The sequence below is a fragment of the Mesorhizobium sp. CNPSo 4688 genome (genome assembly GCF_057784295.1).
Map to the genome: position 1 here is coordinate 393489 of NZ_JBWLUY010000001.1, position 53569 is coordinate 447057.

At 62.7% G+C, this 53569-nt stretch carries 64 protein-coding genes and 1 pseudogene (2 of these 65 only partly in view); 34 read left to right on the forward strand and 31 right to left on the reverse strand.

The annotated features are described in order from the left end of the window. The 3 genes from AC04SH_RS02000 to AC04SH_RS02010 all read left to right on the forward strand — a co-directional run. Window positions 1-1506, forward strand: the end of a protein-coding gene (locus AC04SH_RS02000) for a vitamin B12-dependent ribonucleotide reductase (protein WP_488573741.1). Its footprint begins 2268 nt before the window's first position; only the last 1506 of its 3774 coding nucleotides appear in the window; the start codon falls outside the window, past its left edge; its stop codon occupies window positions 1504-1506. Between the two features lie 83 nt (window positions 1507-1589). Next, window positions 1590-2210: a DUF5343 domain-containing protein gene (locus AC04SH_RS02005; protein WP_477232713.1), complete on the forward strand. Its 621-nt coding sequence runs from the start codon at window positions 1590-1592 to the stop codon at window positions 2208-2210. Continuing rightward, window positions 2200-2778: a Swt1 family HEPN domain-containing protein gene (locus tag AC04SH_RS02010; protein WP_488573742.1), complete on the forward strand. Its 579-nt coding sequence runs from the start codon at window positions 2200-2202 to the stop codon at window positions 2776-2778. Before AC04SH_RS02005 ends, AC04SH_RS02010 begins: the two co-directional genes overlap by 11 nt. 86 nt (window positions 2779-2864) lie before the next feature. On the opposite strand, the gene AC04SH_RS02015 is transcribed toward AC04SH_RS02010, so the two are convergent. Together AC04SH_RS02015 and AC04SH_RS02020 are read right to left on the reverse strand one after the other, a co-directional pair. Further along, window positions 2865-3482 carry a hypothetical protein gene (locus AC04SH_RS02015; RefSeq protein WP_488573743.1) on the reverse strand — a complete coding sequence of 206 codons (618 nt, stop codon included), beginning with the start codon at window positions 3480-3482 and terminating at the stop codon, window positions 2865-2867. A 12-nt stretch (window positions 3483-3494) separates the two neighbouring features. Beyond that, window positions 3495-4469, reverse strand: a complete 975-nt coding sequence (locus AC04SH_RS02020; RefSeq protein WP_488573744.1) for a DUF3592 domain-containing protein — start codon at window positions 4467-4469, stop codon at window positions 3495-3497. A gap of 247 nt (window positions 4470-4716) precedes the next feature. On the opposite strand from AC04SH_RS02020, the gene AC04SH_RS02025 reads away from it, so the two are divergent. After that, window positions 4717-5658: a phosphoribosylaminoimidazolesuccinocarboxamide synthase gene (locus tag AC04SH_RS02025; RefSeq protein WP_488573897.1), complete on the forward strand. Its 942-nt coding sequence runs from the start codon at window positions 4717-4719 to the stop codon at window positions 5656-5658. Window positions 5659-5688: 30 nt separating this feature from the next. Here AC04SH_RS02025 and AC04SH_RS02030 read toward each other — a convergent pair whose 3' ends face one another. Both AC04SH_RS02030 and AC04SH_RS02035 read right to left on the reverse strand, forming a co-directional pair. Then, window positions 5689-6297: a class I SAM-dependent DNA methyltransferase gene (locus tag AC04SH_RS02030; protein ID WP_488573745.1), complete on the reverse strand. Its 609-nt coding sequence runs from the start codon at window positions 6295-6297 to the stop codon at window positions 5689-5691. A gap of 39 nt (window positions 6298-6336) precedes the next feature. Continuing rightward, window positions 6337-6510 (reverse strand): hypothetical protein, encoded by a 174-nt coding sequence (locus tag AC04SH_RS02035; RefSeq protein WP_352559728.1) that lies wholly within the window; start codon window positions 6508-6510, stop codon window positions 6337-6339. Between the two features lie 104 nt (window positions 6511-6614). Between AC04SH_RS02035 and AC04SH_RS02040 the strand changes: the two genes are divergently transcribed. Then, window positions 6615-7559: a LysR family transcriptional regulator gene (locus tag AC04SH_RS02040; RefSeq protein WP_488573746.1), complete on the forward strand. Its 945-nt coding sequence runs from the start codon at window positions 6615-6617 to the stop codon at window positions 7557-7559. Between the two features lie 4 nt (window positions 7560-7563). Here the strand turns inward: AC04SH_RS02040 and AC04SH_RS02045 are convergent, their stop codons facing one another. Both AC04SH_RS02045 and AC04SH_RS02050 read right to left on the reverse strand, forming a co-directional pair. Continuing rightward, entirely contained in the window at window positions 7564-8064 is a 501-nt protein-coding gene (locus AC04SH_RS02045) for a DUF2314 domain-containing protein (RefSeq protein WP_488573747.1), read from the reverse strand. Window positions 8065-8218: 154 nt separating this feature from the next. Next, window positions 8219-9289 carry a glycoside hydrolase family 25 protein gene (locus tag AC04SH_RS02050; protein ID WP_488573748.1) on the reverse strand — a complete coding sequence of 357 codons (1071 nt, stop codon included), beginning with the start codon at window positions 9287-9289 and terminating at the stop codon, window positions 8219-8221. Window positions 9290-9525: 236 nt separating this feature from the next. Between AC04SH_RS02050 and AC04SH_RS02055 the strand changes: the two genes are divergently transcribed. Then, complete coding sequence (locus AC04SH_RS02055) at window positions 9526-10437, forward strand: hypothetical protein (RefSeq protein ID WP_488573749.1); 912 nt, start codon at window positions 9526-9528, stop codon at window positions 10435-10437. A gap of 1 nt (window position 10438) precedes the next feature. On the opposite strand, the gene AC04SH_RS02060 is transcribed toward AC04SH_RS02055, so the two are convergent. Both AC04SH_RS02060 and AC04SH_RS02065 read right to left on the reverse strand, forming a co-directional pair. Continuing rightward, window positions 10439-10636, reverse strand: coding sequence for a hypothetical protein (locus AC04SH_RS02060; protein ID WP_488573750.1), 198 nt, complete (start codon window positions 10634-10636; stop codon window positions 10439-10441). A gap of 121 nt (window positions 10637-10757) precedes the next feature. Further along, complete coding sequence (locus tag AC04SH_RS02065; RefSeq protein ID WP_488573751.1) at window positions 10758-11156, reverse strand: GFA family protein; 399 nt, start codon at window positions 11154-11156, stop codon at window positions 10758-10760. Between the two features lie 193 nt (window positions 11157-11349). Here AC04SH_RS02065 and AC04SH_RS02070 point away from each other — a divergent pair, with 193 nt between their 5' ends. Continuing rightward, on the forward strand, window positions 11350-12384 hold the full coding sequence (locus AC04SH_RS02070; protein WP_488573752.1) for an isopenicillin N synthase family dioxygenase: 1035 nt from the start codon (window positions 11350-11352) through the stop codon (window positions 12382-12384). Between the two features lie 62 nt (window positions 12385-12446). Here AC04SH_RS02070 and AC04SH_RS02075 read toward each other — a convergent pair whose 3' ends face one another. After that, window positions 12447-13403, reverse strand: a complete 957-nt coding sequence (locus tag AC04SH_RS02075) for an alpha/beta fold hydrolase (RefSeq protein WP_488573753.1) — start codon at window positions 13401-13403, stop codon at window positions 12447-12449. Window positions 13404-13522: 119 nt separating this feature from the next. After that, window positions 13523-13771 (reverse strand): ParB N-terminal domain-containing protein, encoded by a 249-nt coding sequence (locus AC04SH_RS02080; RefSeq protein WP_008875526.1) that lies wholly within the window; start codon window positions 13769-13771, stop codon window positions 13523-13525. Window positions 13772-13924: 153 nt separating this feature from the next. On the opposite strand from AC04SH_RS02080, the gene AC04SH_RS02085 reads away from it, so the two are divergent. Genes AC04SH_RS02085 through AC04SH_RS02110 form a run of 6 tightly spaced genes read left to right on the forward strand, consistent with a single transcriptional unit; the run spans window position 13925 to window position 19950 of the window. After that, window positions 13925-15559, forward strand: coding sequence for a N,N-dimethylformamidase beta subunit family domain-containing protein (locus AC04SH_RS02085; RefSeq protein ID WP_488573754.1), 1635 nt, complete (start codon window positions 13925-13927; stop codon window positions 15557-15559). Between the two features lies 1 nt (window position 15560). Then, window positions 15561-16934 (forward strand): aminotransferase family protein, encoded by a 1374-nt coding sequence (locus AC04SH_RS02090; protein ID WP_488573755.1) that lies wholly within the window; start codon window positions 15561-15563, stop codon window positions 16932-16934. 12 nt (window positions 16935-16946) lie between these two features. Next, window positions 16947-17876 (forward strand): 3,5-dioxohexanoate:acetyl-CoA acetone transferase, encoded by a 930-nt coding sequence (kce, locus tag AC04SH_RS02095; protein ID WP_488573756.1) that lies wholly within the window; start codon window positions 16947-16949, stop codon window positions 17874-17876. 35 nt (window positions 17877-17911) lie between these two features. Further along, on the forward strand, window positions 17912-18409 hold the full coding sequence (locus AC04SH_RS02100) for a 2-thiouracil desulfurase family protein (protein ID WP_488573757.1): 498 nt from the start codon (window positions 17912-17914) through the stop codon (window positions 18407-18409). Window positions 18410-18412: 3 nt separating this feature from the next. Then, window positions 18413-18925, forward strand: coding sequence for a GNAT family N-acetyltransferase (locus tag AC04SH_RS02105; RefSeq protein WP_488573758.1), 513 nt, complete (start codon window positions 18413-18415; stop codon window positions 18923-18925). Continuing rightward, complete coding sequence (locus AC04SH_RS02110) at window positions 18922-19950, forward strand: histone deacetylase family protein (protein ID WP_488573759.1); 1029 nt, start codon at window positions 18922-18924, stop codon at window positions 19948-19950. The genes AC04SH_RS02105 and AC04SH_RS02110 overlap by 4 nt, the downstream gene beginning before the upstream one ends. A gap of 4 nt (window positions 19951-19954) precedes the next feature. Here the strand turns inward: AC04SH_RS02110 and AC04SH_RS02115 are convergent, their stop codons facing one another. From AC04SH_RS02115 to AC04SH_RS02125, 3 genes are all read right to left on the reverse strand, one after another. Then, entirely contained in the window at window positions 19955-21217 is a 1263-nt protein-coding gene (locus AC04SH_RS02115) for a cysteine desulfurase-like protein (protein ID WP_488573760.1), read from the reverse strand. Between the two features lie 52 nt (window positions 21218-21269). Continuing rightward, window positions 21270-22337, reverse strand: coding sequence for an aldo/keto reductase (locus tag AC04SH_RS02120; RefSeq protein ID WP_488573761.1), 1068 nt, complete (start codon window positions 22335-22337; stop codon window positions 21270-21272). A gap of 119 nt (window positions 22338-22456) precedes the next feature. Further along, a complete protein-coding gene (locus AC04SH_RS02125; protein WP_488573762.1) occupies window positions 22457-22924 on the reverse strand; it encodes a hypothetical protein in 468 nt (155 codons plus the stop codon). Between the two features lie 402 nt (window positions 22925-23326). On the opposite strand from AC04SH_RS02125, the gene AC04SH_RS02130 reads away from it, so the two are divergent. Next, window positions 23327-23491 (forward strand): hypothetical protein, encoded by a 165-nt coding sequence (locus tag AC04SH_RS02130; protein WP_192253608.1) that lies wholly within the window; start codon window positions 23327-23329, stop codon window positions 23489-23491. Window positions 23492-23549: 58 nt separating this feature from the next. Here the strand turns inward: AC04SH_RS02130 and AC04SH_RS02135 are convergent, their stop codons facing one another. After that, complete coding sequence (locus AC04SH_RS02135) at window positions 23550-24056, reverse strand: DUF1993 domain-containing protein (protein ID WP_488573763.1); 507 nt, start codon at window positions 24054-24056, stop codon at window positions 23550-23552. 140 nt (window positions 24057-24196) lie between these two features. Between AC04SH_RS02135 and AC04SH_RS02140 the strand changes: the two genes are divergently transcribed. After that, window positions 24197-25246 (forward strand): DUF1176 domain-containing protein, encoded by a 1050-nt coding sequence (locus AC04SH_RS02140; RefSeq protein WP_488573764.1) that lies wholly within the window; start codon window positions 24197-24199, stop codon window positions 25244-25246. Between the two features lie 15 nt (window positions 25247-25261). Here the strand turns inward: AC04SH_RS02140 and AC04SH_RS02145 are convergent, their stop codons facing one another. From AC04SH_RS02145 to AC04SH_RS02175, 7 genes are read right to left on the reverse strand one after another with little or no spacing between them, the layout of a single operon-like run. Beyond that, window positions 25262-26158 (reverse strand): alpha/beta hydrolase, encoded by an 897-nt coding sequence (locus AC04SH_RS02145; RefSeq protein WP_488573765.1) that lies wholly within the window; start codon window positions 26156-26158, stop codon window positions 25262-25264. Between the two features lie 32 nt (window positions 26159-26190). Further along, a complete protein-coding gene (locus AC04SH_RS02150; protein WP_488573766.1) occupies window positions 26191-27801 on the reverse strand; it encodes an NTP transferase domain-containing protein in 1611 nt (536 codons plus the stop codon). Beyond that, on the reverse strand, window positions 27798-28502 hold the full coding sequence (locus AC04SH_RS02155; RefSeq protein ID WP_488573767.1) for an XdhC family protein: 705 nt from the start codon (window positions 28500-28502) through the stop codon (window positions 27798-27800). The genes AC04SH_RS02150 and AC04SH_RS02155 overlap by 4 nt, the downstream gene beginning before the upstream one ends. 6 nt (window positions 28503-28508) lie before the next feature. Next, window positions 28509-28847: an XdhC family protein gene (locus tag AC04SH_RS02160; RefSeq protein WP_203279346.1), complete on the reverse strand. Its 339-nt coding sequence runs from the start codon at window positions 28845-28847 to the stop codon at window positions 28509-28511. Between the two features lie 44 nt (window positions 28848-28891). After that, window positions 28892-30157, reverse strand: a complete 1266-nt coding sequence (locus tag AC04SH_RS02165; RefSeq protein WP_488573768.1) for a vWA domain-containing protein — start codon at window positions 30155-30157, stop codon at window positions 28892-28894. A 5-nt stretch (window positions 30158-30162) separates the two neighbouring features. Then, on the reverse strand, window positions 30163-31092 hold the full coding sequence (locus tag AC04SH_RS02170; RefSeq protein ID WP_488573769.1) for an AAA family ATPase: 930 nt from the start codon (window positions 31090-31092) through the stop codon (window positions 30163-30165). Continuing rightward, window positions 31089-31616, reverse strand: a complete 528-nt coding sequence (locus tag AC04SH_RS02175) for a flavin reductase (RefSeq protein ID WP_488573770.1) — start codon at window positions 31614-31616, stop codon at window positions 31089-31091. Before AC04SH_RS02175 ends, AC04SH_RS02170 begins: the two co-directional genes overlap by 4 nt. 180 nt (window positions 31617-31796) lie before the next feature. Here AC04SH_RS02175 and AC04SH_RS02180 point away from each other — a divergent pair, with 180 nt between their 5' ends. Both AC04SH_RS02180 and AC04SH_RS02185 read left to right on the forward strand, forming a co-directional pair. Then, window positions 31797-32867 carry a branched-chain amino acid ABC transporter substrate-binding protein gene (locus AC04SH_RS02180; RefSeq protein WP_488573771.1) on the forward strand — a complete coding sequence of 357 codons (1071 nt, stop codon included), beginning with the start codon at window positions 31797-31799 and terminating at the stop codon, window positions 32865-32867. Beyond that, window positions 32867-33886 carry a P1 family peptidase gene (locus tag AC04SH_RS02185; protein ID WP_488573772.1) on the forward strand — a complete coding sequence of 340 codons (1020 nt, stop codon included), beginning with the start codon at window positions 32867-32869 and terminating at the stop codon, window positions 33884-33886. Before AC04SH_RS02180 ends, AC04SH_RS02185 begins: the two co-directional genes overlap by 1 nt. A 13-nt stretch (window positions 33887-33899) precedes the next feature. Here AC04SH_RS02185 and AC04SH_RS02190 read toward each other — a convergent pair whose 3' ends face one another. Then, window positions 33900-34154, reverse strand: coding sequence for a DUF2171 domain-containing protein (locus tag AC04SH_RS02190; protein WP_112561447.1), 255 nt, complete (start codon window positions 34152-34154; stop codon window positions 33900-33902). Window positions 34155-34292: 138 nt separating this feature from the next. Between AC04SH_RS02190 and AC04SH_RS02195 the strand changes: the two genes are divergently transcribed. The 3 genes from AC04SH_RS02195 to purB are packed head-to-tail and all read left to right on the forward strand — an operon-like array spanning window position 34293 to window position 36906. Next, window positions 34293-35018 (forward strand): DUF2259 domain-containing protein, encoded by a 726-nt coding sequence (locus AC04SH_RS02195; RefSeq protein ID WP_488573773.1) that lies wholly within the window; start codon window positions 34293-34295, stop codon window positions 35016-35018. A gap of 56 nt (window positions 35019-35074) precedes the next feature. After that, window positions 35075-35539, forward strand: coding sequence for a hypothetical protein (locus AC04SH_RS02200; protein ID WP_488573898.1), 465 nt, complete (start codon window positions 35075-35077; stop codon window positions 35537-35539). Between the two features lie 59 nt (window positions 35540-35598). Beyond that, a complete protein-coding gene (gene purB / locus AC04SH_RS02205; RefSeq protein ID WP_488573774.1) occupies window positions 35599-36906 on the forward strand; it encodes an adenylosuccinate lyase in 1308 nt (435 codons plus the stop codon). 75 nt (window positions 36907-36981) lie between these two features. Here the strand turns inward: purB and AC04SH_RS02210 are convergent, their stop codons facing one another. Continuing rightward, the gene (locus AC04SH_RS02210; protein ID WP_488573775.1) at window positions 36982-37794 is read right to left on the reverse strand and encodes a VOC family protein; all 813 of its coding nucleotides are present in this window, start codon (window positions 37792-37794) and stop codon (window positions 36982-36984) included. A 191-nt stretch (window positions 37795-37985) separates the two neighbouring features. Here AC04SH_RS02210 and AC04SH_RS02215 point away from each other — a divergent pair, with 191 nt between their 5' ends. Beyond that, window positions 37986-38540 (forward strand): RBBP9/YdeN family alpha/beta hydrolase, encoded by a 555-nt coding sequence (locus AC04SH_RS02215; RefSeq protein ID WP_488573776.1) that lies wholly within the window; start codon window positions 37986-37988, stop codon window positions 38538-38540. An 18-nt stretch (window positions 38541-38558) separates the two neighbouring features. On the opposite strand, the gene AC04SH_RS02220 is transcribed toward AC04SH_RS02215, so the two are convergent. Continuing rightward, entirely contained in the window at window positions 38559-39332 is a 774-nt protein-coding gene (locus AC04SH_RS02220) for an HpcH/HpaI aldolase family protein (protein ID WP_488573777.1), read from the reverse strand. 129 nt (window positions 39333-39461) lie between these two features. After that, window positions 39462-39782: a DUF1476 domain-containing protein gene (locus AC04SH_RS02225; RefSeq protein WP_056562205.1), complete on the reverse strand. Its 321-nt coding sequence runs from the start codon at window positions 39780-39782 to the stop codon at window positions 39462-39464. 47 nt (window positions 39783-39829) lie between these two features. Here AC04SH_RS02225 and AC04SH_RS02230 point away from each other — a divergent pair, with 47 nt between their 5' ends. The 7 genes from AC04SH_RS02230 to AC04SH_RS02260 all read left to right on the forward strand — a co-directional run bounded on the left by AC04SH_RS02230 (window position 39830) and on the right by AC04SH_RS02260 (window position 43226). After that, the gene (locus AC04SH_RS02230) at window positions 39830-39952 is read left to right on the forward strand and encodes a hypothetical protein (RefSeq protein ID WP_352586686.1); all 123 of its coding nucleotides are present in this window, start codon (window positions 39830-39832) and stop codon (window positions 39950-39952) included. A gap of 106 nt (window positions 39953-40058) precedes the next feature. Beyond that, the gene (gene purC / locus AC04SH_RS02235) at window positions 40059-40853 is read left to right on the forward strand and encodes a phosphoribosylaminoimidazolesuccinocarboxamide synthase (RefSeq protein WP_056594372.1); all 795 of its coding nucleotides are present in this window, start codon (window positions 40059-40061) and stop codon (window positions 40851-40853) included. 87 nt (window positions 40854-40940) lie between these two features. Beyond that, on the forward strand, window positions 40941-41183 hold the full coding sequence (gene purS / locus AC04SH_RS02240; RefSeq protein WP_023715988.1) for a phosphoribosylformylglycinamidine synthase subunit PurS: 243 nt from the start codon (window positions 40941-40943) through the stop codon (window positions 41181-41183). A gap of 76 nt (window positions 41184-41259) precedes the next feature. Further along, window positions 41260-41457 (forward strand): hypothetical protein, encoded by a 198-nt coding sequence (locus AC04SH_RS02245; RefSeq protein WP_488573778.1) that lies wholly within the window; start codon window positions 41260-41262, stop codon window positions 41455-41457. Then, on the forward strand, window positions 41454-42122 hold the full coding sequence (gene purQ, locus AC04SH_RS02250; protein WP_181057214.1) for a phosphoribosylformylglycinamidine synthase subunit PurQ: 669 nt from the start codon (window positions 41454-41456) through the stop codon (window positions 42120-42122). The genes AC04SH_RS02245 and purQ overlap by 4 nt, the downstream gene beginning before the upstream one ends. A gap of 44 nt (window positions 42123-42166) precedes the next feature. Further along, window positions 42167-42577: a hypothetical protein gene (locus AC04SH_RS02255; protein ID WP_488573779.1), complete on the forward strand. Its 411-nt coding sequence runs from the start codon at window positions 42167-42169 to the stop codon at window positions 42575-42577. Between the two features lie 4 nt (window positions 42578-42581). Continuing rightward, window positions 42582-43226 (forward strand): Pr6Pr family membrane protein, encoded by a 645-nt coding sequence (locus AC04SH_RS02260; protein WP_488573780.1) that lies wholly within the window; start codon window positions 42582-42584, stop codon window positions 43224-43226. Window positions 43227-43242: 16 nt separating this feature from the next. On the opposite strand, the gene AC04SH_RS02265 is transcribed toward AC04SH_RS02260, so the two are convergent. Further along, complete coding sequence (locus tag AC04SH_RS02265) at window positions 43243-43488, reverse strand: DUF1127 domain-containing protein (protein WP_488573781.1); 246 nt, start codon at window positions 43486-43488, stop codon at window positions 43243-43245. A gap of 93 nt (window positions 43489-43581) precedes the next feature. Here AC04SH_RS02265 and AC04SH_RS02270 point away from each other — a divergent pair, with 93 nt between their 5' ends. After that, window positions 43582-44994: an aminotransferase-like domain-containing protein gene (locus tag AC04SH_RS02270; RefSeq protein WP_488573782.1), complete on the forward strand. Its 1413-nt coding sequence runs from the start codon at window positions 43582-43584 to the stop codon at window positions 44992-44994. 40 nt (window positions 44995-45034) lie between these two features. Here AC04SH_RS02270 and AC04SH_RS02275 read toward each other — a convergent pair whose 3' ends face one another. Further along, complete coding sequence (locus AC04SH_RS02275; protein WP_185970361.1) at window positions 45035-45199, reverse strand: hypothetical protein; 165 nt, start codon at window positions 45197-45199, stop codon at window positions 45035-45037. Between the two features lie 189 nt (window positions 45200-45388). Between AC04SH_RS02275 and purL the strand changes: the two genes are divergently transcribed. The 3 genes from purL to AC04SH_RS02290 all read left to right on the forward strand — a co-directional run bounded on the left by purL (window position 45389) and on the right by AC04SH_RS02290 (window position 48484). After that, window positions 45389-47620: a phosphoribosylformylglycinamidine synthase subunit PurL gene (purL, locus tag AC04SH_RS02280; RefSeq protein WP_488573783.1), complete on the forward strand. Its 2232-nt coding sequence runs from the start codon at window positions 45389-45391 to the stop codon at window positions 47618-47620. Then, window positions 47617-48141: a hypothetical protein gene (locus AC04SH_RS02285; protein WP_488573784.1), complete on the forward strand. Its 525-nt coding sequence runs from the start codon at window positions 47617-47619 to the stop codon at window positions 48139-48141. The genes purL and AC04SH_RS02285 overlap by 4 nt, the downstream gene beginning before the upstream one ends. A gap of 109 nt (window positions 48142-48250) precedes the next feature. Next, window positions 48251-48484 (forward strand): BolA/IbaG family iron-sulfur metabolism protein, encoded by a 234-nt coding sequence (locus tag AC04SH_RS02290; protein WP_010909092.1) that lies wholly within the window; start codon window positions 48251-48253, stop codon window positions 48482-48484. Window positions 48485-48623: 139 nt separating this feature from the next. Here AC04SH_RS02290 and AC04SH_RS02295 read toward each other — a convergent pair. Then, a pseudogene (locus AC04SH_RS02295) lies at window positions 48624-49394 on the reverse strand (phosphodiester glycosidase family protein); the annotation flags it as partial. A 100-nt stretch (window positions 49395-49494) separates the two neighbouring features. Between AC04SH_RS02295 and grxD the strand changes: the two are divergent. Both grxD and AC04SH_RS02305 read left to right on the forward strand, forming a co-directional pair. Further along, window positions 49495-49830, forward strand: a complete 336-nt coding sequence (gene grxD, locus AC04SH_RS02300) for a Grx4 family monothiol glutaredoxin (protein ID WP_488573785.1) — start codon at window positions 49495-49497, stop codon at window positions 49828-49830. Between the two features lie 133 nt (window positions 49831-49963). Beyond that, window positions 49964-51232, forward strand: a complete 1269-nt coding sequence (locus AC04SH_RS02305; RefSeq protein WP_488573786.1) for a multidrug effflux MFS transporter — start codon at window positions 49964-49966, stop codon at window positions 51230-51232. 55 nt (window positions 51233-51287) lie between these two features. On the opposite strand, the gene AC04SH_RS02310 is transcribed toward AC04SH_RS02305, so the two are convergent. From AC04SH_RS02310 to rpsD, 3 genes are all read right to left on the reverse strand, one after another. Further along, window positions 51288-52115: an inositol monophosphatase family protein gene (locus AC04SH_RS02310; protein ID WP_477232757.1), complete on the reverse strand. Its 828-nt coding sequence runs from the start codon at window positions 52113-52115 to the stop codon at window positions 51288-51290. Then, complete coding sequence (gene ttcA / locus AC04SH_RS02315; protein WP_477232758.1) at window positions 52105-52998, reverse strand: tRNA 2-thiocytidine(32) synthetase TtcA; 894 nt, start codon at window positions 52996-52998, stop codon at window positions 52105-52107. The genes AC04SH_RS02310 and ttcA overlap by 11 nt, the downstream gene beginning before the upstream one ends. Window positions 52999-53149: 151 nt before the next feature. Beyond that, window positions 53150-53569, reverse strand: partial view of a 30S ribosomal protein S4 gene (gene rpsD / locus AC04SH_RS02320; protein WP_013895883.1) — the 3' portion only. 198 nt of this gene lie beyond the right edge of the window; 420 of the gene's 618 nt are visible here — the last part of the coding sequence; its start codon lies off the right edge, out of view; its stop codon occupies window positions 53150-53152.

A 53569-nucleotide genomic window follows, 5' to 3' on the forward strand; every position in this document is an offset into this window, starting at 1 on the left:
TTCACCGACGACAAGATCGCCGCGCTCAATGCGGCGCTGAAGTCGGCCTTCGACATCAAGTTCGTCTTCAACCAGTGGACGCTCGGCGCCGACTGGGTGAAGGAGACGTTTGGCTTCACCGACGAGCAGCTCAACGATTTCTCGTTCGAGATGCTGCCGGCGCTGGGCTTCTCCAAGAAGGACATCGAGGCCGCCAACATCCACGTCTGCGGTGCGATGACGCTGGAAGGCGCGCCCTTCCTCAAGCCTGAGCACCTAGCGGTGTTCGACTGCGCCAGCCCGTGCGGCAAGATCGGCAAGCGTTCGCTTTCGATCAACAGCCACATCCAGATGATGGCGGCCGCACAGCCCTTCATCTCCGGCGCCATTTCCAAGACCATCAACATGCCTAACGATGCGACGGTGGAAGACGCCAAGGGCGCCTACATGCTGTCGTGGAAGCTGGCGCTGAAGGCCAATGCGCTCTACCGCGACGGCTCGAAACTGTCGCAGCCGCTGAACTCCTCGCTGCTCGCCGATGGCGAGGACGACGAGGACGATGCGGTCGAGCAGCTGATCGCAGCGCCTGCGGCGGCGCGTGCGGCGCAGATCACCGAGCGGATCGTCGAGCGCATCATCGAGCGCGTGTCGCGCGAGCAGGAAAAGCTGCCGGGACGCCGCAAGGGCTACACCCAGAAGGCCAAGATCGGTGGCAACACCATCTTCCTGCGCACCGGCGAATATGACGATGGGCGCCTCGGCGAGATCTTCATCGACATGAACAAGGAAGGCGCCACGCTGCGCGGCCTGCTCAACAACTTCGCCATCGCCATCTCGCTCGGCCTGCAATATGGCGTGCCGCTCGACGAATATGTGCACGCCTTCACCTTCACCAAGTTCGAGCCGGCCGGCATGGTGCAGGGCAACGATGCCATCAAGAGCGCGACGTCGATCCTCGACTACGTGTTCCGCGAACTCGCCATCTCCTATCTCGGCCGCAACGACCTCGCCCATGTCGACCAGTCGGACTTTTCCAACACGGCACTGGGACGCGGCATCAGCGAAGGCAAGACGGATGCGGTCTCCAAGGGCCTGACCCGTGGCGCCTCGCCGGTGAAGCTGGTGTCGCGGGTGACCGGCAGCGAGCCGAAGGGCTTTGCCGGCGCCGGCACCCCTGCCCGCTCGGCACCCACCGCCTTCTCCGGCTCCAACGTGCTGGCGCTGAAGCCGGCCAGCGACGAGGCGGTCGCCTACAAGCGCGACTATGAGGAGCGAGCCAAGGAATTGGCCGAGGACATCGCCTTCGAGGAGGACGCGGCTTCCACCGACGCCACCGCGGCGCTGTTCACCGACGCTGCAGCCAATGAAGCGGCCGAGGCAAAGAAACTCGCCGCCGACCGCCGCGCCAAGTCGCTGCTGCAAGGCTACACCGGCAATTCCTGCTCCGAGTGCCAGAACTTTACGATGGTGCGGAACGGGACTTGCGAGAAGTGCGATACTTGTGGCGCTACGAGCGGGTGCAGCTGACACCACGCCAAGAAACAAGCAGGTAGGCAAAATAAGCTCGCACCTATAAAGTAGGTGCGGGCTTATTTATTTGGGGGGACACTATGGGGCTTACCAACGCTTACCTAGTTGCTGCCGGGCGAGTTCAGGAATTTTTCAAAAGGATACAAGACGGGCAAGCACCAGAGCAATTCACAAGCCAACTTCTCAAGGATTGGGGGTTTGGATCTTCAAATGATCGCGCTTATATTCCTCTTTTAAAGGCGCTGGGCTTCTTGTCGCCAGATGGGAAGCCAACCTCACGATACCATGCATATCGTGACCATTCCCGATCAAAACAGGTAATGGCCGAGGCCCTTCGAGAGGCCTACTCCGATATATTCTTGATAAAAGAAAATCCAGGAGTAAGCGATAAAGTCACCATCAATGGCAAATTTAAGAGCTACCATAATGCAAGTGATAACACAGCATCTCTGATGACAAAGACATTTTTAAATTTGGCTGGACTAGCCGATTTTAGAAATTCGATACCGACGAAACAGCCGCCTCCGGAACCCAAAAAATCAGAAGTCCCGTCAGCTGATGCGACGTTGCAACCTATCAATCTGTCACCAAAAGACCTGAGCCTGAACTACAATATACAAATCCACCTTCCAGCGACCAAGGACGTGGAGGTTTACAATGCGATATTCAAGTCAATAAAGGAGCACCTTATTGACCACTAAGGATTTGAGGAACTTCCTATTTCGCGGGCTAATGTTCGAAGCGGAGGCAGCAAATTTTCAGGCGGCAGGGATACAAGTTGGTGCCGACCAAAGCGACGCTGAAGAACGCCTTCTCGCTGAGTCACTCGCGCCCTTTGGTATACAGAATCGGAACCGGGCTCTCGAGATGGCAAGGCTTTACGCTGTCCTCTTTTGCTTTGAGAACGAAATTCGTTCGTATATCCGAGATACTTTATCAGAGAAGGAAGGCGCGGATTGGGAGGCAAAGCTGCCTCCCAAAATTATTGCGCATGCTGAAAGTCGGCGCGATACAGCCATTAAAGACTCGTGGCTCGAGGGAGAAAAGACCGATCTCTTAGGATTTGTTGAGTTCGGTCATCTAGCCCAAATTATAATAAATAAGTGGGAGCACTTTCCGGTTATTCCGTCTCAACATTGGTTGAGGCAGAGGATGGACGAGATGGAGAAGGTGAGAAATTTTATCGCGCATAACCGCATGCTGCTTCCTTCGGAATTTGGCCGCCTGTATATGTATGTAAACGACTGGAATCGCGTAATCGGCCTATAATTCCTTGATTGAAATACTTTGCACACTCGAACGTTCTCTTGTTCGACGGAAACCTTCCTCGATCCAGATTAGTCTGTTCGAGGCACCTACCCCGCCGGCAACACCCGCAGCGTCTGCTCATCAAACAACGGCTGGTCCTGACCGATGCGAACGAACAGCAGCTTGCGCGCCGCCGGCACCTCGAAATACTGGATGCCATCGGGCATTTCGCCCCAGTCGCCGCAGGGCGGTTCGGGGACCTCGTCATTGGCGACCGCCTTCAACTCCTTGGCGTAGGCGGCATCCGGGCTGAATGTGTAGCGCTTGACGCCGGCGGGCACGGTGCCCTCGGTATAGGGCGCCAGCACGCAGCGGGCTCTGACGGTCTTGTCGGTCTTTTCCAGCAACAGGCGCAGCACGGCAGCCTCGGCGGTTTCGCCAGGCTTGATGTCGAACACCTCGACCAGCGGATCGGGCGCGCCGCCATCGCTGTATTTGATGGCGAGCGCGTTGCCGACGAATTCGAAATGGATCTGACGGAAGCCGAAATCGCAGCGCTGCACCCAGGCGGCCAGACCGACCGTTTTGTCGGCCAGCTTTTCCCAGGCGCATTTGTCGATCGGCGGGCGCGACGGCGACGGCTCGTCCGCGCGTGCCACGGTTGATATCGACGCGGCGGCAAACAGGGCGGAAATCCAGATGACCGACCTCAAGGCGCTATTCATCGCTGCATCCCGTCAAAGCATCGGCACGAGCCCGACCAGCCAGGCCGCAGCACCAATAAAGCCAATCGAACAAACCCAAAGCAGCCACAGCCCGCGCACTCTGCATTCGAGCACGGCCGATGCGGGATTGGCGGGGTCGTAGTGCACATCGACCTTGCTGCCTTCGACGTAGCTTTGCGCCTGGCCGCTGACGAGGCCGGGCAGTGAAGCCGTGACCGTGGCGCCGAAGGTTACGCGGTCGGAGGTGTAGCGCTGGCCGGCAACCTCATAGCTGTAGACGATGCGGGACCGAAAGGCGCGGCGCCAGCGTTGGGAGCCGCCATCGATCCGGACCGTCTCAACTCCCGAAGCATCGATGCGGCCGGCGGCAACGGGCCATTTTGTCGCCCGCCTTGCAACCACCTTCTGGGCTATCCCCATGAGCAGGATGAACAGGCCCATGAAAAACAGAACCATCGCGATGCCGAGTTTTTCCGGCTTGGGCAGGAACGGCCTGATCGCCTCCAGAACACCACCGGTGGAAAACACCAGCACCGCGGAACCGATCACCAGCCCGGCAGACAGCTTGACCATGAATTTGAAGGCGCCGTCCGGCAAGGTGCGCTCGATCACCGCTTTGCTGGGATCGGCCGGGTTATAAAACACCGTCACCTCGGCGCCTGTGGGAAACTGCGCCAGGGTTTCATCGACTTCGAAATTGCCGAGATTTTCCTTCACACTGTAGCGCGAGCCGCGGTATTTCTTGCCGGCCACTTTGTATTCGAAGGTGATGGCGGGAAAATTTCGGATTTCGGTGACCTTCTCGCTGTCGGCGCCGACGCCCGAGACCCTCACCTTGCGCGCCTCGACGGAAGACGAGATGATCTTTCCCGGCGTCGGCAGCCAGTGGCTGAGCCTCTGCACCTCGCGCCATTTCACGAAGGTGATGAACGACAGACAGGCCGCGATCACGCCGGCAAATCCGATCAACAGAAATTTGAGCTCCACCTCCACCGCGTCCCCCAAGCCCCGGAAGTACAGGAAGCTTCAAATAGATAGCACGGCGACGGCAATGTCTTGCTGAATCGCAAAAGCCGGTACATTCGGCATGCCAAGCCGATGGCATGATGGCGTAGGGGCTGACGTGGTTTTCTACAGGCGATTGCCGCCTGTTCGGTATCGAAGCGCCACCGACTTTGTTAATAGTCGCCCCGGAAACTCACGTCGTTGGGAGCCACGACACCGAATGACAGCACTGCGCGTTCTCTCCGATGCCTTCATCCCGGAATTGCCGAACCACTACAAAGGCAAGGTCCGCGAGAATTACGATCTGCCGGATGGCCGCCGCATCATCATCGCCACCGATCGGCTGAGCGCCTTCGATGTCATCCTGACCGCGATCCCGCTCAAGGGCGAGCTGCTGACGCAGACGGCGCGTTACTGGTTCGAGGAAACCGCCGATATCTGCCCGAACCACGTGCTCGATTATCCCGACCCCAATGTCGTCGTCGGCACGAGGCTCGACATATTGCCGGTGGAAATCGTCGTTCGCGACTATCTCGCCGGGACCACCAGCACCTCAGTGCTGACGAAGTACAAAAACGGTGAGCGCGACATGTACGGCATCCGCCTGCCGGACGGACTGCGCGACAATGAGAAGCTGCCTCAGACCATCATCACGCCGACCAGCAAGGCGCTCGATGGCGGGCATGATGAGCCTTTGACGCGCGACGATATCCTGACGCGCGGCCTGTTGTCGGAAGAGCAATGGGACACCGTCTCGCGCTATGCGCTGGCGCTGTTTGCGCGCGGCAAGGCGCTGGCCGCCAAACGCGGCCTGATCCTGGTCGATACCAAATACGAATTCGGCACGAACAAGGATGGCAGCATCATCCTTGCCGATGAAATCCATACGCCTGACTCAAGCCGCTACTGGCTCGCGGAAAGCTACAGGCAGCGTTTCGAGGCTGGCGAGCGGCCGCAGAGTTTCGACAAGGATTTTATCCGCGCCTGGGTCACGGCGCGTTGCGATCCCTACAAGGACCGTATTCCGAAGATCCCGGCGGAGCTTATCGAGCAAACGTCGCGGGTCTATACTCAGGCCTATGAAACCATCACCGGCAAGACCTTCGTCGCCGATACTTCGGGAAAGACGGTGCTAGACCGTATTCGCGAGAATTTGAGGCCTTACTTCTGACGGCTATCTGCCTGGCAACAGGATCCCGCGTTATGACGGCCTCACAGCGAGGAAGGTGGTCCACTCCTCGCGATCGCGGCCGACGTTGAATTCATCCCCGACAAGGACCAGCCCGGCGCTTTCGAGACGGGCCGCAAAATCGTCCCGGCGCCAGTAGACAGTATGATATTCGCCGCTCGTCTCGCCATCGCCAATGCGCATCGAGACGAGGAAGGCGCCGCCCGGCCGCAGCGACGCGGCAATCTTGGCAAGCACCTGGTCGGTCTGCTCGCGTGGCACATGGATCAGGACGCACAAAGCGAGCACCGCGTCATAGGGGCCACCGAGATCGTCGGTGATGAGGTCGAGAAACTCACCATGCTTGCCGCGTGCGGCCTGCAACTCGAGAAAGCGCTTTGTAGCGTCGGTGCGCCGAACTTGAGCGCCGAGCCCCTCGACGAAATCCGCATCGTATCCGGGTCCCGATCCGACTTCCAGGATCCGGCCGCCTTTGCCGGTGATCGCGACCAGGCGCTTCAGCCATTTCTGTTCTCTCTGGTTGGGAACATGCCTGACCAGTGCGTCGTAGCGTTCGGCATAGTCTTCATAGGCGTTGATGGTTTTGCGGCTCTTCGCCAGATCCTCGGACACCACAGTCATCATTCCCTCCCTCGCATCTTTTAGGTCAAAACAGCTTGCCTAGCGAATGGTGCCGGGAGGCACGCGTCCGTCAAGCATACCGATATCCCTAAGGAAATGATCCGACAGCGAGCGGTGGTCGAGCAGCCCGCGCTTGCGGGGTCTGAATGGCGCGGTGAAGAGGTCGAGCACGGGGCGGCGAAGCGTGTTGTAGAGAGCTGTTGCGGTGGTCATTGCCGTATCCTCCAGGGTTGATCTGATGGGCACAACATGCCGTTTTTCCGGTCTTGGTTTCCAATCGAACGTCGCGTACTATGCATCAGGAGGATTGATGCGTCATGAGTTGGGAACTACCGCCATTAGGGGCTATCCGGGTGTTTGAGGCCGCGGCGCGGCTTGGCAGCTTCACCAAGGCGGCCGAAGAACTCGGCATGACCCAGTCAGCCGCCAGCTATCAGATCAAGGTGCTGGAAGAACGCGCCGGAACGCCGCTTTTCATAAGAAAAACAAGGCAGATCGCCTTGACCGAGGCTGGACAGCAGCTGGCGCCGCACGCATCCGGCGCATTCTCGGCGCTGGCGGATGCATGGGTCGCCACCAAGGGCGGAGCCACCGGCGTGCTGTCGGTGACAACGATGGAAACCTTCGCAACGAACTGGTTAGCCGTGTGGCTTGGAACATTCCAGCTGATGCATCCAGACCTCGCCGTGAAGGTGAATACATCGCAGGGGCTTGTCGATTTCACGCGCGGCGACATGGATGTCGGCATCCGCACCGGCTCCGGAAAATGGCCCGGCCTGACGGCGCATTATCTGTTCAAGGCGGACTACACACCGATGCTCAGTCCAAAGCTCGCCGAGAGCGTCGGCGGCATCCATCGCCCCGAAGATCTCTACAAGGTGCCGCTATGCTGTGCCGACGATCCGTGGTGGAAAATCTGGTTCGAGGCGGCCGGCGTGCCGTTCGAGCCCGATCGCATCATGGCCGGCCCGAAGCTGGGTACCCAGGCCTATGATGCGATGGCGGCGCTGACCGACAAGGGCGCCGCGATCCTGACCAAGAACCTTTACAGCGCCCTTTTGGCCAAGGGCCAGTTGATACAGCCATTCGACGTGCTTGGATCGGATGGCGACGGCTATTGGCTGGTGCATCTGGAGAGCCGGCGCAACACACCAAAGATCAAGGTGTTCCGCGACTGGGTGCTGGCACAAACGGCAGAGATACGCGAGCACGAGCGGCGCGATGTCCCTCAAAGCGCGGCGATAGAGCTCGCACGCGCCTAGGACCTCAATCCTTGAAGGTGAACCCGTATTTTGCGACCTGCTCCTTCGGCATGTCCGCAAGCGCCTGGCGGGTGGTGTAGCCGCCATAGATCTCCTTGCCGTTCTTGATCATCCAGTCCTCGACGTCGGCCTCAGTCACCGTCATCCTGTCGCCCATCTTGTACTTGTTGCCGTTGACCGGCACGTCGGCGAGCAGGCCGATATAGGAGCCGTCGCTGTAGCCGACCAGCTGCATCCAGATATGCTCGGTGGCGCCGTTCTGGGTCAGCGGGAATTTCACCGTGTAGGTGCCGGGCGTGCCGGCGTCCATCAGCTCGTGGAAGCGCTTGAGGGTAGAGCGGCCGCTGTCCTTGGCAGCCTGCATCGCCTTGTCCTCGGTGGAATAGGACACGACATTTTGCTTCGACTCCGCCAGCGAAGCGCCGCCCGGCATATGCCCAAGCGTGTTGAAAACCCCGTAGCCGACAGCGGCGACAACAGCGATGGCCAAAACTGGATTGCGCATGGACCCCTCCGAAACCCGATTACGGGCACGTTACCGGAAGGCTGTTGCGATACCGCTAAAGGACAGAGAGAGCGAATCCTTAGCGCGACGCTGAAAATTCAACCCAAGGCGTCGCCCAAATGGCCACGGCCGGCGAGTGGTTAGCTCCCGCGCCTCAGTTGGCGTCGGCGACGGTCATCTGCCCGCCTGCCCATGCCCGCCAGGCGCGCTCATCACCGTGGAAGACGTTGAGGTCAACGCGGCCGGTCACACCGTGCGACAGGCCGGAACCGGAATACTGCCAGAACAGCCATTTGCGGCCGGGATAGACTTTTGAGGGGTGCCGCGCCACAGCGCGCAGCCAGAACGGATAGTCTGGAAAGGCGCCTTTGAGATTGTCGCGGTAGAAATCGGGGCTGGTGTAGATGATGGGCCGCTGGCCGTAATGGCGCTCGAGCTTGTCCATGAACACCTGCATCTTCTCCAGCACCGTGGCACGCGAGGGCCGCCGCTTGCAGGAGGATTCGCCGTTCCATTCGACATCGATCACCGGCGGCAGCGCGCCATCCATCTTCGGCACATTGCGGATGAACCAGTCGGCTTGCTCGCCGGCGGTGCGGCACCAGTAGAAGAAATGATAGGCACCGCGCTTCAGCCCGGCGGCGTCGGCATTGCGCCAGTTCTTCATGAACATCGGGTCGAGATGGTCGCCGCCATCGGTCGCCTTGATGTAGGCGAAATTGGCGCCCTGGGCGCGCAGCTTGCTCCAGTTGACGTTGCCCTGCCAGCGCGAGACGTCGACGCCATGCACGGCGAGGTAGCGCGGCGAAGCCTTGCCGAAATTGATCGGCTTGGCATCGCGAAAGCCGTAACGGGTCACCGGCGAGGCCAGCATGGCAGGCGCCGCGCGGGTCAGCCGCTTCGGCGGCGACATCAGCGCAACCGGCTCAAGCTGCGGGCTGGTGTTGCCATCGGCCGAAGGCGTGTCCGCGACAATCGCCTCCTCTTCCTCGACCATCGAGAATGGTGGTGCATTGTCGGCCACAGCGTTGTCGACCACCATGTCGGACCGCATTGGCGCGAGGTCTGCAGTCACCGCCGGGGCCGCTACGACCGGCGCTCTTGGCCGCACGACCGAACTGGTGGTCTCATTCGACGGCTGCAAGTCGTCGATGCCCGCTGTGGACGAGCAGCCGGCAAGGCACAGCGATGCCACCATAAAACTGACGACGCCTGAAATCCGCATCTGGACCTGTACGCAAAACACAACAGACCGAAGGCAGAAGGACGCCGCCGGACAAACCGGCTTCGATTACTAACGATAAATTGCCAACAAAGTTTGAATCAAATATTAGCCATAAACCAGCGACCCGTCGCGGCCCTCCCTTCTCCCCTGCTGTCCCCAATCCCGCTTGACAACGTTCGTGTTTATATTACCCTGCCTTAACCTTACATTGTAAGGTAACAAGCCGGGAGGAGGTCATGTCGTCCGACGCACTGTCCGAATTGCAACCCGTTGCCCTGCCCGAACCGCATCAACCTGCCCTCGCAATGGAGGACGTCTCCCGCGATTTCAGCCGCGCCATCGAACGCGCCGAGGTCAATGCCTGGCTGGACCTTTATCGCGCCGCCCCCGCCGACTTTGCCGCGCGGCTCGGACTGTCGATCGCCGAAGACGGCAATCTGGTCTGGACCACCTGCACGACGATCCCGTTCATCCATTTCAACTGCGTGAAGAATTTCGGCGTCGATGGCCCGGCCACCGAGAGCCAGCTTGACGCGCTCTTGGCGCATTACCGCACCGCCGGAATTGCGAGGCCGTGGTTCTATACCAATCCGAACGCCGAGCCCTCTGCGCTTAGATGCTGGCTCGAGGCGCGCGGCCTGCAGCGCCTGAGTGGCTGGGAACGGATTTTTCGCGAGGCAGCACCTCTGGCGGCTGAACCGCTGTTCCCGATCGAGGGCGTTTCGGTCGAGCGCGTGACGCCGGCAACGGCAAGCGAATGGGCAGGCTTCATCGACAGCCAGTACCGGCTGCCGACCTCACCATGGCTGCTGGCGCTGGTCGGCCGACAGGGCTGGCATCACTACGTGGCGCGGCGGGACGGTGCGGTGGTGGCTGTGCGCTCGCTGTTCATCGGCATTGACGGCACGGCCTGGAGCGGCATCGACGCGCCGGTGCCCGGCATCATGGCGCCAAGCTTCGATCTCGATGCTATGCTCGGCGAAGCCATGGTGCGCGACGGCCTGGCGGCCGGCGCGAAGCTGTTTGTCGCCGACATCGAGGCGCCGCACCCCGACCGCGACGGTCCGGCCTATCGCAACTATGCGCAGCTCGGTTTCAAGCTGGCCTATTTCCGCAGCCATTACAGCTATTTGCCGGCAAACTCCTGAACTATCTGCCCAACCACTGCTGCAGGCAGTTCTTGGCGACGACATGTGCCGGCGGCACCAGCGGCCCATAGACAGCAGGGCGACGCGCTCGTTCGAGCAGGAGGCGAACCTGCTCGGGGCGCACGCGGTCGCGCTCCATCACGAGCAGGACCATCGGATCGCTCAAAAGCTCGTCCAGGGTGTTGATTATGTCGCTCATCGGTCGCCTCCTCGAATACCAGACCCGCAGCCGATAGATAGGCAGGCAATCATGGCCCGCCAATGACGCTTTGCCGGCTATGTCGTGTTTTCGGGATTACTTTCTGGTAAGGTCCGGCGCGTCAGTTCGGAGGCGGTGCGCCTTCATGTTGCGGCAAGCCGTCATCGAGCCGCAGCCAGGGTTGCTTCGAGGCGGTCCACATATGCATTTCCGGCTTGAACAGCGAGGGATCGTCGAGCGAGCCGGTGGTGATGCCGACGATGCCGGCGGAGTCGCGCCGGGAAAACAGCGTCGTGCCGCAGGCGGCGCAAAAGCCGCGCTTGAGGTCCGGAGAGGTGTTGACCGTCGCCACCCGCCCCTCGACCGTGACATCGTCGATGCGAAACAGCAGACGCGCGTTGAAGGCCGCGCCGATTACCTTCTGGCAGCGCCGGCAATGGCAGACGCGCTGGTTGAGCGGCTCCGCTTCGGTGCCGTAGCGCACTGCCCCGCACAGGCACCCACCCTGATATTTCGCCATCATCTGAACCCCCGAAGGTCTTCGGAAAATATCAACAGGCAGCTTTCGGTCAATTGAAAAGCCCTGATGGCGCTATCGATTGCGCTGATACGACCGATGGCCTGCCGCTGGCCCAACCCGCGGCAGCGGCGAAGCATTGACAGCCGGCCGGCCGCCGCGCCTGTCTTGTCGCTGGGCCGACCGGGAGGAAATCATGGCGCAGGACATCGAAACCATTGCCGTCGCGAATCTGTTCGGGCCGCCCTCGCCCGGCCGCGAGCGCACCGACGCCCGGATCCTGGCCGCGGCCTCCGGCATCGGCTTCATGGCAATCCGGAATTTTCCGGGCGATGACTGGCTGACGCGGGACAAGCGATTGCTGCTGCTCAACATCTTTACCTTGCCCGACGCCGAAAAGGCAAAGCTGTTGCGCTGGAATTTCGACCACACGAAGAAGAACGTCTATCGCGGCTGGTTCCCGCTGCAGCCGACCGCCGTCTCCTACAAGGAAGGTATCGACATGGGGCCGGACATTGCGCATACGCAAACCGCCGGCTCCGACGGTGCGGACGACCCTCTGCGCGAGCCGACGCCATTGCCAACTGAAGCAGTGCTGCCTGGCTGGCGCGCGGCTGCGGCACACTACTATCTGGCCATGGAAGCGCTCGGCAATGCGCTGATGCGCTCTATCGCGCGCGGCCTCGGCCTGCCGGAGACGATCTTCAACGCGGATTTCGATGGTGGCATCTCGACGCTGCGGCTGATCCGCTATCCCTTGCGCGATGCCAACAGCGGCGTCGATCTGAGCGGGCCGGAATTCTCGGTCGTCCACAAGGGCGAGACGCGCACCATCATCGGGCGCGAACATGCCGATTCCGGCTTCGTCACGCTGCTGGCGCAGGATGGCGTCGAGGGCCTGCAGGCAAAGAACCTTGCCGGCGAATGGATCGACGTGCCGCCGGCCGACGGCACGCTGGCGGTCAATTTCGGCCAGTTGCTCGAGCGCTGGACCGGCGGCCGCGTCAGGGCGACGCGGCACCGGGTGATTGCGCCGAAGACGGCGCGGTTCTCGATACCGTTCTTCTACGAGCCGCGCGTCGATGCCGAGATCGCGCCGCTGCCGCTGGCAGGTGCTGCCCCGTTCGACCCGTTCCTCTATGGCGACTATCTCTGGGAGTCCGCCACGAACTTCGTCGAGATGAGCGGCATCAAGCATTTGCGCGAGCCGCGCCGCGCCAAGGCTTCGTAGTTTCGCAGGCACAAAAAACCGGCCGTCTCGCTGGAGACGGCCGGTTTCAACTTCCGGCAGACCTACTCGGTTTCGCTGACGACTTCGTCCCAGGTCTTTACCTTGGTTTCGCCGTTGAGGAAGGGCAGTGCCGCAGCCGTCAGTTCCGGCGCGAAGAAGACGTCGTAGTGTGTGCGGTTCGGAATGATGGCCAGCCGGTTCTGCGACAGGTTCTCGCGCATCCAGCCGGCATCTTTCAGCCCACCGCCGAGCATCTGGTAGAACTTGATCTCATGCTCGGGCTTGTACATGTCGCTGTCGCCATAGGCGAGCATGACCGGCATCTTCAGCTTCGCGACATCGGCGGAATAGTCGTAGTCCTTGCGCATGAAGTTGCCCAGCGCGTCGAGGAGTTTCGGGAAGTCTTCCGGATACGGCGCCACTGCAACGTAGGACTTGTACATCGGCGTGTCCTTCATGAACGGCGCGGCAGCGGCACTCACCTGCGCCTGTTGCGGACGCATCTCGTCATAGAAGCCATTGGGAGAAAAGCCGGTCGAAACCAGAACCAAACGGCGCACCGCTTCGGGATGCTGGACGGCCATGCGGAAGGCGACGCCGCCGCCTAGCGAATAGCCGAGCACGTCGACCTTGTCGTAGCCGAGCGCCTTGATGATATCAGCCATGTCGTCGCCGATCGCCTCCAGGCTGAATGGCCGGTCGCCAATCGCCGTGCGGCCATGGCCCTGCAGGTCGACGGCAATGATGGTGCGGTTCTCCGCCAGCTTCGGCAGCAGCGGCGCGAACATGTCGGACGTGCCGAGGCCGCCGTGCAGCAGAAGCAGCGGCTCGCCCTTGCCGTAGACAGCATAGTAGTAATTGAGGCCGTCGATCGGCAGCAGGCCGGACTTTTCCGGCTTCGGCATGGCTGTTGCTTCGGTGGTCATGGCAGGCTTGGTCTCCTCTGCATTGGCTGATCCGGGCGCCGCGAACATCGCTGCAACCGAGGCAAGAATGGCGAACAAAATCGATCTGGACATGTCAGGCTCCTCTGGTTCTGCCCAAGGACGAGCGAGCACGGCGCATGCCGACACGCTCCGCGAAAAAATCTGCGGAGCAATCGTTGGCCGGCTGTTGTTGATCGGTCCAAGACTGCGCCTTAGTGGCGCTTGGCCTGCACCAGATAGGCGTCGATCTCGGTCTCGCCGAGCCATTTGGCGGCTTCCAGCCGGTGCAGGCCCTCGACCAGTATATGGCGCTTGCCGTCATGGCGAACCTGGATCGGCGTCTTCATGCCGTTTTCCAGAATGTCCTCGGCCAGATGCCGGACCGTTTCGGGATGCAGCGTTTTCTTGCGCGCCGTCGGCACGTAGATGTCGTCGACCTTGACCTTCTGCACTCTCAGCATGCCGGCTCCCGAGACGGAAAATACCGCCTCGCCTGAGATAGTCGGTTTGCCGGGTGCGGCCAAGAGCGGCTAAGCAATTGCTGGCCCGATCGTTTCCATTTGACGCTTGGCCGGCAGATGGCCGAAATGGCGGCCTGTCACTTTCCGGTGTCCATGACCCAGCTGCCGACCGAATTTCCCGATTTCGGACTGACGCCCGAACAGCGCCGTGAGGCAGTGCGCGGCCATTATTACGAATGGCCGGGGATGGACGGCGCGCGCGGCGAGATCTGGTGCTATTCGGACCGCTTCTCCTACCGGCCCAGTGAGACTGTGACGCTGCATGTCAGTTCGACGGCACCGCGTTTCAAAATAGTCGTCATTCGAGACGGCGGAGCCGAAACCAAGGTCTTAGAGCAAACGGGTGTGTCGGCACGCTGGCAGGACACGCCCGATCAGTGCTCGGTCGAAGGCTGCGGCTGGGAGGCGTCGTTCGAATTTCGCGTCGGCGACGACTGGCCGTCCGGCGCCTACCGGCTGACGCTGACGGCGGACGGCCGCGAGCCGATCCAGTGCCACCACCTCATCGTCGTCGCGCCCCTGCCCGGCAGAAAACCCGGCCGGGTCCTGCAGGTGGCGGCGACCGGCACCTGGCTCTCCTACAACACCTGGGGCGGCTCCAATCACTATCAGGGCATTACCGGGCCGAACCGCAACCAATATGCGACGATGGTGTCGACGCAGCGTCCCTGGTGCCGCGGTTTTGTGGTGCTGCCGAAGGACGCGCCGCGTGTGCCGCTGGAGGTTGCCGTGCCGCCCAAGACGGTGCCGCGCTATCCCCATATGGAATGGGCGTTCGCCACGGGACACTCGAAGAAATACGCCTCTTCCGGCTGGGCGAGCTATGACAGCCACTTCTTCCGCTTCGCCGAGTGCGCCGGCTACGGCGTCGATCTCGCCAGCCAGCACGATTTGCATTTCTCGCCCGGAATCCTCGACGGCTATGACTGCGTCGTCTTCGTCGGCCATGACGAGTACTGGACCTGGGAAATGCGCGACGCGGTCGACGCCTATGTGACGCGCGGCGGCCATGCAGCCCGCTTTGCCGGCAATTTCATGTGGCAGACAAGGCTTGAGGACGAAGGCCGCCGGCAGGTCTGCTACAAATACCGGGCGCGCGCGGAAGACCCCGCCTATCGCGGCGGTGACGTGACCCGCGCCACCAATTCCTGGGAAGCGCCGGAGATCGGTCGCCCCGGTGCACTGACCTTCGGCCTCAACGCCACGCGCGGCGTCTATGCCGGCTGGGGTGGCTGCGCGCCGCGCGGCGTACGCGGCTTTCCGGTCTACCGGCCCGAGCACTGGGCCTTTGCCGGCACCGGTATCTATTATGGCGACCTGCTCGGCGCCGACAGCCATGTCTATGGCTATGAGGTCGACGGGCTCGATTTCGAGATCCGCGGCGGCCTGCCCTACCCGACATCGGACAGCGGCGCGCCTGACGGTTTGCAGGTGCTGGCGGTCGGCATGGCGAGCCAGGTCGAGGAAAGCGCCGACATCCCGATCGAGGACCAGTTTTTGGCCGACGAGGACGGCCGCTTCACCGCCGAAACGCTGTTCGGCGAGGCAAGCGACGCCAATCTGGAAAAAGTCAAACGCGGCAATGGCATGATCGTCAATTTCCCGCGCGGCAAGGGCGAGGTGTTCCACGCTGGAAGCTGCGAATGGGTGGCCGGCCTGCTAAGGCAGGACCCGATGGTCGAGCGCGTGACCAGGAATGTACTCGATCGCTATCTCGGAAAGTCCTGACATGCAGAAGCCCTCATCCGCCGGTTCAGAAGCGCGCGCGCCATCGCATCTGTTTTACCTCTCCAGCCTGCGCCGGCCGCTGATCGACCGGGCGGAGGGCATCTACATGTGGACGCAGGACGGCCGCCGTTTCATCGACGGCTCGAGCGGACCGATGGTCGCCAATATCGGCCACTCCAACCGCAATGTGCTGGACGCCATGAAGCGGCAGATGGACCGCGCCACCTTCGCCTACCGGCTGCATTTCGAAAACGAGCCGGCGGAAGAACTGGCGCGGAAACTCGCCGGCAAATTGCCCGAAGGCATGGACCGCATTTTCTTCGTCTCCGGTGGTTCGGAGGCGACCGAATCCTGCATCAAGCTGGCGCGGCAATGGGCGGTCGCGACCGGCCAGCCCAAGCGCTGGAAGGTAATCACTCGCTTTCCCTCCTATCATGGCGGCACGCTGGGTTCGCTTTCGATCACCGGCGACGACGCGCTGGCGGAGACTTTCACGCCGATGATGCGGGTGATGCCGACCGTGCCGGCACCAACGGCCTGGCGCGACCGCGACAACCTGTCGATGGAGCAGCGTGGCGTTCGCTACGCCGACAGGCTGGAGGAGAAAATCCAGGCCGAGGGGCCGGACAGCGTGCTTGCCTTCATTATGGAGCCCATCGGCGGTGCCGCAACTTCCGCCCTGGTGGCGCCGGACAGCTACTATCCGCGCATCCGCGAGATCTGCGACCGCTACGGCATTCTGCTCATCCATGATGAAGTGATGAGCGGCGCCGGGCGCACCGGAAAATTCCTCGGCGGCGACCATTGGAACTGCAAGCCCGATATCGTCGCGCTGTCAAAGGGGCTGGGCTCCGGCTATGCACCGCTTGGCGCGCTTGCCGCACCGATGCGGCTGGTAGAGCCGCTGCTGGCCTCGGGCGGCTTCCAGCATGGCCACACCTATGCCGGCAATCCGCTCGCCTGCGCCGCCGGGTTGGCCGTGCTCGGGGAAATGGACCGGCTCGATCTCATCGCCAATGCTGCCGCCATGGGCGACGTGCTGATGGACGGGCTCAAAGGGCTGGCCAAGCGCTTTCCCTTCATTGCCGATGTGCGCGGCAAGGGCCTGCTTACCGGCGCGGAGATGGTTGCCGATCCCGAGACGCTGCGGCCGATCGAGCAGGGCAAGAAAGCCACCCAGCGGCTGCTCGACCTCGCCTATGAACGCGGACTGATCATCTATGGCCGCAGGGTCAAGGGTGGCGTCGACGGCGACAATTTCATGGTCGCGCCGCCGATGATCGTCACGGCTGAGCAGATCGGCGAGATCATCTCCATCATCGGCGACTCGCTGGAGGTCCTGGCCGCCGAACTCGACCTGCCGGTCGAAGGTTGAGGGGGCGAAAAAATGGCGCCGAGAAAAGTCATCATCACCTGCGCGGTCACCGGCTCGGTGCACACGCCGTCCATGTCGCCCTACCTGCCGCTGACGCCGGACCAGATCGCCACGGACGCCATCGCGGCAGCCGAAGCCGGCGCCTCGATCCTGCACCTGCATGCCCGCGACCCCAAGGACGGCCGGCCAACCGCCGATCCTGAGGTGTTCATGCAGTTCCTGCCGCGCATCAAGCAGGCGACCGATGCGGTGATCAACATCACCACCGGCGGCTCGTCGCTGATGACGCTGGATCAGCGGCTGACGGCGCCGCTCAGGGCCGAGCCGGAAATGTGCTCGCTCAACATGGGGTCGATGAATTTTGCGCTGTTCCCGATGCTCGACAAACCACGGGAGTGGCAGCACGAGTGGGAGCCGAAGCTGCTCGAGGCCACCCGCGATACGATCTTCAAGAACACTTTTTCCGACATGGAAGGCGTGCTCGAAAAGCTCGGCAAAGGCTGCGGCACGCGCTTCGAGTTCGAATGCTACGATGTCGGCCATCTCTATTCGCTGGCGCATTTTCGCGACCGCGGCCTGGTGTCGGGACCGCTGTTCATTCAGTTCGTGCTCGGCATTCTAGGCGGCATCGGCGCCGACCCGGACAATCTCATCCATATGAAGCGCATCGCCGACAAATTGTTCGGCGACAGCTACCAATTCTCGGTGCTCGCCGCCGGCCGCAACCAGATGCCGCTGATCTCGATTGCAGCGGCCATGGGCGGCAATGTCCGCGTCGGGCTGGAGGACAGTCTCTACGACGGCCGCCAATTGGCGAAATCCAACGCCGACCAGGTGCGCCGTATTCGCGGCATTCTCGACGGGCTGTCGCTGGACGTCGCCACACCGGCCGAAGCGCGCGACATGCTGGCGCTGAAGGGTGGCGACCGGGTAGCCTTCTAGGGGCGCACCGGATCGCGTGGTAAAAGGAGGCTGACATGGAAAGGATTCTGGTCTCAGCCTGCCTGCTCGGCAGCCACGTCCGCTACAACGGCTCTTACCGGCTCAACAACCATCCGGTATTGACGCGATGGCAGGCGGAAGGGCGGGTCGTGCAAATCTGCCCCGAGGTTGCCGCGGGCTTCTCCACGCCGCGCCCGCCGGCGGAAATTCGCGGCACAGGCGACGCTGTGCTGCACGGCCAAGGCCAGGTGGTCGAGCAGACAGGAAACGATGTGACCGCACTCTATCTCGAAGCCGGTCAGATTACGCTGGAACTCGCCCGGGAAACCGGATGCCGCTATGCCGTTCTCACCGACGGCAGCCCGTCCTGCGGCTCAAGCTTCGTCTATGACGGCAGTTTTTCGGGTAACCGCGTGGCCGGCCGCGGCACGACCACCGCGCTCCTGGAAGCCAACGGCATTCGCGTCTTTTCGGAAGACGATATCGGCAAACTTGACGATCTCCTGAACGGTTCAGCTGGAACCGCGACCTGATCCATGCCAGGGAAGATCCAGACCACCCTCCGCCCCGGTACCATCGACGACGTCGAAACCATCTACGCCGCGCTGCTCAAGCTCGGCACCCATATCGGCGCGCATCAGGAAATCACCTCCATCGCCGATGATCTTCGCCGCTATGGTTTTGGCGAAAAGCCTGCCTTCTCCACCCTGATCGCCGAAGTCGGCGGCGAATTTGCCGGGCTGTGCCTCTCTTTCCCGATCTTCTCGACCTGGATGGGACGGCCCGGCGTCTATATCCAGGACCTCTATGTCGAGGACCGGTTTCGCGGCCGCAAGATCGGCGAAAAGCTGCTGCGCCGCGTCGCGCGCGACTGCCGCAGGGATGGTGGCGCCTATCTTAGGCTGTCCGTCGATACCGACAACGACAGCGCCAAGGCGTTTTACGAGAAGCTCGGCATCGGCTGGGCGCACTACGAGCAGACGCAGAAAATCGTCGGCGAGGCGTTTTTTGCTTTTGCCGATGCGGCGCAGGATGAGGAGACGGAATGAAAGCTTTCTTTGCCGAGGAGCAGAAACGCCACGACCCGAAAGCCTTTCTGTCCAGCGGCGCGCCGCAACCCAACCCCGAACAGCCGGCGCGCGCCGAGCGATTGTTAGCCGGCGCAGAATCTGCCGGATTGACGATCGAGCGGCCCAGGTATCATGGCCTCGGGCCGGTTGCGGCCGTGCACACGCCGGAATATCTCGCCTTCCTCGAACACATTTTTGCGCGCTGGCAGCGCATCGAAGGCGCCTCGGCGGAAGTCATCCCCAACATCCATCCGCTGACGCGCAACGGCGCCTATCCGGCCTCGGCGGTCGGCCAGGCCGGCTACCACATGGCCGACACCGCCTGCCCGATTTCGGCCGAGACCTGGCAGAGCGCGCTGTGGAGCGCCTGGAGCGCGGTCGAGGCAGCCGAAACCGTCATGGCTGGCGTGCCTGCCGCCTATGCGCTTTGCCGGCCGCCGGGCCACCACGCCTTTGCCGATGTCGCCGGCGGCTTCTGTTTCATCAACAATTCGGCGGTCGCTGCCCAGATGTTGCGCAAACAGGCGGCACGGGTGGCGATCCTCGATGTCGATCTGCATCACGGCAACGGCACGCAAGGCATTTTCTATGCGCGATCCGACGTTCTCACCGTGTCGCTGCACGCCGATCCGGTGCGCTTTTATCCGTTCTTCTGGGGCCATGCCGACGAGCGCGGCGAAGGGCCTGGCCTCGGCTATAATTTCAACCTGCCGCTGCCGCGCAAATCCGCCGACGCGGCGTTTCTCGAAGCACTTGGTGTAGCGTTCCAGCGTATCCGCGCCTTCTCGCCGGATGCGCTGGTCGTGGCGCTCGGCCTCGACGCGTTCGAGGGCGATCCGTTCGGCGGGCTGTCGGTGACCACACCCGGCTTTGCGCGCATCGGCGAGGCAATCGCCAAGCTTGGCCTGCCGACGGTGATCGTGCAGGAAGGCGGCTATCTCTGCGACGCGCTCGGCGACAACCTCACCGCATTCCTCACCGGCTTCGGCGGCAAGCAGCGATAGCGGACTAGCGCTGTTGTCTCAGCATGGCGATGACCCGGTGCACGCTTTCCAGCGTTTCGTCGATCTCGGCCGCCGTGTTGTAGTGCGCGATGCCGATGCGCACGACGCCTTGCTCGGTCGGAATGCCGAGCTGGTGGACGATCTCCCAGGCGTAGTTGTGGCCTGACCACAGGAAGATGTTTTCAGCATTCATCTGCCGCACGATCGTTTCCGGGACGATGCCGTCGACCGTGAAGGACACCGTCGGCACGCGCTCGCTGACGCGCTTCGGATCGGTAATGCCGCGAATGGTCAGGCCCCCAATGTCAGACAGCCCTTCGATCAGCCTCAGCGCCAGCGGATTCTCATGGGCGATCGAGACTTCGAATGCCTTGGCAATCTTGCGCCTGCGCGAACCGCCCTCGCCGGCCGCTGAACCCAGATCGGCGAAATAGTCGACCGCGGCGGCCAGCCCGGCCATCAGCTCGATCTGCGGCGTGCCGAGTTCGAAGCGCTCCGGCAAACCATTGGACGAGCAGCGGCATTTGTAGGGTTTCAGTGCGTCGATGACGTCGCGGCGGCCCCAAAGGATGCCCATATGCGGGCCGAAGAATTTGTAGGCGGAACAGACCAGGAAATCGCAGCCGAGCTCCTGCACGTCGATCAGGCCGTGCGGCGCGAACTGCACAGCGTCGACATAGACCAGCGCGCCGGCCTGTTTGGCGAGCGCCGTCAGCGCCTTGACCCGGTTAATCGAGCCGGTGAGGTTCGAGGCATAGTTGAGCGCCACCAGCCGCGTCTTGTCGGTGAGCAGTGCGCTCAGCGCCGCCTCCTCGACCTGCCAGCTGTTCTCGTCGAACGGCAGAAAACGCAGAACGAGGCCAAGGTCCTCGGCCAGCTGCAGCCAGGGCGAAACATTGCCCTCGTGATCCATGCGGGTGACGATGATCTCGTCGCCCGGCTTGAACCTGCGGCCGAGCGTGCGCGACATGTGATAGGTCAGCGTCGTCATGTTGGCGCCGATGATGATTTCGTCAGTGCTTGTCGCACCCAGGAAATCGGCCATCGCCGCATGCGCGTCGTCGACCACGTTTTGCGCGGCAAGCGTGGTCTCGAAATAGCCGCCGAGATTGGCGTTGGTGGTCAAGAGGCAGCGGGCCACCGCATCGGCAACCGCTTGCGGCACCTGCGTGCCGGCCGGATTGTCGAGATAGATGCGCCGCCGGCCTTTGTCGGTCAGGTCCAGCGCCGGAAATTTCCCCCTGACGGTCTCGATCGGAAAATCCATTGCTGTCCCCTTCCCCTTGTCTTTGCTTGGCAATTCCGTCCGAACGGCTTGCCTATGGGCACGGATTGCCGACGCGCTGGTGGATCGCATCGACGGCCTTCTGCATCTCGTCGGTCCAGGTCACGTCGGCCGAAGACAGCGCCATCTCAAGCTGCGCAATCGTCGTCGCGCCGATGATGCTGGAGGTAACAAATGGCCGGCTGGCGACATAGGCATTGGCAAACAGCGCCGGCTCGAGGCCGAAGGAGCGCGCCAGTTCGTTGTATTCGAGCTGCGCCTCGGCGGCATTCGGCGTCTCGTAACGCTGGCCGCGGTTGAAGAGCTGCGAACGCGAGCCTTGCGGGCGCGCGCCATGATCGTATTTGCCGGTGAGATAGCCTTGCGCCAGCGGCGAATAGGCGAGAAAGCCAACCTGCTCGCGTTCGCAGACCTCGGCGAGGTTCACCTCAAAGGTGCGGTTGACGAGATTGTAGGCGTTCTGCAGCGAGACGACACGCGGTCCGACGCCCTTGTCGGCCTCGGCGATGAAGCGCATGACGCCCCAGGAGCTTTCGTTCGACAGGCCGAGATGGCGGATCTTTCCCGTCTTCACCAGCTCCTCGAAGACGGCGAGCGTCTCGGCGACCGGCGTCTCGCCGGCCGGCGCGCCAACGGCGTCGGCACGGCGCGGCGTGGCGCCGACGCGGGTCGGGTTGGCGCCCCATGGAATGTCGCGCTCTGGCCAGTGGATCTGGTAGAGATCGAGATAGTCGGTGCCGAGCTTGGCCAGCGATTTGTCGATGGCGTCAAAGATGTCGGCGCGCACCAGTTTTGACGGCCGGTCGCCACGAAACCAGCGGTTGGCGGTGCGGCCGACCACTTTCGAGGCGAGGATGACCTTGTCGCGATTGCCCTTGGCCTTCATCCAGCTGCCGATGAACTTCTCGGTCCGCCCCTGCGTCTCCTCTTTGGGCGGGATCGGGTAGAGCTCGGCGGTGTCGATGAAATTCACGCCGCGCTCAAAAGCCAGATCCATCTGCGCATGCCCTTCGGCCTCGGTGTTCTGCTGGCCCCAAGTCATAGACCCCAGGCAGATCTGGGTAACAAGAAGATCGGTCCGACCGAGACGGCGCTTGTGCATGGAATTTCTCCGGCGGGAATTTTTGCGCGGCTGCGCGGAAAATGAAGCCGCATCTATAGGGAAAGCAGAGACGCTCTCCAAGCCTCAGGGAACCCGACTTTCGCGTGAAGGAGAAAAAATCAGCGCCTTGCCCCGGCGACAGCGCGCCGCTTGGCTTCGTCGATCAGCATGTTTGCCACCTGCATGCGGATCATGGCGCGCTGGCGCAGATGCGGCGCGACGCGATCAGGATGGTTGGCGAAGGCAAAGCTGCGGCGCATGCGGCCGAGATCGGCGTTCTTGACGGGATGATCGAGACCGAGCTCGACGGCGATCGCCTCGGGATCGATCGGCGGCAGTCTTTCCTCGGGCTTTGCCTCCTCGCCGGCCAGTGCCAGCTTGGCCTGGTCGAGAAGTGCGGCGAATTCGGCGGCAAGATCGGACCCCGCCTCGCGATATTCGGCGGTGAAGGTTTCGCCGGAGACTTTTATGCGACCGGAATGAAGCTCGTCGGCCACGGACAGATAGTCGAACGGGATCGACGGCCGCGCGCCTGTCTCCTCACCAGCCTCGTCCTTGTCGGAGGCGACGAACAGATCGTCGAGCAAGGAAGCGAAATCCCGCTTGGCGCCGATGTCAGCCTCCCCTCGTTTTGCGCATGCGAACAGAGCCGGTCGCACCATAGAACCGGCTCGTTAAAAATGAATGCCACTGATCTTAACCAGTTTAGGCGTTCGCCGGGCTTGCGCGGATCGGTTGATGTGAGGGAAGCCCAACAAAAAGCCGGACTGCATTTTCATGCAGTCCGGAAATTCGCCAGGAGTGGCGAGGAAAAGCCGGCCATGTGCCAGCGTCTATGCGTACGGTCGGGGCGCGCCAAGAGTTTCGGCAGATGAGCCAATCGTACCGAAAAAAATTTCATGGCATGGCTGCCATGCAAATGCTGCACTGCACAATCCTCGCATTTTTCCTATATTCGATGCTGTGGAGGATTAATTAGGGGCCGAATCATGGGGTTCTTCACTGAAATGTTTGCCCGTCCGCGTCCGCAGGAGCATCAGCGTTACCGCTCGGCACTGGCACTGCTGCATTCGATGAGCAATGCCGACCGCGCCGACGTCGGCATCAAGCCGGCCGATTTCCCGCGCATCGCACGCGAAATGTCGATGCGCTGAACCAGCGCAAGACGAGGTTTCCCGGCAGCGACCGGGAAACCTCGAAACGCCGAATTCCTCAACGATTGCCGAGATAGGCACCCTTGGTCAGCGGCACGCCGTTGTGGCGCAAGATGTCGTAGGCCGTCGTGACGTGGAAATAGAAGTTGGGCATGGCGACATGCAGCAGGTACTGCAGTCCGGGCATCGAGACCTCGCGCTGGCCAAACTTCAATTCGACGATCCTGTCATCCGAGCCATCGAATTCGGCAGCCGAGAATGACGCCAGCAATTCAAGCGTCTTGGTGAGGCGCGCCTGAAGCTCGGCGAAACTCGCTTCATTGTCTTCGTATTTCGGCACTTCGCGGCGGGCCAGGCGCGACGGCGCGCCCTTGGCGTGGTCGGTGGCGACCTGCACCTGCCGCACCAGCGCGTACATGTCCGGCGCCAGCCTTGCGGTCAAAAACACCTGCGGGTCGATCTTGCGTTCAGTTGCATTCTGTTCGGCTGCCGACAGCACGCCGGACAGCGCCTTCAGCCTGGCCGAAAACACCGGCACCGAGGCTTCGTACATCGATAGTGTCACGTTGAATCTCCCTAGCGGCTGGAGCGCCGACGGCGGGACGTAGCGCCTTCCCCGTCGATTCTTCAAGCTGCGGGTGAAGGGCGTCACTGCGTCGCCGCAATCGCCGTGGTAGAATCTTCGTTACCGAGCGGAGATTCCCTATGAGATGCATCCTTCTCGCAGCGACTGCCATTCTCTCCCTTGCCGGCATGGGCCAGGCAGCGCTCGCCGCCGACGACGCCCCCGAAGCCCCTTATGTCGATGATCGCTCCAGCGCCGAAGCGGTCGTCCGCTCTCTCTACAGCGCCATCAACCGGCACGAATTCGCCCGCGCCTGGGGTTATTACGGCGATACAAAGCCGGCAAAGGATTTCGACACTTTCGTCAAGGGCTATGACGGCACCGACAAGGTCGATGTCGAAACCGGCGCCGTTTCCGATGAGGGCGCGGCCGGCAGCATCTATTACAGCGTCCCCGTCGCCATCCGCGCCACCGGCAAGGACGGCAAAGAGGCGGTCTTCGCCGGCTGCTACACGCTACGCCAGGTTAACGCTCAGGTCCAGGCTCCGCCGTTCCAGCCGATCTTCATCGACAAGGGCGCGCTGAAGCCGTCCAAGGCCGATTTTGAGGAGGCGCTGCCGCCAAGCTGTGGCGATGGACCACCGCCGCCGAAAAAGGACACCGCGCTCGAACAAGCCAAGAAGGCTTTCCTGGCGACTTATGGCGACCAGTGCGACAAGCAATTCCTCGGCGAGGAGCCGAACGCTTTTTCGATCAAATACAAGGACAAGGATGCGGCTGAAGGCGATCCCGACAAGGAGACGCGGCTGTTCGAATTCTACTGTTCCGCCGCAGCCTACAACACCGCCTCGGTCTATTACATGACCGACGCGCTTGGCGGCGTGCTGCAGCTGCAGTTCGCCGAGCCGGAACTGGACATACGCTACGAAAACAACGATAGCGACGGCAAACTGCTCGGTGTGACCGTTACCGGCTTTCACACGACCGGCTGGGCCACCAATCCCGAATATGACGAAGAAACCAGGACAATCCGCACGTTCAACAAATGGCGTGGTGTCGGCGATGCCTCCGACAGCGGCACCTATCTGTTCCGCAACGGTGATTTTTCGCTGGTCCAGTACGACGTAGACGCGTCTTATGACGGCGAGGAAAACCCACAGACAGTGGTCGACTACAACACCGCGCCTTGATCGATTGCCATCGGCTCAGGGCGCTTTCGACAGCATCCAGTTCAGCGTTTCGCGCCAATCGACCATGCGGATCGGCGTGCCGTGGGTGCCCGTTTCAAAACGGACGAAGTGTGTCGGATAGGGATAGGCTTTCGAGTTCGCAATGATGGAGCGGAAGAAGGCTTCCTGCTTCTCCACGGGAAAGACCGGGTCCTTGCTGCCCTGGCCGAAGAACACCGGCACATGGCGCCTGTAGGCCGGGCTCGACAGGAAACTTTCGTCCCAGAGCGAGCCGAGCAGCAGCAGCCCGTTTATGCGCCGTCCCGTGTCGTTGCGGCCGGCCAGCTTCCAGCACAGCGCGCCGCCCATCGAGCCGCAGGCGACGAAAATCTTCGCGTCCGGCGAGGCCTCGGCATAGTGGCCGATCAGCGCCGCGACCTGGGCCGCGCCCTTGTCGCCGAAATCGGTGAAATCCGGTGACAGATAGAGGCCGCCATTGCCGGCCATCAGGTTCTTGATGCGGTTGAAATTGCCGCCGAAGGTGAAGTCGTCGACGCCCTGTTTGCGGCTGCCGCCCTGCCCGTGCAGGTAAAGCACGATGATGCCGGCGCCCTCGGTCTTGCCGACAGCGACGTGCCTGACATCGCCGGCATCGGTTTTCAGCAGCAAATCCTGCTGCACCTTGCGCACGCCGGTGTCGGTATACTGCGCGTGTACGCGCTTTTCCGGCACTTCATCGCGGGCATTGATGTCGCGCATTTCGCGATAGTCGATGACGGTGTAGGCGCCTTTATCCGTGGACGAGAGTGTCCCCGGATAGGCGAAGAGGTCGTCCTTGTAGGGCTTTAGTTCGAGGGCGTCGGCGCGGACGGCGGACAGCGAAAGAGCGATTGCGGTTAGCAGCGCGCGAGAAAGTTGGAAGCGAAGAGCCATGCCTCAGCCATGCGTTTTTCGGCTTCGGTTTGTCAATCCTGCAGCACGCCGCCGGCGTCTTCCATCGCCTCGCGGGTGTCGACATCGATCGACGCGCCGTCGCCGATCTCGACATCGATGACATCGAGCCCTTCGGCCTCGACCAGATGGCGGGCGCCGGTGTCGCCTTCGAGATGGGCGATGGCTGGAAACAGTGCGCGCGGCAAAAGCACCGGATTGCCGCGGCGGCCGTCATGCGTGGCGCGCACCACCGAATGGCCGCCGTCCCTACGGAAGGCCTCGATCAACCTGTCGAGATCGGCCGAGGAGACGCCCGGCATATCGCCGAGAACGACCATCGCGCCGGCTGCCTCGGCTCCAACCCTGGCAATGCCTGCCTTGAGCGACGAGGACAGGCCGTCAGCGAAATCCGGATTGTCGGCGAAGATCACGTCGAGGCCAGCGAGGGCCTGGCGCACCCGCTCGCGCTGGTGGCCGGTGACAACGATGGTGCTGGATGCTCTCGAGCCGAGCGCCGTTTCAGCAGTACGGCGCACCAGCGGCTTGCCGTCGAACAGCGCGAGCAGCTTGTTCGGGCCGCCCATGCGGCTGGAACGGCCGGCGGCGAGAAGGACGATGTCGACCTTCAGCCCGGCTCTTGCCGGCAGCGGCTCGCGCGGCTGCGGCCGGGTCGGGATTTCCATCAACAGCCCGCCGACGCCCATGCCGGCAATATCCCCAGCCGTGACATCGAGGCCGGCGATCAACCGGTCGAGCACCCAGTCAAAACCGTTCTCCTTGGGGCTGCGCGCGCAACCGGGCGCGCCGATGACGCGCTTGCCGTCGAGCATACCCAGCACCAGCAGATTGCCGGGATCGACCGGCATGCCCGCGCGGATGACGGTGCCGCCAGCCTTCTCGATCGCCGCCGGAACGACATCGCTGAAATCGCTCATCGCCGAGGCGCCGAAGATCACCACCATGTCGTTGTCGCGCGCCAACGCGGCCGCGGCCTCGGCGACGGGTGCCACCTCATGCGGCCTGCGGCGCTCGGCGGTCAGCCGGGCGCCCGAGCGCGCCAGCCGCGCCTCGGTGACGCGCAGCGTCTTGTCGAGCACGCTGGCCTTGATGCCCGGCAACACCGTCTGGATGACGCCGATGCGCACCGGCTGGTAGGCGTTGACGGCGAAGATCTCGCCGCCGGCGCAGATTTTCGCCACCGCATCGACCAAAGCCGAGGCAACGGCGAACGGGATGATCTTGACCGTCGCCACCATCTGGCCCTTCTCGACCGGCGCATGTTGCGCCAGCGTGGCGATGGTGATGGTCGGGTCGACGGCATTGATGGCGTTGATCATGGCCGGATCAACAGTGAACACGCCGGCTGCCTTGGCATGGAGGTTGACCCGGCCAGTTGCAGCCGGTTTCGCCTCGATGTTGCGGTGGCGCATACCGGCGGCGATCTTTTCAGCCGCTGCATCCTCGCTGAGATCATCGGCGGCGAGCACCGCAGCGACAATCTCGGAAACGCCGGCCGCCTTCAGCACCGCCACATCTTGGGCATTCAGCCTGTGTGCCTTGCGAAAACGCCGCTCACCGGCCGTGGTGGCATGCGCCAGCACCGCGCCTTCGGCCTGATCGATCGGAACCGGACCGAATTTCACGCCGCCGCGCCTTTCGCTTCAAGGCCGCGCGAGCGGAAGGCGTGGATCGTCTGCGCCAAGACGGCGACGGCAATCTCGGCGGGGCTGGCCGCGCCGATGTCGAGGCCGATCGGCGCATGGATGCGCGCGATCTGCTCGGCGCTGGCGCCCAGCGCAAGCAGGCGCTCGACCCGCTTGGCGTGGGTCTTGCGGCTGCCGAGCGCGCCGACATAGAAGCAATTGGCGTCGAGCGCGGCCTTCAGCGCGAAATCGTCGATCTTGGGATCATGGGTGACCGCGGCAAGCGCCGTGTAGCTGTCGAGCGGTTGGCGCTTCAGCACATCCTCGGGCCATTCGGCATGCAGCGCGACATCGGGAAATCGGTCCGGCGTGGCGAAGGCAGTGCGTGGATCGACGATTTCGAGGGGATAGCCGGCGATCTTTGCCATGGGCGCCAGCGCCTGGCTGATATGGACGGCGCCTATCACCACCAGGCGCGGCTGCGGCAGATGCGCGTTGAGGAAGAAGGTGCGCCCTTCCGCCTCGACCGAACCGGAATTGCCGGTGCGAAATGCTTTGGCAATGGCCGCTCCCAAATCACCGACGACGGGATCGCCTTCGCGCACGATGCGGTCGCGGCCGTCACCGAGGTCGGTGACCAGGATCGCCGCGCGGCGGGCGCGGCGTTCTGCATTCAGTGTTTTGAGGGCGTAGGGATCCATCAGCGGTCAGCCCAGTCTTTCCACATAGACCTTGATGCGGCCGCCACAGGACAGGCCGACCTGCCAGGCGGTTTCGTCGGCGACGCCGAATTCCAGCATCCTGGCTTTGCCGGAATCGATGACGTCGATCGCCTCGCTCACCACCGCACCCTCGACGCAGCCGCCGGAGACCGAGCCGTGGAAATTGCCTTCGGCATCGATGACCAGATGGCTGCCGACCGGCCTTGGCGCCGAACCCCAGGTCTCGACCACGGTGGCAATGGCGACATCCTTGCCATCCTTCATCCAGCCTTCCGCGATGATCAGCGGGTCGCGGGCCTCATCGAGATAGATGCTGTTGTCCATGATCGCTTCTCTCAGAGTCTGTTTTTGCAGAAGTAAACATATGGCTATGCTGCGCGCCTGATGCCAGCGTCCAGCCAGCGGCGCGGATCGACCGAAGCAGCCGATTTCTTGTCCAGCGAGGCGCAGAGGTCGGCCAGCGCATCGAGATTGTGCACCGAGCGGAACTCATCGACATGCGGCAGCATCGCCTTGACGCCGCGGGCACGGGCCTCGAAGCCGTCGAAGCGCAGCAAGGGGTTCAGCCAGATCAGCCGTCGGCAGGATTTGTGCAGTCGCTCCATCTCTTCCGACAGGCCGGTGACATCGTCGCGCTCCAGCCCGTCAGTGATCAAAAGCACCACCGCACCCTGCCCCAGCACGCGGCGCGACCACTGCTTGTTGAACTCGGCCAGCGTATCGCCGATGCGGGTGCCGCCGGACCAGTCCTTGACCGCCGCCGAGCAGTCGGCAAGGGCGGCATCGGGGTCGCGATGGCGCATCTGCCGGGTCAGATTGGTAAGCCGCGTGCCGAAGACGAAGGTGTGCACGCGCCGGCGCTTATCGGTCAGCGCATGCAGGAAATGCAGGAAGATGCGCGTGTACTGGCTCATCGACCCGGAAATATCGGCGAGCACGACCAGCGGCGGGTGCACCTCACGGGCTGAGCGGAATTTCGGCAGGATCAAGTCGCCACCGGTGCGCGCGGCCGACCGCATCATGGCGCGCGGATCGACGCGGCGGCCATGCGGGTCGGCCTTGAACCGCCGCGTCCGTACCAAATCGAAGGGCAGCCGAAGCTGGGCGATGGCCTTCTTGGCGTCCGCCATCTCGGCGGCGCTCATCTGGGCAAAGTCCTTAGCTCGCAGCACCTCGTTGCCGGAGAAGGTGAAGCGCGCGTCGACTTCGAACTCGGGAATTTCCTTGACCGGCTGGTTCTTCTGGTGGCCTTCGAACATCGCCTGGCTGACGCGGTTTTCAGCGGCGCGGGGCTTTTGTTTCTCCCTGGTGTCGGGCGCCACCGGCGAAAACATCGCCAGCAGCTTTTCGATCAGTTCGCGCGATTTCCAGAACAGCCGGAAGGCTTCGTCGAAGACAGGATGATCCTCGTGCCTGGACACCAGCACGGCATGCAGCGTCCAGTAGAAATCGTCGCGAGAGCCGATGCCGGCGGCGAGCACCGCCTCGATCGCATCCTTGACCGAGGCCGGCCCGACCCGCATGCCTGCCTTGCGCAAGGTGCGGGCGAAATAGACGATGTTGTCGGCTATGCGCCCGTTTTCCGTCGCCTCTCTGGGGTCGGCCTCTTTGGGGTAGGCACCTGGCGCCTTCACTGCTGCTACTCCGCTGCCGCCAGTTCGGCCTTGACCTCGTCGAGGATGCGCCTGCCCTCGCCTGCGCCGATGCGGGCAATGTCGTCCTGGTATTTCAGCAGCACGCCGATCGTGTCGGAGACCGTTTCGGGATCAAGCGCCACCTTGTCGAGTTCGGTCAGCGCGCCGGCCCAGTCGATGGTTTCGGCAACGCCCGGCGCCTTGAACAGCTCGACCTGGCGCAATTTCTGGATGAACGACACCACTTCGGCTGAAAGCCGGCTGTTGGCTTGCGGCACCTTGCGGCGCACGATCTCCAGCTCGCGCTCGGCGTTGGGATAGTCGACCCAATGATAGAGGCAGCGCCGCTTCAGCGCGTCATGGATTTCGCGGGTGCGGTTGGTGGTGATGATGACGATCGGCGGCTCTTCCGCCTTGATCGTGCCGAGCTCGGGCACCGTCACCTGGAAGTCGGACAGGATCTCGAGCAGGAACGCCTCGAAAGCCTCGTCGGTGCGGTCGAGCTCGTCGATCAGGAACACCGGGGCAGCACCGGCCTTGCCGGTCAGCGCATCGAGAACCGGACGGCGGATCAGGTATTTTTCGGAGAAGACGTTGCGCTCCATGTCGGAGCGGTCGACCGAGCCTGCCGCCTCCTCCATGCGGATCTCGATCATCTGCGCGGCATAGTTCCACTCATAGACGGCGGAGGAGACATCGAGGCCTTCATAGCATTGCAGGCGGATCAGCCGCCGGCCGAGCGCCTGCGCCAACACCTTGGCGATCTCGGTCTTGCCGACGCCGGCTTCGCCTTCGAGGAACAGCGGCCGCTGCATGCGCAGCGACAGGAAGAGCACCGTTGCCAGCGAGCGGTCCGCGACATAGTTCGCGCCGGTCAGGAGATCGAGCGTTTCGTCGATCGTCCGCGGCGCGGGACGCGGTTTCAGCTCGGTCATTCTTTCTCCGTTGACGCCTCTGCTCCGCTTTCCAGCACGTGGTAGTCGCGGGCGTGGTAGATCAGCGGCCGCAAATTATCGCCCATGCGCAGGCCTGTCACCTTGCCAAAAAGCACACGATGGGTGGCGAGATCCTTGGTGTCGATCAATTCGCAGTCGAAAACGGCGAGAGCGCCTTTAAGCGTCGGCGCGCCTGTCGATATGACATCCCACTCGCCGAGCGCAAAACGCTCACCGGACGACAGGCCGGTCAGGCCCGAAAACGCCACCGATAGCGGCTGCTGGTGCGAAGCCAGTGTGTTCAGCGCAAACCGGCCGTTTTGCACGAACAGTTCGTTCTTGGCATTTTCGCGGTTGAGGCAGACGAGCACGGTCGGCGGTGTGTCCGACACCGAACAGGCGGCGATCACCGTCGTACCGCGTTTGCCGGCGGGACCGTCGGTGGTCACCACATGGACGTGACCGGCAAAATGCGCCATCGCGTCGCGATAGGCCTGCGGCCCTATGTCGTTCAACTTCAGCACCGATGCTTTTCCATAAGCGGGAATCCAAGCGTTATATATGGCGGCACACAATAGGCCACAAGCGAAGTGCTTGACGCCAATCCGCAAATTCGCGTGTTGCGCCTGGGGCGGGCAGCCTTTAGGTCTTGGCGCAAGAGACGCTGGAAGCATGCGACCGGCACGGAGGAATTCTTCGTCAGAATGCGACCCCTAACAGCTGTAATAGCGGCACTGCTTTGGCTGTTGCCGGCAAGCGCCGGCGCGCAGACGCTGCTTGTCGGCGTCGCCGCGCCCCTGTCCGGTCCGTCGGCGATCCTCGGCAAGCAGATAGAGGCCGGCGCTGGCCTGGCAGCTGAAGCCAACGGCGTAGAGATCAAGACGGTTGATGATGCCTGCACCGCCGATGGCGGGGCCGCCGCCGCCAGGGAATTCGCCGCGGCGAAGGTCAATGTCGTCGTCGGCTTCCTCTGCACCGAGGCGATCCAGGCGGCGCTACCGATCCTCAAGGACGCCAACATACCCGTCATTACCGTCGGCGTGCGTACTGAAAGCCTGACCGACCGCCGCACCAAGACCGGCTGGTCGGTCTATCGGCTCGGGCCGCGGGGCGACGACGAGCGCAATGCGGTGGCGATCATTCTCACCCGGCTGTGGCAGGGCGAATTGTTCGCCGTCGTCGATGACGGCACCATCTATGGCCGCGAAATCGCCGAGACGCTGCGGGCCGCAGCCGAGCAGGCAGCGCTGAAGCCGGTGTTCACCGACACGTTCCGGCCGCAGCTCGACAACCAGATCGGGCTGATCGGTCGGCTGAAGAAGGCCGGCGCGACGCATGTCTTTGCCGGCGGCGACGGCGACGACATTGCCATCATGGGCCGCGACGCCGGCCAGCTCGAGGCCGGCATTATTTTTGCCGGCGGCGAGAACATGCGCACACCGCCCGGCGACGTGCCTTACGCCGTCGGCACGCTGATGATCGCGCCGCCGGAATGGGTCGATGTCGCCGACCCCAAGGTGCTGGCGGCATTTGCAGCCAAAAACATCGTGCCGGACGGCTATGCCTTGCCTTCCTATGCGGCGGTGGAGATCGCCAAAGCGGCCTCGGCAGCAGCAGAGACGTCGGGCAAGGGGCTGGCCGACGCGCTCACCGGGCATGATTTCACCACCGCGATCGGTCCGCTGCGTTTCGACGACAAGGGCGATCTGAGCCAAAGCCTCTACCGCGCCTTCCGCTTTGACGGGACACGTTTTGTGCCGGCGGAGACGAATTGATGTTTCGCACCGGGCCGCGCAATCTGATCACCGATGTCGCCGGCCTGCGAGTCGGCAGCGCCAGCGATGCCAGGCTGAAATCCGGGGTGACGGCGGTGCTCTGCGACGACCCGGCGGTGGGGGGCGTGCAGATTCTCGGCGGTGCGCCCGGCACGCGCGAGACCGATTTGCTCGAGCCGCATAATTCCATCGAGGCGGTGCATGCCGTGGTGCTTTCGGGCGGCTCGGCCTTCGGCCTCGACGCCGCCTCCGGCGTCCAGGCTGCATTGCGCGAAAAGGGCATTGGCGTCGACGTCGGCGGCTTTCGCGTGCCGATCGTGCCGGCGGCGATCCTGTTCGACCTGCGTAACGGTGGCGACAAGGATTGGGGCCGCTATCCGCCCTACCGCGACCTCGGCTATGAGGCCGCGCAAAATGCTGTCACCGACTTTCCCCTTGGCACCGTCGGCGCCGGCACCGGGGCGCTGAGTTCCGGGCTGAAGGGCGGCCTCGGCTCGGCCTCTACCGTGCTCGACAACGGCATCACCATCGGCGCGCTCGCCGCCGCCAATCCGACCGGTTCGGTGACCATTGCCCGAACGCGCTATTTCTGGGCAGCACCTTTCGAGATCGGCGATGAGTTCGGCGGGCTCGGATATCCCTCGCCGATGCCCGACGACGCCAGGCGGATCCTGCTGAAATATCGCGACAAGCGCGTCGGCGGAAACGGCGAGGCCGGCGGCAACACCACCATCGCCGTCATTGCCACCGACGCAGTGCTGACCAAGGCTGCTGCCAAGCGGCTGGCCATATCGGCGCATGACGGTTTCGTGCGTGCCATCTGGCCGGTGCACACGCCGGCCGATGGCGACCTGGTGTTCGCGCTGGCGACCGGCAAGAGCGGTATCGAGCTTTCAGCTGACGATGCCGTCGACTTCTTCGCCGCCGCCGGCGCAACCATGGCGCGCGCCATCAGCCGCGGCATCCATGCGGCAACGCCGGCCGATGGCGATCTGTTTCCGGTGTGGTCGTCGCGCTAGGCGCGTAATCCGATCAGGTCGGGTCGGATTTTTCTTCCTCGAAGCTGACCGCGACGTCCGAATTCGCCGACAGCCAGACTTTTTTGCCATCGACCTCGGCCAGCAGGCTCAAGGGAATGTAGTGGTGATGGCCTTTGTGCCCACCCATGCCGCTGTCGGCCTTGGTCAGCTTGATCCGGTCGCCCTCGACCTTGTCGACGGTGCCGAGATGAACACCGTCGGCGCCGACCACTTCCATATGTTCGCGAATCTTGCTGGCCTCGGTCATGGGGAGTTCTCCTTTTGAAAACGATCGACGATAACAAACAGCGGCGCAATTGGATGCATCGCCTTTTGCATAGCACGATGTTTTGACTGTCTCATGATAGGGAACGATCGAACCATGGCAGCCGGAGCGGGAACCTCGATGCGAAATCTTGTGCTGATTGGCGTTTGCCTGCTGGTGCAGCTGGCATCCGGCATCGCCGCCCGGGCGGGCGATGTCGCCGAGCTCGAGATCCTCGGCTTTACTAGAGATGGCGGTGTCTTTGCCTTCGAGGAATACGGCGTCGCGGATGGATCGGGCTTTCCCTATGCCAACCGCTACTACATCGACACCGCCGACGACACATTCCTGAAAGGCACGCCGATCCGGGTCCGGCTGGAGGACGAGAACGCCTCGCTGGACGCGGCTCGCCTGCAGGCAAGGCAAAAAGGCGAAGTCATCATTGCCCAGGCCGAGCTTACCGCAAACCGCGGCATCACCGCCGGCTTCAATCCTGTGACCGAACTGTCGGCCGACCCGTTCCGCATGGTGGTCAACCCGCGGCCGATCTTCTCGCCGGTCGACCCGCCGCTCGAATTCCGGCTCGACGAGATCGGCATGAACAATACGGCAGGCTGTGAGAGCCAGGGCGAGATCAACGGCTTTCGGCTGCTGCGCATCGAGGCCAGGGATGGCGGCCAGACCCATCTTTTGCATGAGGACAAATCGATCCCGAAAAGCCGCGGCTGCCCGAACGGCTACCGGATCGGCGCGGTGCAGACGTTCTCGATGGATAGCATCAGCGCCTTTGCGGTGCTGATTGCGGTGCGCCAATACGGCTTCGAAGGGCCGGATTTTCGCTGGATCGCCGTGACCGGCCGCCTGTGACAGCGCTCGATCAACCCAACTGGCGCCAGCGCGCCGGCAATCGTGTCCGCCGCGCGGTGCCGTCGACGGTCGCGGCGCTTCTCGGCGCCTTGCTGTGGGCCGTGGCGATGGGCGCCAGCGCGCTGACCGGGCTTTGGCTCGACAATTGGGAAACGCCGGAAAAGATCCGCTTCGTCGTCCTGCTCTATGCCATGGGTGCAGCACTTGCCTTTCCCATCGGCCTGTTCGCGGCGCGGCTGATCTCGCTCGACCGGCAGGCGGAAGTGGCGTTTGCCGCCGCCTTCATCTGCCTGCTTGCCGCGACACTCGCCTTCACTGGCGGGCTGTTTGCCCTGCAATACCGCTCCTACTACGCCGAATGGCACGCCGAGGCTTTCACCGTCCTCTGGGCGTTCGAACTGGTGTTCACCTCGCTGACGGCGCTCTACCAGTTCGTGGTGCTGGGTATCAGGCTCTATTTTCCACTCGGATTCATCGCGCTTGCCGTCGCCAGCGTGTGGTTTGCGCGCCAGCAGCGTTGAGCATTTGGTCCGCCTCTGTTAGGAGGCGGACTTAACCACCGACATATCAGGACTGACGGATGATCCCTCGCTATTCCCGGCCGGAAATGGTCGCCATCTGGTCGCCGGAAACCCGCTTCCGCATCTGGTTCGAAATCGAGGCCCATGCCTGCGATGCGCTGGCTGAATTGGGCGTCATCCCCAAGGAAGCGGCGAAAACCATTTGGGAAAAAGGCGGCGCTGCCAAATTCGACGTCGGCAAGATCGACGAGATCGAGGCCGTCACCAAGCACGACGTCATTGCCTTCCTGACCCATCTCGCCGAATTCGTCGGGCCGGACGCGCGTTTTATCCACCAGGGAATGACCTCGTCGGACGTGCTCGACACTTGCCTTGCGGTGCAGCTCAGCCGAGCCAGCGATCTGTTGCTCGCTGATCTCGACGGCCTGCTGGCGGCGCTGAAGCGCCGCGCCTTCGAACACAAGGACACCGTCACCATCGGCCGCAGCCACGGCATCCATGCCGAGCCAACCACCTTCGGCATCAAGCTGGCGCAGGCCTATGCCGAATTCTCGCGCTGCCGCGAGCGGCTGGTGCATGCGCGGGAGGACATCGCGACCTGCGCCATATCGGGCGCGATCGGCACTTTCGCCAACATCGACCCCTATGTCGAAGAGCATGTTGCCAAAAAGCTGGGGCTGAAGCCGGAACCGGTGTCGACGCAGGTCATCCCGCGCGACCGCCACGCCATGTTCTTCGCCACGCTCGGCGTCATCGCCTCGTCGGTTGAGCGGCTGGCGACCGAGATCCGCCATCTGCAGCGCACCGAGGTGCTGGAAGCGGAAGAGTATTTTTCGCCGGGTCAAAAAGGCTCGTCGGCCATGCCGCACAAGCGCAACCCGGTGCTGACCGAAAACCTCACCGGCCTTGCCCGCATGGTGCGCTCCATGGCGCTGCCGGCGATGGAGAATGTGGCGCTCTGGCACGAGCGTGATATCTCGCACTCGTCGGTCGAGCGCATGATCGGGCCGGACGCCACCGTGACGCTCGATTTCGCGCTGTCGCGGCTGACCGGCGTCGTCGACAAATTGCTGGTGTACCCCGACAACATGCTGAAGAACATGAACAAGTTCCGCGGCCTAGTGCATTCACAGCGCGTGCTGCTGGCGCTGACGCAGGCCGGCGTCAGCCGCGAGGACGCCTACCGCCTGGTGCAGCGCAACGCCATGAAGGTGTGGGAACAAGGCGCTGATTTCCTTGAGGAACTGTTGGCCGACAAGGAGGTCACCGCGGCCCTGCCGGAAGCAGAGATCCGCGAGAAATTCGACCTTGGCTATCACACCAAACATGTCGATACGATCTTCAAGCGGGTATTTGGGGAAGCTTAGCTTCCTTCCCCCCGTCACTACACCGGGAGGAGGACGATTTCGCCGCCGCTTTCGCCAACCGCCAACGTTATCTAATCAAGCCTTGCCGGGAACTGTCCTGATCACCGTGCCCCACGGATCCTCGCGGCTCGTTTCCTTGGTCACATTGTCCGACCGCATCTCGACCCAGGCAAGGCCCGAGCGAGACGGGTCGCGGCGGCCGGCACCGGCGCTGTGCCACGAATTGCCACCAATGTGGTGGTGGTAGCCGCCGGACGACAGGAACACCGCCTGGCCGCCATATTTGGCCACCGTGTCGAAGCCGAACTCCTGGTGCCACCAGGCTTCGGCGTCCTCCGGCCGGCCGACGCGCAGATGGACATGGCCGACAATGCTGTTTTGCGGCGCGCCCTGCCAGCCGGCGTCTCCGGCTGGCACGCTGGCAGCCACGGCGGCCAGGTTCAGCCGCTCGGTCGCCATGGCGATCTTGTCGCCGTTCCACTTCCACTCCTCCGGCAGACGGTCTCTATAGATTTCAATGCCGTTGCCTTCGGGGTCAGTCAGGTACAGCGCCTCGCTGACCAGATGATCGGAGGCGCCCTCGATACGGATCTTGTTGGCGGCAGCATGGTTGATCCAGCGGCCGAGATCGGCGCGGCTGGGCAGCAGGAAAGCGGTGTGGAACAGGCCGGCGCTGCGCGGATCGTCCGGCTTGGCCGCCGCGTCAGGCTCGATGACCAGCAATGGGCGTTCTGCGGCGCCCAGCGTGATCGCGCCGTCGGCGCGGCTCAATTCCTGCAGGCCGACAACGGCACGGTAATAGGCCGCGAGGCTCTCGGCATCGCGCGCCTTCAGGCCAACGCGTGACACACTGACGGGGGTAGTCGCGGCAAAAGGCAGTTCGCTCATAAAACTCTCCATTCGGCGCACTGTCCGAGGCGCCCCAGCAATTCTGTGATGGTCCCAATCTGACATCTCAGATCGTCTATCCCGATCGTTCACACAAGACGGAAAGAATCGAACAGGTTGTTCACAATTGTGATGACATTGCGTGCATCAGCATGGTTGCACGAGACAGAGCTGCTCGCTATCTCAGCGGCATGAAAGTCAAAGACGCAGATATCTTGATCGTGCCGGGCTACACCAATTCAGGCCCGGAACACTGGCAGACACGCTGGCAGACCAAACTGTCAACGGCGCGCCGGGTCGAGCAGGCCGAATGGTCGAAGCCGGTGCGCGAGGACTGGACAGCGAGCGTGGCGAACGCCGTCAACGAAGCCGAGCGGCCGGTGGTGATTGTTGCCCATTCGCTGGGCGTGGCAGCCGCGGTGCAGGCCATTCCGCAATTCAGGAAGCCGGTCGCCGGCGCGTTTTTTGTCGCGCCCCCCGATGTCGCCAATCCGGAGATAAGGCCGAGGCACCTGATGACCTTCGGCCCCTATTCGCGCGAGCCGCTGCCCTTCCCGTCCATCGTGATCGCCAGCCGCAACGATCCGTTCTGCGCCTTCGAGGTTGCCGAGGACATTGCCGGCGCCTGGGGATCGCTGTTCATCGATGCCGGCGAAACCGGTCACCTCAATGAGGATGCCGGCTTCGGCCCGTGGCCCGAGGGATCGATGACCTTCGCCAAATTCCTGACCGACCTCAAGCCCTGACGGGGAAGGCGTCGCGCCTTAGCCCTTGATCGAATCGTTCATGCTCTTGATCAGAGTTTTTGCGCCGAGTGAAATCAGCGCGTGGTCCGAGCCCATCGCCAGCAGCCGGTAGCCCATTGCCACGACGCGGCCGGCTATCGCCGGCTCGACGACGTAGATGGCGGCATGCTTGCCAGCCTTGCGTGTCCGCTCGGCGATGGAGGCGACGGTCTCCATCATGCTTTCCAGCGTCGAGTTGATGGTGGCGCCGTTCGACCAGGCGATCGAGAAATCCGATGGACCGAGGAAGATGCCGTCGATGCCGGGCATATCGAGAATGCCGTCCAGCGCATCGAGCGCGGCGCGCGTTTCGACCATGGCAAAGGCCATGGTGCGCTGATTGGTGTCGCGCAGCCACTCGGCATGGTCGCCCTTGCCGTGGCGCGGAAAGGCATAGGTCGGACCCCAGGAGCGCTCGCCGAGCGGCGGGTATTTCATCGCGGCGGCGAACAGTTTTGCATCGGCCACCGAGTTCACCATCGGTGCAATCACCGCTTCGGCGCCGAAATCGAGCGCGCGGCTGGCCATGTCGAAACGGCCGACCGGAATGCGCACCAGCGCCGGCTTGTTGGCTGCGAGCACCGGCACCAGGCCGCGCAAGACCGAGTCTTCGTGGTGTCCGCCATGCTGCATGTCGAGCGTGACGGCGTCAAAACCCTGCTTTGCGATGATTTCGACCGTCAAAGCGTCCGGAACCCCGGACCAGGCGGTCAACAGCGTTTCATCCGCCGCCAGGCGTGATTTCAGGGACATCGGCGCTTTTCCTTGTTGGCACGGGCCCTTCAGCAGGCCTGCGCGCAGTTTCAGCCGGAAAAGACTGAAAAGGCAAAGAAAAACCGCCCGGCTGGGCCGGGCGGTCGATTGGTCCAGACGTGGCTGGAATCAGGTGTTCTTGATCTGCTCGATCGCCTGCGCCATCAATTCGTCCATGGTGCGGCGGATCTGATGGTCGGACTGGTCGACGCCGGCGGCGTCGAAATCCTTCCGGATCTTGCGGAACACGTCGTGATCGCCGGCTTCCTCGATGTCGGAAACAACCACTTCCTTGGCATAGGCGTCAGCGTCAGCGCCGGACTTGCCCAGCTTTTCGGCAGCCCACAGGCCAAGCGCCTTGTTGCGGCGTGCGGAGGCCTTGAAGCGAAGTTCTTCGTCGAAGGCGAATTTGCGCTCAAAACCCTCTTCGCGGTCTTTCATGCTGCTCATGGCTTCCCTCCGGTGAAATCGATTCGCGTTGGCGGTGGATATGTGTGTTGCCGCAGCACAAACCAAAAGGGCGCGGGTCGGTCAATATGCTACATCACTTGCTGCGCTGCGGCATTTCATTCCTGAAAGCGGTCAACGAGAAGGATTTGCCGATTGAGCAAACGCTGTGATTGGGATAGACCCGGCATTGAACCCCACCCGTCGCCGCCCTAATTTAGGCAGACGGACAGGAACTGGTCGCTTGCCGCCTGCCCGCAAATCCAGAGAAAAAATCAGATGAAAAATCGCCGCCGCATTTATGAAGGCAAGGCCAAGATCCTCTATGAGGGACCAGAACCGGGCACGCTGATCCAGTTCTTCAAGGATGATGCGACCGCGTTCAACAAGAAGAAACACGAGGTCATCGACGGTAAGGGTGTGCTCAACAACCGCATTTCCGAGTACATCTTCAATCATCTGAACCGCATGGGCATTCCGACCCACTTTATCCGCCGGCTCAACATGCGCGAGCAGTTGATCAAGGAAGTCGAGATCATTCCGCTCGAAGTGGTGGTGCGCAATGTCGCCGCCGGTTCGCTGTCCAAGCGCCTCGGCATCGAGGAAGGCACCGTTCTGCCGCGCTCGATCATCGAATTCTATTACAAGGCCGATGCGCTCGACGACCCGATGGTGTCGGAAGAGCATATTACCGCTTTCGGCTGGGCTTCCCCGCAGGAGATCGACGACGTCATGGCGCTGGCCATCCGCGTCAACGACTTTCTCTCCGGCCTGTTCATGGGCGTAGGCATCCAGCTCGTCGACTTCAAGATCGAATGCGGCCGCCTGTTCGAGGGCGACATGATGCGCATCGTCGTTGCCGACGAGATCTCGCCGGATTCTTGCCGGCTGTGGGACGTGGCAACGCAGGACAAACTCGACAAGGACCGTTTCCGCCGCGATATGGGTGGCCTCGTCGAGGCCTATCAGGAAGTCGCCCGCCGCCTCGGCATCATGAACGAGAACGAGCCGCCGCGCCCGACCGGCCCGGTGCTCGTCGCCTCGACCGAAGGCATCAAAGGCAAGCCGCACTAAATCTTCTTTTTTGACGCAATTCCGGACGGAAAACCGCTTCACACTTTTCCTGGAATTGCTAAGTCTTCGAACAGGAACCTGTCCAGCATGATCAAGGCCCGCATCACCGTCACCCTCAAGAACGGCGTGCTCGACCCCCAGGGAAAAGCCATAGAGCACGCTTTGTCCGGCCTGGGCTTCGGTGGCGTCGGCCAGGTGCGACAGGGCAAGGTGTTCGATCTCGAGCTTGCCGAGACCGACAAGGCCAAGGCCGAAGCAGATCTGAAAGCGATGTGCGACAAGCTGCTGGCGAACACGGTGATTGAGAACTATAGTGTGACGCTTACCTGAGGTTGTATCCGGGGGCTCGGATGCCTGAAGTCACGAATGAGCTGATGTACGACTCCTCAAGAAAATCCATTCAAGGATGGATCGGCTTGAGAATGGTCTAGGCGAAGTTAAGCAAGAGATTGTTGCGATCCGGCTGCAGGCTTTGAGCACGCAAACGGATGTCAGCAACATCTACGCGATAACCGGTCGCATCGATCAACGTCTTGAACGGATTGAGCAGCGCCTCGAATTGCGAGAGCTAGCCGAAAATCAGAGGCCTTACGAACCGAAATGAAATCAGCTGTCGTTCTTCTCCCCGGTCTCAATCGCGACCGCGACATGATCGCCGCATTGACCAAGATTTCGGGACAGGCGCCGGCGACCGTCTGGCAGACCGATACCGAAATCCCCGATGTCGACCTGATCGCCATCCCCGGCGGCTTCTCCTTTGGCGACTATCTGCGCTGCGGCGCCATTGCCGCGCGCATGCCTGTCATGCGGGCGGTGGCGGAAAAGGCGGCAAAGGGCGTCATGGTCATCGGTGTGTGCAACGGCTTCCAGATCCTGGTCGAGGCCGGCCTGCTGCCCGGCGCGCTGATGCGCAATTCCTCGCTGAAATTCGTCTGCCGGCAGGTGAAGCTCGAGATCGCCAACGCCAACACCATGTTCACCCGCCGCTACCAGCCGGGTCAGATCATCCGAACGCCGGTGGCGCATCATGACGGCAATTATTTTGCCGATGCCGACACGCTTGCGCGCCTCGAGGGCGAGGGACAGGTGGTGTTCCGCTATGCCGAGGGCACCAATCCCAACGGCTCGATCAACGACATTGCCGGAATCATCAGCGAAAAGGGCAATGTGCTCGGCCTGATGCCGCATCCGGAAAACCTGATCGAGGCCGCGCATGGCGGAAGCGATGGCCGCGCGCTGTTCGAAGGCGCGCTCGGCATCGCCGCCTGATATCTTTTTTCGAAATTCCTTTCAAAGCGCGGGGGCGGCTGACCATGAGACTGACGATTGCCCGGATGGCTCTCCTGATCGCCGCCGGCTTGGCGTTGGCATCCTGCCAATCCAGCCCGAAGAGCGCGCCGGCGCCGGTGGGCAAAAGCGCTTCGCTGCTCGCCATGGAACAGGTGGCGATATCGGCCCACAAATGCTGGATTGCCAGCAAGGATCCCGCCTTCAAGTCGTATCAAATGGCCAATGAGCTGAACTCGTTCAGCGGCACGCCGCGCTTCCTGCTGGTTCCTGCCAAGCATTATGGCGGCAAGCCCTTGCTGGTCGTGCAGGCGCACGGCAATTCCAGCCGCATCGACGTGTTCGGTCCGCTGATGGACGATCCGCTCGGCGCTCGCATCGGCTCCGACATTGCGCGCTGGCAGACAGGCAATCCGTCCTGTAGCGCGGCCGCCTGACGCCATGGGCCGCTTCCTGCAGATGGCGGGATTGGTCATTGGTCTGGGCGGGCTTGTCCTGCAAGCCTGCATCACCATCCCGGCGTCGATGGAAGCCGGCCGCAGTTTTCTCGGCTCGATCATCTTTCTGTTCAGCTTCTTCACCATCCTGACCAACATCGGTGCGGTGCTGGTCCACACCTCGCTGCTGTCACCCAGCGGCTATGCCTGGCTGCCCGCCTTTGCCGGACCGCGGATGCGTGCAGGCGTCGCGGTTTCCATCGCGCTGGTCTTCATCGTCTATGCCACGGTTCTGGCGCAGCTCTGGCAGCCGCAGGGCCTGTTTCTATTCTGCGACGTGCTGCTGCACTATGTGACGCCGGTGCTGTTCGTGCTGTGGTGGCTGGTGGCAGGCGCCGACGGCAGGACACGCTGGAGCGACATCTCCTGGTGGATGACCTATCCGATCGCCTATCTCGCCTATGCGCTGGCCCGCGCCCCGATCGCGGGCGAAGTGCCCTACCCGTTCCTCGACGTTGCGAAAAACGGCGCGGCCAGCGTCGCGCTTGCGGCGCTGGCCGTCACCGGGGTTTTTCTGGTGCTGTGCATCCTCGCCGTGCTTGCCGACAAGGGCGTCTCACGCCTCAGGGCACCGGGCGTCCGTCGCTGACTGGAACGGTCCCAGGTCAGTCCCAGAAGCGCCGGATCCCTTCGCGGTAGGCGTCGCAACGCGACACACCGATATCTTTAAGCTGCTCGTCGGTCATTTCCAGCAGGGCCAAGCGGCCGCGACGGCGCTCGATCAGCGCGTCGATCCATCGCGCCAGCGACCTGACGACATAGACCACGCGGCTGACAAAGCCTCGCCGGTCCGACGGGCGCGGCCCGACCAGTTCAATGCCCGCGCAGCGGATTGTCTCTGATGTATCCATTGTCTTTCTGCCAAGGTTGCAAATTGTACCCATTTCTGTACGGCGCTGATATGTATTGACTCCCAATTCGGTGCAATATACAAAATTGTCACCATGACAAATTGGCTTCCTGACCTCACCACCGGTTCCGGCCCGCTCTATCAGCGCCTTGCCGACAGCATTGAGTCGGACATCGACAAGGGCATCATCGACGCCGGGGCAAAATTGCCGCCGCAGCGCGATCTCGCCTATGACATCGGCACCACGGTCGGCACGATCGGCCGGGCTTATCAGTTGCTGCGCGAGCGCGGTCTGGTCAGCGGCGAGGTCGGGCGCGGAACCTATGTTCTGGCCCAGCAATCGGAAGCGGTGAGCCCCGAATTCGCCGAGCCCACCGTGCAAGGCACGCGCTATGTCGATGCGCCGCCCGGCAAGCTGCGCTTCGACAGCACGGCCGCGCCCGACATCGGCCAGGGCGCCATTGTCGCCGACATGCTGTTGCGCACGGTGCAGGATCATCCGCACGAGATTTCCAGCTACACCAGGGATTTCCCGGAGCGTTGGTTCGAGGCCGGCGCGCGCTGGCTGTCGCGCAATTCGTTCCGCCCGGCGGCCGAGACCATCGTTCCCACGCTCGGCACCCATGCCGCCGTCATGGGGGCGATAGCGGCGCTGACCACGCCCGGCGACTATGTCGCCTTCGAGCACCTCACCTATTCGCAGATCGCCCGCAGCGCCGGGCTGATCGGGCGGCGCGTTGCGCTGGTGGCATCTGACGAGGAAGGCCTCGATCCCGAGGATTTCGAACGCGTCTGTGCGCAAAAGCACCCGAAAATGATCTTCCTGATGCCGACGGTGCAGAACCCGACGCTGGCGATCCTTTCGGTTTCGCGCCGGGAGGCGATCGCGCGCGTCGCGCGCGAGTACAATGTCATCCTCATCGAGGACGATCTCTATGGCGGTCTGACCGAGGATCCGACGCCGCTCATCGCCGAATATGCGCCCGAGCGCACCATCGTTGCCGGCGGCCTGTCGAAATCGGTCGCCGCCGGCGTCCGCGGCGGCTGGCTCTCCTGCCCGCCCGCCTATCGCCATCGCATCCGCGTCGCCCACAAGATGATGACCGGCGGCATGCCGTTCCTGCTGGCGGAGGTGAATGCGCGGCTGGTGCTGTCCGGGCAAGCCGGCGATATCCGCCGGCGCAGTATCGCCGAAATCGCCGCCCGCATCGCCATCGTGCGCGAGACTTTGGCTGGCTTCGCCTTCAAGTCACACGACAGCGTGCCCTTCGTCTGGCTCACCCTGCCCGACCCCTGGCTGTCCGGCACCTTCCGTAGTGCATGCCTCGAAAATGGCGTGCTCCTCGACGACGAGGACGAATTCAAAGCCGGACGCTCCGAGCAGGTTTTCCACGGTGTTCGTTTCGGCGTTTCGCAGCCAAGGCGGCGCGAGGACATTGCCGGCGGCGTCGCGGTGATCCGGCGGCTGCTGGAGGAAGGCCGCGCCGGCTACGACAGGTCTTCCTGACCCGTTGAGGCTTAACTGGTGCTCGCGGCCCTGGCCTCGGTCAGCCCTCTGCCTTGAAGTTTTTGGCTTCCTTCGCGCCCTTTTCCTTGCCGTGCTTCTCGGCCAGGTCCTTGGCTTGTTGCGGCGAAACGTCGGTGATCTCGGCAAGATGCATAGCTTCCTTGTCCGAGAGGCGATTGTCTTTCTTGCCTTGCTTGGTGGCCATATCCAGATCTCCTGATTGATTGGAGACCTAACGGCCGGGATGCCATAGCGTTCCCCTACGACGTCCCGCTGCCCCTCGCCTTGTGGCTTTCCGGCGTTTTTCGTCAGCGGATGGGGGTGTATCGCGCCAAAGCTTGCGATAAGAGGGGACTCAGAAATCCCCCTCTCCCACGGATACCAATCGCTGCCCATGACCATTTCCAATTCCGTGCCGATCACTCCGGAACTCATTGCCGCGCACGGGCTGAAGCCCGACGAATACCAACGCATCCTCGATCTGGTCGGGCGCGAGCCGAGCTTTACCGAACTCGGCATCTTCTCGGCGATGTGGAACGAACACTGCTCCTATAAATCCTCGAAGAAGTGGCTGCGCACGCTGCCCACCACCGGGCCACAGGTCATCCAGGGTCCCGGCGAGAATGCCGGCGTGGTCGATATCGGCGACGGCGACTGCGTCGTCTTCAAGATGGAGAGCCATAACCACCCCTCCTATATCGAGCCCTACCAAGGGGCGGCGACCGGCGTCGGCGGCATCTTGCGCGACGTCTTCACCATGGGCGCGCGGCCGATCGCGGCGATGAACGCACTGCGCTTCGGCGCGCCGGACCATCCCAAGACGCGACATCTGGTCTCCGGCGTGGTTTCCGGCGTCGGCGGCTACGGCAATGCCTTCGGCGTCCCGACCGTTGGCGGCGAGGTCAATTTCGACGCTCGCTACAACGGCAACATCCTGGTCAACGCCTTTGCCGCAGGTCTTGCCAAGACCGATGCGATCTTCCTGTCGGAGGCCAAGGGCGTCGGCCTGCCCGTCGTCTATCTCGGCGCCAAGACCGGACGCGATGGCGTCGGCGGCGCCACCATGGCCTCGGCCGAGTTCGACGACAAGATCGACGAGAAGCGCCCGACCGTGCAGGTCGGCGATCCCTTCACCGAAAAATGCCTGCTGGAAGCATGCCTCGAGCTGATGGCGTCGGGTGCGGTCATCGCCATCCAGGACATGGGTGCGGCCGGCCTCACCTGTTCGGCGGTCGAAATGGGTGCCAAGGGCGATCTCGGAATCGAGCTTCAGCTCGACCAGGTGCCGGTGCGCGAAGAGCGCATGAGCGCCTATGAGATGATGCTGTCGGAAAGCCAGGAGCGCATGCTGATGGTGCTGCGCCCCGAGAAGGAAAAGGAAGCCGAAGCGATTTTCCACAAATGGGGCCTCGACTTCGCCATCGTCGGCAAGACTACCGATGATCTGCGTTTTCGCGTCATCCATCAGGGCGACGAGGTCGCCAATCTGCCGATCAAGGACCTTGGCGACAAGGCGCCGGAATATGACCGCCCGTGGGTCGAGCCGAAGAAGCCGGCGGCATTGGCGGCCGGCGATGCGCCGAAGGCCGATGTCGCCGACGCGCTGCTGAAGCTGCTCGGCGGGCCGGACCTGTCCTCCCGCCGCTGGGTATGGGAGCAGTATGACACGCTGATCCAGGGCAATTCGCTGCAGCTGCCGGGCGGCGACGCCGGCGTGGTACGCGTCGAGGGCCATGCGACCAAGGCGCTCGCCTTCTCCTCCGACGTCACACCACGCTATTGCGAGGCCGATCCCTATGAGGGCGGCAAGCAGGCGGTGGCCGAGTGCTGGCGCAATCTGACCGCCACCGGCGCGCTGCCGCTGGCGGCGACCGACAACCTCAATTTCGGCAATCCGGAGCGGCCCGAGATCATGGGTCAGCTGGTCGGCGCGGTGAAAGGCATTGGCGATGCCTGCCGGGCGCTCGGCTTCCCGATCGTGTCGGGCAATGTCTCGCTCTACAACGAGACCAACGGCCAGGGTATCCTGCCGACACCGACCATAGGCGGCGTCGGGCTGATCGCCGACTGGTCGAAGATGACGCGCATCGGCTTTGCCGCCGAGGGCCAGATGATCGTGCTGGTCGGCGCGCCGGCGACATGGGGCAGCCATCTCGGCCAGTCCGCCTATTTCAGAGACATTCATGGCCGTACCGACGGGCCGCCACCACCCGTCGATCTCGCGCATGAAAAGCGCGTCGGCGACCATGTGCGTGCGCTGATCGCGTCGGGCGTGGTGACCGCGGCGCATGACCTTTCCGATGGCGGCCTTGCCGTGGCGCTGGCCGAAATGGCGATGGCATCCGGTATCGGCGCTACAATTCCCGGCCTTGCCGGCACCGATCCGATCCCGGTCTGGTTCGGAGAAGACCAGGGCCGCTACCTCCTGACGCTGTCGCTGGATCCGCAGAGCAAGGAATGGGACGCCATCCGCGAGGAGCAGAGCAAGCTCGGCATTTTTGCGCCATGGATCGGCTCGACCGGCGGGCGCGAGCTGAAACTCGGCGATGCCAGGGCGATCCCGGTCAGCGAATTGACCGCCGCCTATGAAGGCTGGTTCCCGCGCTTCATGGACAAGGCCAGTTGAGCAGACTGGCTGCCCGGACGCTGATCGCTGTCGTCTTCTGGCCGTCGCTGTTCTTCTTCTGGTTCCTCGGCCCGTTCGTCTTTTTCCTGCTGTCGACGACCTCAAGCGAGGTCTGTCCGCTGCTGGAAAGGCGCGAGCAGTTCCTTGAGGCGGCCAACGGCGCGCTTCCGATGCTGGTCCTGCAGAACCTCCTTTATGCGGTTCCGATCATCTGCCTGGTGCTTTGGATCCGGCTTTTGCCGGACCCGGCGCGAGCAAGACATGTCGTCACCTGCATCAAGCTTTTTATTGTCGCAGTGGTCATAGGGGCGCTGTGGGAATATGGCTCGTCGCTGGCCTGCGACGGCAACGGCCAGCCATTCTTCTCGCCATTGTGGCAGATGACCAGCTATCTTCCCCTCGTCAGCCTGGTGATCAACATTCCGCTCTATGTCCTGACCTTCAGCCTTGGCCGGGGGTTCTCGACCCGCGATGACATCACCGAGGATGGTGTGGTCCACCCGCGGCAGGATGGCCCTTAGACACTGCGTCACCGACGGAACGACTTCAACCCGAGCCAGAAAGGCTTTAGGGTTACCCCCCGAGTCACACTCGTAAAAGCTGCCTAGCCGCCCAGAACAGGATTTTGCCATGGCAATGGATGCCCACGACATCGAAAAACTGATCAAGGACGGCATTCCGGACGCCAAGGTGACGATCCGCGACCTCGCCGGCGACGGCGATCACTATGCGGCCGAGGTGGTGGCCGAGAGCTTCCGGGGAAAGAGCCGCGTCCAGCAGCACCAGATGGTCTATGACGCGCTGAAAGGCAATATGGGCGGCGTGCTGCACGCGCTGGCCCTGCAGACCAGCGTGCCGGACTGAAACCAGGCTCGCTTACTGCGTCGGCGGCCTGCCTGGCCGAAACGGACGTGATCGGCTTCGCCGACACTGAAATGATCGGCCCGGCCGGATACTTACCGCCGACGATCATTCTCTTTCCATCCGACAATGCCGAGACCGCGCCGTCGAGAAACAGCGCGTTGCGGCAGCCAAGCCCGTCGCGGAACAGCCGCGCGAAGCTGCCGAGACTCACTTCCGAGCGCGAAACGGCCAGCACCACTGTGTTTTCGTCGCGCACGCCGACGCCATTGCGGATGTAGCGGGAGGTGCCATTCACTTCGAAGCGCGGATGAAGTGCGCCGTCGATCACCAGCATTGGACCTGACTGCGTGGCGAAGGCTACATCGGGCTTTGCGGCGGCATAGGCGCTGCTTTCCATGACCGCGGCCTTGCCGTCCTTGCCAACCAGAAAGACGCCGTTCGGCTTCAGGAAGAAATTGCCGTCAGCATCGGCAAGGTTGAGCGGCGACTTTTCAACGCCGCCTTCGACCAAGAGGCCGACCGGCGACAAATCCTCATGATACATGCCGCCATTCATGGCGAGCAGCACCGGCCTGCCCTCGCCGGCAACCGCCTTGTCAAAGGCCTCCAGCGAGCCGAAGGGCTTGCCGTCGGCACCGGCATGGAAAACTTCGATGCTGTCGGCTCGAAGATCGATGTCGCAGACGACATAGCTCACGGCCTCGAAAGCGACATTCCGACAGGGTGCGGGCAATTCGCCGCCGATAACCAGCGGTGGCGGCGGCTCCGGGCGTCTCGGCCTCCAGATAATGGCTGTCGCCGCCACCAGGATGGCGATCAGAAGGGCGGCGCCACGTCGTTTTTTCATCATCTTCCGGAGGCTGCAATCGGGCGGGATGCTTGGCCCAAGACAGGCGATCCTTTGCGCCATTTCCGCGGCAGCGGCGCAAACATCTTGTTTCGGCCCATCTATGGGTTTATTTGATGGCTATGCTTCGAGCCTGACTCCCACAGGCGTGAAAGGATATTCCATGAGCGGCATCAACGACTACATCGACAGCGAAGTGAAGGGCAACGACGTCGTCCTTTTCATGAAGGGCACGCCCGGTTTTCCGCAGTGCGGGTTTTCCGGCCAGGTGGTGCAGATCCTCGATTACATCGGCGCCGACTATAAGGGCGTCGACGTGCTGACCTCGGCCGAACTGCGCCAGGGCATCAAGGAATACTCGAACTGGCCGACGATCCCGCAGCTCTACGTCAAGGGCGAATTCGTCGGTGGTTGCGACATTATCCGCGAAATGTTCCAGGCGGGCGAACTGCAGACGTTCCTCGTCGAAAAGGGCCTCAGCGTCAAAGCTCCCGCCTGATTCTGGGGCGCCTGATTCTGGCTTGAGACCGGGGCAGCCCCGCCCCGGCAAAATGTTACCTCCCCTTTCGGGGTGAGGACGAATTAATGCGCCGGCATGCCGGCGCATATTCGTTTTGAAGATCGGACTCGCCGTGGACCAGCAGTTACAAGCGCCGCAACAGGCAAGCAACTTGCCTATTCCGCGCTGGGAATTCATCGCGCTGTGCGCGGCGCTGATGGCGTTGAACTCGCTGGCCATCGACATCATGCTGCCGGCGCTGCAGCAGATCGGCGCCACGCTCGGCGTCGAAAATGAAAACCACCGCCAATATGTGATCACCGCCTACATCTTGGGCTTCGGCGGCGGACAGCTTTTCTTCGGGCCGATCTCGGACCGGTTCGGGCGCCGCGCGCCGCTGGTCGTCGGGCTGGCGATCTACGTCGTGGCGGCGGCGGCTGCCGCCATCGCCCCGTCATTTGCCATCCTGCTGCTGTGCCGGCTTGTGCAAGGCATCGGTGCTGCGGCTACGCGCGTCATCGCGGTGTCGATCGTGCGCGACACGTTCGACGGCCGGCGCATGGCCGAGGTGATGTCGCTGATCTTCATGGTGTTCATGGCCATCCCGGTGATTGCTCCGGGGATCGGCCAGTTCATCATGCTGTTCGCGAGCTGGCACTGGATCTTCGTCACCATGGCGGTCGGAGCGCTGGTCGTATCGGCGTGGTCGCTGCTGCGGCTGCCGGAAACGCTGCATCCGGAATATCGCCGGCCGTTGACAGTATCATCCGTCCTCGGCGGTTTCCGCATCGTGCTCACCAACCGCATTGCGCTTTGCTACGCCTTCGCCAGCACCTTCATTTTCGCCGCCATGTTCGGCTTCATTGCCTCGGCGCAGCAGATCTATGTCGACATTTTTCATGTCGGCGAGATGTTTCCGGTCATCTTCGCCGGTGTCGCCGGCGTTCTTGCTTTTTCGAATTACCTCAACTCGCGTCTGGTCGGCCGCATTGGCATGCGCCGTCTGTCGCAGAGCGCGCTGCTGCTGTTCCTGGTGATCAGCCTTGCCTGGCTCACCGTTTCGCTGGAGATGAACATGCCGCTCTGGCTGTTCATCACCTTCTTCGCCAGCGCGATGATCCCGTTCGGCGCGTTGGGCGCCAATTTCAACGCGCTTGCGATGGAGCCACTCGGGCAACTGGCCGGCACCGCGTCGTCGATCCTGGGTTTCATGCAGACGTTTCTCGGCGGCATTCTCGGCACGCTGATCGGCCAGGCCTTCAACGGCACGGTGACGCCGCTGGCGGCCGGCTTCTGCAGCGTCTCGGTCGCGGCCCTGCTGATGATCCTCATCGCCGAGCGCGGCAAGATGTTCCAGCCGCACAACCCACCCATTTCAGGGCACGTCACCGACCTGCATTGATTTTGGTCTGGAGGCCGCAAGCCTGGCGGCTTGAACGCCAGAGCAGGAATTGATCCTACTCCGCCCAGAGTTCGCGGCGCAATTCCTGCCAGCTTTCCCTGTCGGGCGCGACGAGGATGCCACCCTCGACATGCGACGGCAAATACGCGCTGCCGTCGATGCGCGCGGTATAGCCACCGGCCTCGGCATGGATCAGCACGCCGACCAGATGGTCCCACGGCATCAGCTTGTTGTAGACGACGAAATGCGCATGGCCGCTGGCCAGCAGCCGGTATTCATGCGCCGCGCAGCGATAGCCGAACTGCGACAGCGTCTTGGTCTGGTTGCGCGCCAGCAGCGAGCGTTGCGGCTCGGCCAGATATTGCCAGGAAACCGAACCGGTCATTTGCGACACCGGCACGGCGTCGGCGACATGCACTTTCTCCAACGTGCCATGCGCATGGCGGATGTGGCTGCCGGCGCCCTTGGCGCCGATCAGCCAGTCCTTGCCCACGGGATCATGGATGATGCCGGCCACGGTCTCGCCCTTGACCACGACGCTTAGCATGACGCCGAACAGCGGCACGCCGGAGGCGAAGTTGAACGTGCCGTCGACCGGGTCGACGACGAAGGCGAGATCGGCATCGCCGAGCCCCTGGAGGAGCGCCGGATTGTCGGAACAGGCTTCCTCGCCGACGATCATCGCCGTGGGATAACGCTCCCGCAGCTTTGCCGTGATCAGCCGCTCGGCGTTGACGTCGGCCTCGGTCACCAGATCGGCGGCCGAAGTCTTCTGGCGGACATCGCCCTCGCCCAGCCGGCGAAAGCGCGGCATGATTTCGGCTTTGGCTGCATCGGCGAGAAGCTCGGCCAGCCAGTCGATCGCACGGTCGTCAAATGTCATCGGAAATGTCTTGTCCTGCGGTGAGGCTGCCGTTGAGGGCGGCGAAATCGAACAGTTTTCTGTCGAGCAGATGCGAAGGCCTGGTGTTGGACAGCGCGCGCAACATCGTATCCTTGCGGCCCGGCATGCGCTTTTCCATATCGTCCAGCATCGCTTTGGTGGCGTTGCGCTGCAGGCCTTCCTGGCTGCCGCAGAGATCGCAGGGAATGATTGGGAATTTCATCGCGGCGGCGAATTTCTCCAGATCCGCCTCGGCGCAGTAGCTCAGCGGCCTCAGCACCATGACGTCGCCGTCGTCGTTGAGCAGCTTTGGCGGCATGGCGGCGAGACGGCCGCCATGGAACAGGTTCATGAAGAAGGTTTCGAGGATGTCCTCACGATGGTGGCCGAGCACCAGCGCCGAACAGCCCTCTTCGCGCGCGATGCGGTAGAGATGGCCGCGCCTGAGCCGCGAGCACAGCGAACAATAGGTGCTGCCCTGGGGCAGCTTGTCGGTGACCACCGAATAAGTGTCCTGGTACTCGATACGATGGGCAATGCCGTGCGCGTCGAGATAATCCGGCAAGATGTGCTTTGGGAAATTCGGCTGGCCCTGGTCGAGATTGCAGGCCAGAAGGTCGACCGGCAAAAGCCCGCGCCATTTGAGATCGAGCAGCATGGCGAGCAGGCCGTAGGAATCCTTGCCGCCGGACAGCGCCACCAGCCAGCGGTCGCCGGGCCTGACCATGGCGAAATCCTCGATCGCCTGGCGGGTCAGCCGCAACAGCCGCTTGCGCAGTTTGTTGAATTCGACCGAGGACGGCACGTCGGCGAACAGCGGATGGAAACCGCCTTCGGCATCGGCAACCGGTTCAAGCAGATCGGCGTTTGGCAACATGTTCATGGCGCGTCGGCCCAAATCCCTGTTGCGCCCGGATTAGCGCATTGGCTCGAAAATCGAAATCGGTTTTTGGTCGATGCTTCGCAAAGCGCGATGCACAAAGAAAAAGGCCGCCTCGAAAGGCGGCCTTCGATATCTGCGGCAGTGAGGCCGATCAGCGCGAATAGAATTCGACGACCAGGTTCGGTTCCATCTGCACGGCGAACGGAACGTCGGCCAGGCCGGGGATACGCGAGAAGGTTGCGACCATCTTGTTGTGATCGGCTTCGATGTAGTCCGGCACGTCGCGTTCGGCGAGGCCGACCGATTCCAGAACGATGACCAGCTGCTTCGACTTTTCGCGCACTTCGACGACGTCGCCCGGCTTGCAGCGGTACGAGCCGATGTTGACGCGCTTGCCGTTGACGTTGACGTGGCCGTGGTTGACGAACTGGCGGGCGGCGAAAATGGTCGGCACGAACTTAGCGCGGTAGACAACCGCATCCAGACGCGACTCGAGCAGGCCGATCAGGTTCTCCGAGGTGTCGCCCTTGCGGCGGTCAGCCTCTTCATAGACCTTGCGGAACTGCTTTTC

Coding starts and splice junctions, on each gene's coding strand:
- AC04SH_RS02005 (WP_477232713.1), top strand. CDS start 1,590: ATGGGGCTTACCAACGCTTACCTAGTTGCTGCCGGGCGAGTTCAGGAA.
- AC04SH_RS02015 (WP_488573743.1), bottom strand. CDS start 3,482: ATGAATAGCGCCTTGAGGTCGGTCATCTGGATTTCCGCCCTGTTTGCC.
- AC04SH_RS02030 (WP_488573745.1), bottom strand. CDS start 6,297: ATGACTGTGGTGTCCGAGGATCTGGCGAAGAGCCGCAAAACCATCAAC.
- AC04SH_RS02035 (WP_352559728.1), bottom strand. CDS start 6,510: ATGACCACCGCAACAGCTCTCTACAACACGCTTCGCCGCCCCGTGCTC.
- AC04SH_RS02040 (WP_488573746.1), top strand. CDS start 6,615: ATGAGTTGGGAACTACCGCCATTAGGGGCTATCCGGGTGTTTGAGGCC.
- AC04SH_RS02045 (WP_488573747.1), bottom strand. CDS start 8,064: ATGCGCAATCCAGTTTTGGCCATCGCTGTTGTCGCCGCTGTCGGCTAC.
- AC04SH_RS02050 (WP_488573748.1), bottom strand. CDS start 9,289: ATGCGGATTTCAGGCGTCGTCAGTTTTATGGTGGCATCGCTGTGCCTT.
- AC04SH_RS02055 (WP_488573749.1), top strand. CDS start 9,526: ATGTCGTCCGACGCACTGTCCGAATTGCAACCCGTTGCCCTGCCCGAA.
- AC04SH_RS02060 (WP_488573750.1), bottom strand. CDS start 10,636: ATGAGCGACATAATCAACACCCTGGACGAGCTTTTGAGCGATCCGATG.
- AC04SH_RS02065 (WP_488573751.1), bottom strand. CDS start 11,156: ATGGCGAAATATCAGGGTGGGTGCCTGTGCGGGGCAGTGCGCTACGGC.
- AC04SH_RS02070 (WP_488573752.1), top strand. CDS start 11,350: ATGGCGCAGGACATCGAAACCATTGCCGTCGCGAATCTGTTCGGGCCG.
- AC04SH_RS02075 (WP_488573753.1), bottom strand. CDS start 13,403: ATGTCCAGATCGATTTTGTTCGCCATTCTTGCCTCGGTTGCAGCGATG.
- AC04SH_RS02080 (WP_008875526.1), bottom strand. CDS start 13,771: ATGCTGAGAGTGCAGAAGGTCAAGGTCGACGACATCTACGTGCCGACG.
- AC04SH_RS02085 (WP_488573754.1), top strand. CDS start 13,925: ATGACCCAGCTGCCGACCGAATTTCCCGATTTCGGACTGACGCCCGAA.
- AC04SH_RS02090 (WP_488573755.1), top strand. CDS start 15,561: ATGCAGAAGCCCTCATCCGCCGGTTCAGAAGCGCGCGCGCCATCGCAT.
- kce (WP_488573756.1), top strand. CDS start 16,947: ATGGCGCCGAGAAAAGTCATCATCACCTGCGCGGTCACCGGCTCGGTG.
- AC04SH_RS02100 (WP_488573757.1), top strand. CDS start 17,912: ATGGAAAGGATTCTGGTCTCAGCCTGCCTGCTCGGCAGCCACGTCCGC.
- AC04SH_RS02105 (WP_488573758.1), top strand. CDS start 18,413: ATGCCAGGGAAGATCCAGACCACCCTCCGCCCCGGTACCATCGACGAC.
- AC04SH_RS02110 (WP_488573759.1), top strand. CDS start 18,922: ATGAAAGCTTTCTTTGCCGAGGAGCAGAAACGCCACGACCCGAAAGCC.
- AC04SH_RS02115 (WP_488573760.1), bottom strand. CDS start 21,217: ATGGATTTTCCGATCGAGACCGTCAGGGGGAAATTTCCGGCGCTGGAC.
- AC04SH_RS02120 (WP_488573761.1), bottom strand. CDS start 22,337: ATGCACAAGCGCCGTCTCGGTCGGACCGATCTTCTTGTTACCCAGATC.
- AC04SH_RS02130 (WP_192253608.1), top strand. CDS start 23,327: ATGGGGTTCTTCACTGAAATGTTTGCCCGTCCGCGTCCGCAGGAGCAT.
- AC04SH_RS02140 (WP_488573764.1), top strand. CDS start 24,197: ATGAGATGCATCCTTCTCGCAGCGACTGCCATTCTCTCCCTTGCCGGC.
- AC04SH_RS02145 (WP_488573765.1), bottom strand. CDS start 26,158: ATGGCTCTTCGCTTCCAACTTTCTCGCGCGCTGCTAACCGCAATCGCT.
- AC04SH_RS02155 (WP_488573767.1), bottom strand. CDS start 28,502: ATGGATCCCTACGCCCTCAAAACACTGAATGCAGAACGCCGCGCCCGC.
- AC04SH_RS02160 (WP_203279346.1), bottom strand. CDS start 28,847: ATGGACAACAGCATCTATCTCGATGAGGCCCGCGACCCGCTGATCATC.
- AC04SH_RS02170 (WP_488573769.1), bottom strand. CDS start 31,092: ATGACCGAGCTGAAACCGCGTCCCGCGCCGCGGACGATCGACGAAACG.
- AC04SH_RS02180 (WP_488573771.1), top strand. CDS start 31,797: ATGCGACCCCTAACAGCTGTAATAGCGGCACTGCTTTGGCTGTTGCCG.
- AC04SH_RS02185 (WP_488573772.1), top strand. CDS start 32,867: ATGTTTCGCACCGGGCCGCGCAATCTGATCACCGATGTCGCCGGCCTG.
- AC04SH_RS02190 (WP_112561447.1), bottom strand. CDS start 34,154: ATGACCGAGGCCAGCAAGATTCGCGAACATATGGAAGTGGTCGGCGCC.
- AC04SH_RS02195 (WP_488573773.1), top strand. CDS start 34,293: ATGCGAAATCTTGTGCTGATTGGCGTTTGCCTGCTGGTGCAGCTGGCA.
- purB (WP_488573774.1), top strand. CDS start 35,599: ATGATCCCTCGCTATTCCCGGCCGGAAATGGTCGCCATCTGGTCGCCG.
- AC04SH_RS02210 (WP_488573775.1), bottom strand. CDS start 37,794: ATGAGCGAACTGCCTTTTGCCGCGACTACCCCCGTCAGTGTGTCACGC.
- AC04SH_RS02215 (WP_488573776.1), top strand. CDS start 37,986: ATGAAAGTCAAAGACGCAGATATCTTGATCGTGCCGGGCTACACCAAT.
- AC04SH_RS02220 (WP_488573777.1), bottom strand. CDS start 39,332: ATGTCCCTGAAATCACGCCTGGCGGCGGATGAAACGCTGTTGACCGCC.
- AC04SH_RS02225 (WP_056562205.1), bottom strand. CDS start 39,782: ATGAGCAGCATGAAAGACCGCGAAGAGGGTTTTGAGCGCAAATTCGCC.
- purC (WP_056594372.1), top strand. CDS start 40,059: ATGAAAAATCGCCGCCGCATTTATGAAGGCAAGGCCAAGATCCTCTAT.
- purS (WP_023715988.1), top strand. CDS start 40,941: ATGATCAAGGCCCGCATCACCGTCACCCTCAAGAACGGCGTGCTCGAC.
- AC04SH_RS02245 (WP_488573778.1), top strand. CDS start 41,260: ATGGATCGGCTTGAGAATGGTCTAGGCGAAGTTAAGCAAGAGATTGTT.
- purQ (WP_181057214.1), top strand. CDS start 41,454: ATGAAATCAGCTGTCGTTCTTCTCCCCGGTCTCAATCGCGACCGCGAC.
- AC04SH_RS02255 (WP_488573779.1), top strand. CDS start 42,167: ATGAGACTGACGATTGCCCGGATGGCTCTCCTGATCGCCGCCGGCTTG.
- AC04SH_RS02260 (WP_488573780.1), top strand. CDS start 42,582: ATGGGCCGCTTCCTGCAGATGGCGGGATTGGTCATTGGTCTGGGCGGG.
- AC04SH_RS02265 (WP_488573781.1), bottom strand. CDS start 43,488: ATGGATACATCAGAGACAATCCGCTGCGCGGGCATTGAACTGGTCGGG.
- AC04SH_RS02270 (WP_488573782.1), top strand. CDS start 43,582: ATGACAAATTGGCTTCCTGACCTCACCACCGGTTCCGGCCCGCTCTAT.
- AC04SH_RS02275 (WP_185970361.1), bottom strand. CDS start 45,199: ATGGCCACCAAGCAAGGCAAGAAAGACAATCGCCTCTCGGACAAGGAA.
- purL (WP_488573783.1), top strand. CDS start 45,389: ATGACCATTTCCAATTCCGTGCCGATCACTCCGGAACTCATTGCCGCG.
- AC04SH_RS02290 (WP_010909092.1), top strand. CDS start 48,251: ATGGCAATGGATGCCCACGACATCGAAAAACTGATCAAGGACGGCATT.
- grxD (WP_488573785.1), top strand. CDS start 49,495: ATGAGCGGCATCAACGACTACATCGACAGCGAAGTGAAGGGCAACGAC.
- AC04SH_RS02310 (WP_477232757.1), bottom strand. CDS start 52,115: ATGACATTTGACGACCGTGCGATCGACTGGCTGGCCGAGCTTCTCGCC.
- ttcA (WP_477232758.1), bottom strand. CDS start 52,998: ATGAACATGTTGCCAAACGCCGATCTGCTTGAACCGGTTGCCGATGCC.